The 57,671-nt window shown below is 70.3% G+C and carries 48 protein-coding genes (2 of these 48 cut by a window edge); 32 read left to right on the plus strand and 16 right to left on the minus strand.

Annotated features, from left to right (window positions below):
• A protein-coding gene (locus tag OG230_RS26480; protein WP_328911544.1) for an FtsX-like permease family protein crosses the window boundary here: on the plus strand, window positions 1–2,228 show its 3' portion. Its footprint begins 340 nt before the window's first position; 2,228 of the gene's 2,568 nt are visible here — the last part of the coding sequence; the start codon falls outside the window, past its left edge; it ends in the stop codon at window positions 2,226–2,228.
• Window positions 2,229–2,258: 30 nt separating this feature from the next.
• Here OG230_RS26480 and OG230_RS26485 read toward each other — a convergent pair whose 3' ends face one another.
• The 8 genes from OG230_RS26485 to OG230_RS26515 form a co-directional block, all read right to left on the minus strand.
• Window positions 2,259–2,678 carry a rhodanese-like domain-containing protein gene (locus OG230_RS26485; RefSeq protein WP_328906213.1) on the minus strand — a complete coding sequence of 140 codons (420 nt, stop codon included), beginning with the start codon at window positions 2,676–2,678 and terminating at the stop codon, window positions 2,259–2,261.
• On the minus strand, window positions 2,675–3,238 hold the full coding sequence (locus OG230_RS26490) for a cysteine dioxygenase (RefSeq protein WP_328906214.1): 564 nt from the start codon (window positions 3,236–3,238) through the stop codon (window positions 2,675–2,677). The genes OG230_RS26485 and OG230_RS26490 overlap by 4 nt, the downstream gene beginning before the upstream one ends.
• Before the next feature lie 73 nt (window positions 3,239–3,311).
• The gene (locus OG230_RS36420; RefSeq protein WP_311605579.1) at window positions 3,312–3,398 is read right to left on the minus strand and encodes a putative leader peptide; all 87 of its coding nucleotides are present in this window, start codon (window positions 3,396–3,398) and stop codon (window positions 3,312–3,314) included.
• Window positions 3,399–3,430: 32 nt separating this feature from the next.
• Window positions 3,431–5,065 (minus strand): FAD-dependent monooxygenase, encoded by a 1,635-nt coding sequence (locus OG230_RS26495; protein WP_328906215.1) that lies wholly within the window; start codon window positions 5,063–5,065, stop codon window positions 3,431–3,433.
• 173 nt (window positions 5,066–5,238) lie between these two features.
• Entirely contained in the window at window positions 5,239–6,150 is a 912-nt protein-coding gene (locus OG230_RS26500; protein WP_328906216.1) for an amino acid ABC transporter permease, read from the minus strand.
• On the minus strand, window positions 6,147–6,812 hold the full coding sequence (locus OG230_RS26505; protein WP_328906217.1) for an amino acid ABC transporter permease: 666 nt from the start codon (window positions 6,810–6,812) through the stop codon (window positions 6,147–6,149). The genes OG230_RS26500 and OG230_RS26505 overlap by 4 nt, the downstream gene beginning before the upstream one ends.
• 92 nt (window positions 6,813–6,904) lie before the next feature.
• Window positions 6,905–7,747: a glutamate ABC transporter substrate-binding protein gene (locus OG230_RS26510; RefSeq protein WP_328906218.1), complete on the minus strand. Its 843-nt coding sequence runs from the start codon at window positions 7,745–7,747 to the stop codon at window positions 6,905–6,907.
• Between the two features lie 60 nt (window positions 7,748–7,807).
• A complete protein-coding gene (locus OG230_RS26515) occupies window positions 7,808–8,593 on the minus strand; it encodes an amino acid ABC transporter ATP-binding protein (RefSeq protein ID WP_328906219.1) in 786 nt (261 codons plus the stop codon).
• A 343-nt stretch (window positions 8,594–8,936) separates the two neighbouring features.
• Between OG230_RS26515 and OG230_RS26520 the strand changes: the two genes are divergently transcribed.
• Both OG230_RS26520 and OG230_RS26525 read left to right on the plus strand, forming a co-directional pair.
• Window positions 8,937–9,629 (plus strand): response regulator transcription factor, encoded by a 693-nt coding sequence (locus OG230_RS26520; RefSeq protein WP_328906220.1) that lies wholly within the window; start codon window positions 8,937–8,939, stop codon window positions 9,627–9,629.
• A gap of 15 nt (window positions 9,630–9,644) precedes the next feature.
• The gene (locus OG230_RS26525; protein ID WP_328906221.1) at window positions 9,645–11,039 is read left to right on the plus strand and encodes a sensor histidine kinase; all 1,395 of its coding nucleotides are present in this window, start codon (window positions 9,645–9,647) and stop codon (window positions 11,037–11,039) included.
• A gap of 32 nt (window positions 11,040–11,071) precedes the next feature.
• On the opposite strand, the gene OG230_RS26530 is transcribed toward OG230_RS26525, so the two are convergent.
• Window positions 11,072–12,070, minus strand: coding sequence for a TAXI family TRAP transporter solute-binding subunit (locus OG230_RS26530; protein WP_328906222.1), 999 nt, complete (start codon window positions 12,068–12,070; stop codon window positions 11,072–11,074).
• A gap of 131 nt (window positions 12,071–12,201) precedes the next feature.
• On the opposite strand from OG230_RS26530, the gene miaB reads away from it, so the two are divergent.
• The gene (miaB, locus tag OG230_RS26535; RefSeq protein WP_328906223.1) at window positions 12,202–13,722 is read left to right on the plus strand and encodes a tRNA (N6-isopentenyl adenosine(37)-C2)-methylthiotransferase MiaB; all 1,521 of its coding nucleotides are present in this window, start codon (window positions 12,202–12,204) and stop codon (window positions 13,720–13,722) included.
• A 31-nt stretch (window positions 13,723–13,753) separates the two neighbouring features.
• Window positions 13,754–14,473, plus strand: coding sequence for a class III extradiol dioxygenase subunit B-like domain-containing protein (locus tag OG230_RS26540; RefSeq protein WP_328906224.1), 720 nt, complete (start codon window positions 13,754–13,756; stop codon window positions 14,471–14,473).
• 67 nt (window positions 14,474–14,540) lie between these two features.
• Here OG230_RS26540 and OG230_RS26545 read toward each other — a convergent pair whose 3' ends face one another.
• Window positions 14,541–14,780, minus strand: a complete 240-nt coding sequence (locus OG230_RS26545) for an antitoxin (RefSeq protein WP_328906225.1) — start codon at window positions 14,778–14,780, stop codon at window positions 14,541–14,543.
• Window positions 14,781–15,006: 226 nt separating this feature from the next.
• On the opposite strand from OG230_RS26545, the gene miaA reads away from it, so the two are divergent.
• From miaA to hflX, 6 genes are all read left to right on the plus strand, one after another.
• Window positions 15,007–15,945, plus strand: a complete 939-nt coding sequence (gene miaA, locus OG230_RS26550; RefSeq protein ID WP_328906226.1) for a tRNA (adenosine(37)-N6)-dimethylallyltransferase MiaA — start codon at window positions 15,007–15,009, stop codon at window positions 15,943–15,945.
• 107 nt (window positions 15,946–16,052) lie between these two features.
• The gene (locus OG230_RS26555) at window positions 16,053–16,490 is read left to right on the plus strand and encodes a hypothetical protein (protein WP_328911545.1); all 438 of its coding nucleotides are present in this window, start codon (window positions 16,053–16,055) and stop codon (window positions 16,488–16,490) included.
• 64 nt (window positions 16,491–16,554) lie between these two features.
• Window positions 16,555–17,427: a diaminopimelate epimerase gene (gene dapF / locus OG230_RS26560; protein ID WP_328906227.1), complete on the plus strand. Its 873-nt coding sequence runs from the start codon at window positions 16,555–16,557 to the stop codon at window positions 17,425–17,427.
• 140 nt (window positions 17,428–17,567) lie between these two features.
• Entirely contained in the window at window positions 17,568–19,715 is a 2,148-nt protein-coding gene (locus OG230_RS26565; RefSeq protein ID WP_328906228.1) for a RelA/SpoT family protein, read from the plus strand.
• Between the two features lie 100 nt (window positions 19,716–19,815).
• On the plus strand, window positions 19,816–21,267 hold the full coding sequence (locus OG230_RS26570) for a M1 family metallopeptidase (protein ID WP_328906229.1): 1,452 nt from the start codon (window positions 19,816–19,818) through the stop codon (window positions 21,265–21,267).
• Window positions 21,268–21,449: 182 nt separating this feature from the next.
• Complete coding sequence (hflX, locus tag OG230_RS26575) at window positions 21,450–22,970, plus strand: GTPase HflX (protein WP_328906230.1); 1,521 nt, start codon at window positions 21,450–21,452, stop codon at window positions 22,968–22,970.
• Window positions 22,971–23,114: 144 nt separating this feature from the next.
• Here the strand turns inward: hflX and OG230_RS26580 are convergent, their stop codons facing one another.
• Window positions 23,115–24,338, minus strand: a complete 1,224-nt coding sequence (locus tag OG230_RS26580; RefSeq protein WP_328906231.1) for a trypsin-like serine peptidase — start codon at window positions 24,336–24,338, stop codon at window positions 23,115–23,117.
• Window positions 24,339–24,661: 323 nt separating this feature from the next.
• On the opposite strand from OG230_RS26580, the gene OG230_RS26585 reads away from it, so the two are divergent.
• From OG230_RS26585 to OG230_RS26605, 5 genes are read left to right on the plus strand one after another with little or no spacing between them, the layout of a single operon-like run.
• A complete protein-coding gene (locus OG230_RS26585) occupies window positions 24,662–26,053 on the plus strand; it encodes a diaminobutyrate--2-oxoglutarate transaminase family protein (protein WP_328906232.1) in 1,392 nt (463 codons plus the stop codon).
• 28 nt (window positions 26,054–26,081) lie between these two features.
• The gene (locus tag OG230_RS26590; RefSeq protein WP_328906233.1) at window positions 26,082–27,971 is read left to right on the plus strand and encodes an IucA/IucC family protein; all 1,890 of its coding nucleotides are present in this window, start codon (window positions 26,082–26,084) and stop codon (window positions 27,969–27,971) included.
• 49 nt (window positions 27,972–28,020) lie between these two features.
• The gene (locus OG230_RS26595) at window positions 28,021–28,746 is read left to right on the plus strand and encodes a GNAT family N-acetyltransferase (protein WP_328906234.1); all 726 of its coding nucleotides are present in this window, start codon (window positions 28,021–28,023) and stop codon (window positions 28,744–28,746) included.
• 60 nt (window positions 28,747–28,806) lie between these two features.
• A complete protein-coding gene (locus OG230_RS26600; protein ID WP_328906235.1) occupies window positions 28,807–30,702 on the plus strand; it encodes an IucA/IucC family protein in 1,896 nt (631 codons plus the stop codon).
• A 38-nt stretch (window positions 30,703–30,740) separates the two neighbouring features.
• Window positions 30,741–32,711, plus strand: a complete 1,971-nt coding sequence (locus OG230_RS26605) for an ATP-dependent DNA helicase (RefSeq protein ID WP_328906236.1) — start codon at window positions 30,741–30,743, stop codon at window positions 32,709–32,711.
• Window positions 32,712–32,802: 91 nt separating this feature from the next.
• Here OG230_RS26605 and lexA read toward each other — a convergent pair whose 3' ends face one another.
• Window positions 32,803–33,600, minus strand: a complete 798-nt coding sequence (lexA, locus tag OG230_RS26610) for a transcriptional repressor LexA (RefSeq protein WP_328906237.1) — start codon at window positions 33,598–33,600, stop codon at window positions 32,803–32,805.
• A gap of 499 nt (window positions 33,601–34,099) precedes the next feature.
• On the opposite strand from lexA, the gene nrdR reads away from it, so the two are divergent.
• Both nrdR and OG230_RS26620 read left to right on the plus strand, forming a co-directional pair.
• Window positions 34,100–34,612 carry a transcriptional regulator NrdR gene (gene nrdR / locus OG230_RS26615; RefSeq protein ID WP_328906238.1) on the plus strand — a complete coding sequence of 171 codons (513 nt, stop codon included), beginning with the start codon at window positions 34,100–34,102 and terminating at the stop codon, window positions 34,610–34,612.
• 158 nt (window positions 34,613–34,770) lie between these two features.
• Window positions 34,771–37,677, plus strand: a complete 2,907-nt coding sequence (locus tag OG230_RS26620; RefSeq protein WP_328906239.1) for a vitamin B12-dependent ribonucleotide reductase — start codon at window positions 34,771–34,773, stop codon at window positions 37,675–37,677.
• Window positions 37,678–37,792: 115 nt separating this feature from the next.
• On the opposite strand, the gene OG230_RS26625 is transcribed toward OG230_RS26620, so the two are convergent.
• Window positions 37,793–38,329 (minus strand): TerD family protein, encoded by a 537-nt coding sequence (locus OG230_RS26625; RefSeq protein ID WP_328906240.1) that lies wholly within the window; start codon window positions 38,327–38,329, stop codon window positions 37,793–37,795.
• A gap of 246 nt (window positions 38,330–38,575) precedes the next feature.
• On the opposite strand from OG230_RS26625, the gene OG230_RS26630 reads away from it, so the two are divergent.
• The 4 genes from OG230_RS26630 to OG230_RS26645 all read left to right on the plus strand — a co-directional run bounded on the left by OG230_RS26630 (window position 38,576) and on the right by OG230_RS26645 (window position 42,901).
• Complete coding sequence (locus tag OG230_RS26630; protein WP_328906241.1) at window positions 38,576–39,181, plus strand: YdbC family protein; 606 nt, start codon at window positions 38,576–38,578, stop codon at window positions 39,179–39,181.
• A 128-nt stretch (window positions 39,182–39,309) separates the two neighbouring features.
• Window positions 39,310–39,969: a histidine phosphatase family protein gene (locus OG230_RS26635; protein WP_328906242.1), complete on the plus strand. Its 660-nt coding sequence runs from the start codon at window positions 39,310–39,312 to the stop codon at window positions 39,967–39,969.
• 12 nt (window positions 39,970–39,981) lie between these two features.
• Entirely contained in the window at window positions 39,982–40,890 is a 909-nt protein-coding gene (locus OG230_RS26640) for an ADP-ribosylglycohydrolase family protein (protein WP_328906243.1), read from the plus strand.
• 196 nt (window positions 40,891–41,086) lie between these two features.
• Complete coding sequence (locus tag OG230_RS26645) at window positions 41,087–42,901, plus strand: DUF4153 domain-containing protein (protein WP_328906244.1); 1,815 nt, start codon at window positions 41,087–41,089, stop codon at window positions 42,899–42,901.
• Window positions 42,902–42,987: 86 nt separating this feature from the next.
• Here the strand turns inward: OG230_RS26645 and OG230_RS26650 are convergent, their stop codons facing one another.
• Window positions 42,988–44,541, minus strand: coding sequence for an MFS transporter (locus OG230_RS26650; protein ID WP_328906245.1), 1,554 nt, complete (start codon window positions 44,539–44,541; stop codon window positions 42,988–42,990).
• Window positions 44,542–44,726: 185 nt separating this feature from the next.
• Here OG230_RS26650 and OG230_RS26655 point away from each other — a divergent pair, with 185 nt between their 5' ends.
• From OG230_RS26655 to OG230_RS26665, 3 genes are all read left to right on the plus strand, one after another.
• Window positions 44,727–45,353 (plus strand): TetR/AcrR family transcriptional regulator, encoded by a 627-nt coding sequence (locus OG230_RS26655; protein ID WP_328906246.1) that lies wholly within the window; start codon window positions 44,727–44,729, stop codon window positions 45,351–45,353.
• Window positions 45,354–45,471: 118 nt separating this feature from the next.
• The gene (locus OG230_RS26660) at window positions 45,472–46,182 is read left to right on the plus strand and encodes a ribonuclease HII (RefSeq protein ID WP_328906247.1); all 711 of its coding nucleotides are present in this window, start codon (window positions 45,472–45,474) and stop codon (window positions 46,180–46,182) included.
• Between the two features lie 61 nt (window positions 46,183–46,243).
• The gene (locus OG230_RS26665; protein ID WP_328911546.1) at window positions 46,244–46,876 is read left to right on the plus strand and encodes a hypothetical protein; all 633 of its coding nucleotides are present in this window, start codon (window positions 46,244–46,246) and stop codon (window positions 46,874–46,876) included.
• Between the two features lie 54 nt (window positions 46,877–46,930).
• On the opposite strand, the gene OG230_RS26670 is transcribed toward OG230_RS26665, so the two are convergent.
• On the minus strand, window positions 46,931–47,572 hold the full coding sequence (locus tag OG230_RS26670; protein WP_328906248.1) for a hypothetical protein: 642 nt from the start codon (window positions 47,570–47,572) through the stop codon (window positions 46,931–46,933).
• A 418-nt stretch (window positions 47,573–47,990) separates the two neighbouring features.
• On the opposite strand from OG230_RS26670, the gene OG230_RS26675 reads away from it, so the two are divergent.
• Window positions 47,991–50,150: a RecQ family ATP-dependent DNA helicase gene (locus tag OG230_RS26675; protein ID WP_328906249.1), complete on the plus strand. Its 2,160-nt coding sequence runs from the start codon at window positions 47,991–47,993 to the stop codon at window positions 50,148–50,150.
• Between the two features lie 118 nt (window positions 50,151–50,268).
• Here the strand turns inward: OG230_RS26675 and OG230_RS26680 are convergent, their stop codons facing one another.
• The gene (locus OG230_RS26680) at window positions 50,269–50,661 is read right to left on the minus strand and encodes a cold-shock protein (protein ID WP_328906250.1); all 393 of its coding nucleotides are present in this window, start codon (window positions 50,659–50,661) and stop codon (window positions 50,269–50,271) included.
• A 242-nt stretch (window positions 50,662–50,903) separates the two neighbouring features.
• Between OG230_RS26680 and OG230_RS26685 the strand changes: the two genes are divergently transcribed.
• The 6 genes from OG230_RS26685 to OG230_RS26710 form a co-directional block, all read left to right on the plus strand.
• Window positions 50,904–52,148 (plus strand): sensor histidine kinase, encoded by a 1,245-nt coding sequence (locus tag OG230_RS26685; protein ID WP_328906251.1) that lies wholly within the window; start codon window positions 50,904–50,906, stop codon window positions 52,146–52,148.
• Window positions 52,145–52,846 (plus strand): response regulator transcription factor, encoded by a 702-nt coding sequence (locus tag OG230_RS26690; protein ID WP_328906252.1) that lies wholly within the window; start codon window positions 52,145–52,147, stop codon window positions 52,844–52,846. The genes OG230_RS26685 and OG230_RS26690 overlap by 4 nt, the downstream gene beginning before the upstream one ends.
• A gap of 159 nt (window positions 52,847–53,005) precedes the next feature.
• Complete coding sequence (locus tag OG230_RS26695; protein WP_328906253.1) at window positions 53,006–53,959, plus strand: ATP-binding cassette domain-containing protein; 954 nt, start codon at window positions 53,006–53,008, stop codon at window positions 53,957–53,959.
• On the plus strand, window positions 53,956–55,506 hold the full coding sequence (locus OG230_RS26700) for a hypothetical protein (RefSeq protein ID WP_328906254.1): 1,551 nt from the start codon (window positions 53,956–53,958) through the stop codon (window positions 55,504–55,506). The genes OG230_RS26695 and OG230_RS26700 overlap by 4 nt, the downstream gene beginning before the upstream one ends.
• The gene (locus OG230_RS26705) at window positions 55,503–56,279 is read left to right on the plus strand and encodes an ABC transporter permease subunit (protein ID WP_328906255.1); all 777 of its coding nucleotides are present in this window, start codon (window positions 55,503–55,505) and stop codon (window positions 56,277–56,279) included. The genes OG230_RS26700 and OG230_RS26705 overlap by 4 nt, the downstream gene beginning before the upstream one ends.
• A gap of 395 nt (window positions 56,280–56,674) precedes the next feature.
• On the plus strand, window positions 56,675–57,671 hold the 5' portion of the coding sequence (locus OG230_RS26710; protein ID WP_328906256.1) for a DUF4192 domain-containing protein. The gene runs 344 nt beyond the window's last position; 997 of the gene's 1,341 nt are visible here — the first part of the coding sequence; it begins with the start codon at window positions 56,675–56,677; the stop codon falls past the right edge of the window.

The following is a 57,671-nucleotide window of genomic DNA, read 5'->3' on the forward strand; positions in this document are numbered from 1 at the left end:
CCTTCCTCGCACAGCCCTTGGTCCCCCGCTCGGCAGACGGCACTTCCGGCCTGCCCTCCTACGGGCACGCCTGGACCTCCGCGCCGCTCACCCCCTTCGCCCTCACCACCGGCAGCGCCCCTGCCGCGGCCGACGAGGTGGTGATCGACCGGGAGCTCGCCCGCCGGGCCGCTCTGCAGCCCGGGGACCGGCTCACCGTGCAGTCCACCGGCACCCCACGTCCCTACCGCATCAGTGGCATCGCAGCCCCCACTGCCTCCGACGCCCGCGACGGTCTGCGCCGGCAGACCTCACTCTTCTTCTTTACCGCCGAGGCCGAGCGGCTCGCGGCCCACCCCGGCCAGGTCACCGCCCTCGGTGTGATCCCCGCACCCGGAGCGGATCTCGCGGACCTGGAGCAGCGGGTGAAGGAAGCTCTCAAGGGCACCACCGCGCAGGTCTCCACCGGCGATGCCCGAGGACCGGTGGAGTTCCTGGACGCCGCCGGCGCTCGGATCAGGCTCGTGTCCATGGGCGGGGCGATGGGCGGCACCTCGCTCCTCGTCGCGGTTCTCGTCGTCGTCGGCACCTTCGCGCTCTCCATCCAGCAGCGGCACCGCGAGCTGGCCCTGCTGCGCGCCATCGCCGCCCCCTCCCGGCAGGTCCGCCGCCTGCTCTGCCGGGAAGCCCTGCTGGTGGGCGCCGTCGCGGGAGTTCTGGGAGCGCTCGCCGGACTGCCCCTGGCGAGCTGGCTCCACGGTCGATTCATCGACATCGGCGCCGTACCCGCCACCCTGGAGCGGACCTCCGGCATCTTCCCCGCGCTCGCCGCCGTCGCCGTCACGCTTGTCGGCGCGTGGGCCGCAGCCCGGATCTCCGGCAGCCGCATCTCCCGTATCCGGCCGGCCGAGGCGATGGCCGAAGCCGCCACGGAGCGCCAACGCCCGGCGTGGGGGCGGCTCCTCGCCGGTCTGGTCCTGCTCGCGGGAGGCATCACCCTCGTGTGTGTCCTCGCTGCCCTGCGCACGGAGGCCGCGTCGACCCCCGTCACCTTCCTGGCCGTCGTCGTGCTTGCCACGGCCGTGTCCCTGCTGGGCCCGTTCCTCGTCAGGGGAGCGATCGCGGTGCTCGCCGTGCCGCTTCGCCTCGCCGGTCCGGGCGGTGCCCTCGCCGCCTCCAACGTCCGTGGAAATGCCACCCGGATGGCCGCGGTCGTCACCCCGCTCACCCTGCTCATCGGTATGACCTGCACGGTTCTCTTCGTCCAGCCGACCCTTGCTGAGGCCGCACGTGCGCAGGCGCGTGAGGGAACCCGCGCCACCTCGGTGCTGGTCGCCGATGGGCCGGGTGTCCCGCCCGCCGCCGCGGAAGCGGTGCGCGGGATGCGGGGGGTCACGGCCGTCACCGAAGTCGTACGGACCACCGTCAGGGTGGGACTCGACAAGTACGCGGCCCAGGGCGTCACCGGTGCCGGACTCGCCCGCACCTGGGACCCCGAGATCACCGGAGGCTCGCTGGCCGACTTCGCGGCCGGCTCCCGTACCGCGGCGATCAGTGAACTCGCCGCCGACCGGCTCGACCTGCGCCCCGGAGACCGACTGGAACTCCACCTCGGCGACGGCACCCCGGCGCGCCTCACCGTCGCCGCCGTGTACGCCAGGGGGCTGGGCTTCGGTGATCTGACCCTGCCTCACGACCTCGTCGCCCGGCACGTGGACAACCCCCTGGCTGTCACCGTCCTGATCGCCGGGGACCGCGACCGTGCCGACATCGCCGGGCAGGTGAAGGACTTCCCCGGGGTCGCCGTTCTCGCTCCGGCCGCTGCCGACCGGCTCCAGGCGGACCGGCAGCAGCAGAACGCCGAGGTCAACTACCTGGCCATGGGGCTCGTGCTGGCCTTCACGGCCATCGCCGTCGTCAACACCCTCGCCATGTCCGTGTCCGAGCGGATCCGGGAGTTCGCGATGCTCCGGCTGGTCGGCGCGACCCGCCGTCAGGTGCTGAGGATGCTCCGGATCGAGGCGCTGACGGTCCTGCTGATCGCCGCGGTCCTGGGAAGCGGAATCTTCCTGGCCGTCCTGACCGCGTTCAGCATCGGCATGACCGGGAGCGCGGCGACCGCCGTCGCGCCGACGGTGTACGCGGCCGTGCTGGGAGCCGCCGCTCTGCTCGCCCTGGTGGCGACCGCCCTCCCGGGCCGGCTGGCGCTGAGGCCCCGCCCGGTGGAGGTGGCCACCGCCCGGCAGTGACCACCCCCGGAGGGCAGCAGGGGCTTTCGGTCACACCTCGACCGGGAGCCCCTCCGCGCGCCATGCCTGGAATCCGCCGATCAGGTCGGTCGCCCGGTGCAGCCCCAGCAGGCGCAGGGACGCGACCGCGAGGCTCGACGCGTAGCCCTCGTTGCAGAGCACCACCACCTGGAGATCGTGGCTCACCGCCTCCGCGGCGCGATGGCTTCCCCACGGGTCGAGGCGCCACTCCAGCTCGTTGCGCTCGACGACCAGCGCCCCCGGAATCAGCCCGTCCCGTTCCCGCAACGCCGCGTAGCGGATGTCCACCAGCAGGGCGCCGTCCGCTGCCGCCGCGGCGGCCTCCCGCGGACCGATCCGGTCGATTCCCGCCCGGACCCGCTCCAGCAGTTCGTCGATGCCCACCCGTTTCGTACCGGCACCGGTGGCCGTGGTGTGGTCGTTGCTCACTGCCAGTCCTCCGGACGTTCGATCTGCTCAAGGCGGAGCACCGCGCCCGTACGGCTGTAGCGGCGGATGCGCGGCAGCGGCGGGTAGTACGCGTGCACCGAGACGGCGTGCTCGTCGGCGGACTCGTTCAGCACCTCGTGCACATGGTGCCGGCCGAAGGCCCTGCCCTGACCAGCGGTCAATGTCCTTGTGCGGTCGACCCCTTCGCTGAGCTCCAGGGTCTTCCAGCCGTCGGTGGGAAGCCGGGCCGCCAGCGAGTACTCCTTGAGCGCGCCCGCGGCCGTGGTGAAGGCGCCGATCGAGTCGGCGTGGTCGTGCCAGCCGGTGCCCGCGCCCGGCGGCCAGCCGATCAGCCAGGCTTCGCTGCCGCCCGGCCCGTCGAGCCGGATCCAGGTGCGGCCCTCGGGGTCCAGGGGGAGGGAGGCGACGAGCGCCGCGTCGTTCGCGGTGCGTCGGACGAAGTCGAGCAGTTCCGCGGTGTCCGGTCCTGTCGCGGCGGCAGCCGGCGCGGAGGCGGATGTGCGTACGGGAAGGGCAGAGGAAGGGGGGAGTGCAGACACAGGAGCCGTCCTGAGAGTTCGCGTGTGAGCCACGGCCGTACGAAGACGGCACGGCGTGGCGGTGAGAGGCGATTCAGCAGGACGGTCGACACACGCAGCCCGCATAGCGGACGAGGTCCATATGGACCCTCCGCCACAGGCGCACATCGGTGTCGGTCATGATCTGGAGTACACCATGTGCGCCTGTGGGGGTCAATTGATGTTCGCGGTCCGCCCGGAGCGCACGGACGTGTGCTGCGATTCCTCGCGCGCCGGTGTCGTGTCGCCTCCGCGCGCCGCGTCGGCGGCGGCGAAGAGCTCCGCGGGCCGTACCCCGCCGAAGGCCGCCACCAGATGTCCGTCCGGCCGCACCAGCAGCACGGTGTGCGCGGACGCGCCGGGGTAGCTCTCCGCCACCAGGAGCTCACCCTTCACGGGCAGCGCGGCCACCGCCTCGACGAGCCGGGGCATGACGCCCGCGCTGAGCCAGTGCCGCCGGTCCCACACCCCGGTCCCCGGTGCGACCAGGACCACCAGCAGATGCCCCTGACCCAGGCGGTCGCGCAGGCGCACGCTCGTGCCGTCGGGAGCGGTCACCCACACATCGGCGACCGGCGCACCGGGGGGCGTACCCACGGCCGTGTGCGCCTCGGCGCGCGGAGGTGAAAGAGGTGAATGCGTATACGAGGGGGGCGCACCCAGGGGGCCGCACCCCAGATGACCATCGGTGAGCAACGTGTCGTGCCCGCGCGCGCTGCCCGGCACCAGGGTCCGCAGCCCGCCGCCACCGCGCAGTATCGGCAGCGACTGGTCGGCGGCGCGGAGCCGCGCGGCGACCGCGGCCCTGCGCTCCGCCTGGTAACTGTCGAGCAGCAGCTCGGAGGCACCGTGGTGCCAGCTCTGCGCCAGCTTCCAGGCGAGGTTCTCGGCGTCCCGTACGCCTTCGTCCAGGCCCTGGGTGCCGAGTGCTCCCAGGAGGTGGGCGGCGTCACCGGCGAGGAAAGCCCGCTTCGACCGCCAGCGCCGGGCCAGCCTGTGGTGCAGCGTGTACACCCCGGTGTCCAGCAGTTCGTACGCCGGAGTCTCCCCGCACCAGCCCTCCAACGTGTCCCGGATCCGGGTGATCAGGGCGTCGGGGGTGACGAGTTCACCGCGTGGCGGAAGCAGCCAGTCCAGCCGCCAGACACCGTCGGGCAGGGGTCGGGCGGTCACCTCGGGGCCTCCGCTGCGCCACGGCGGCGCCCGGTGCAGTACCGCTTCGCCCGGCCACGGCAGTTCGGCGCGCAGCGCGGCGACTGCGTGGCGTTCCACGGCCGTGCGCCCAGGAAACCTGATGTCCAGCAGCTTGCGTACGGTGGACCGCGCTCCGTCGCAGCCGACCAGGTAGCTCCCCCGCCACCAGGTGGAATCGGGTTCCCTGGTGTGCAGGGTGACCCCGTCGGCGTCCTGTTCCAGGGTGTCGACGCGGCTGAGGGGCACCATCCGCACCAGGCTCTGCGCGGCGACCGCCGCCCGCAGACCGCGGGTCAGGGCGTGTTGCGGCAGATGGACCGGGGCGGGCAGGGCATCGGGCCCCGACGCCTCGCCGAGCGCCAGCCGGCGTACGAGCTGCTTGCGTCGCATCGACCGCCATCCGGACCACCGGAGGCCCTCGTCGAGCAGGGTCGTGCAGCCGAGCCGCTCCATCAGAGCGGCGGTGTCCTCGCGCAGGACGACGGTGCGGGCGGGCCGCTGCTCGTCCTTACCGGGGCCTTCGTCGAGAAGAACGGAGGGGACGCCCTGCGCGGCGAGGGCGAGCGACAGCACCAGACCGACGGGTCCGGCGCCGACGACGATCACCGGGTCCACGGCGCACACCCTCCGGCCCGTACGGTCGTAGGGGAAGTGGCGACGGAGGCTCGGGGCGCGATCACAGAACGTATGCAACCTACTGCCGGTGCTTGCGTCAAGTGACAGAGACCCGTGGCGGGGGGCACGGCAGATGCGCCGGTGCCCCCCGCGGGTCGGTTGTCGAGAGCCCGTCAGGTCTTGTGCAGCTCTTCCGAGTTGGCCGACGGAGCCGGAATGGTTTCCAGACCCCCGGCCGGTGCGGCGCCGACCACCGCGCCCGTGCTCTTCTTGGCCCTGCGCAGCCTGCGCTCGAGCCAGCTCGCGAACGAGGTCAGCGCGAAGTTCACGGCGATGTACACCACCCCGATGACGGTGAAGCACGCAATGGTGTTCGCGCCGTAGTTCGCGGCCATCGGGCGGACCGAGGCGAGCAGCTCGGGGAAGGTGAGCACCGCACCGCCGAGGGCGGTGTCCTTCACGATGACCACGAGCTGACTGACGATCGCGGGCAGCATGGCGGTGACCGACTGCGGCAGCAGCACGTACCGCATGGTCTGGCCCTTGCGCATGCCGATCGCCTTGGCGGCGTCCGTCTGTCCCCGCGGGAGGGACAGGATCCCGGCCCGCACGATCTCGGCCAGCACGGAGGCGTTGTACAGGACGAGACCGGTGACGACGGCGTACAGCGGACGGATGTCGCTGCTGATGGTGGTGAACTCCGAGTACGCGGCGTTCGCCGCGATCATCAGGATCAGCACCGGGATGGCGCGGAAGAACTCCACGACGGCGCCGGACGGCATGCGCACCGCACGGTGGTCGGAGAGCCGGCCGATACCGAAGAGCGCCCCGAGCGGCAGCGCGATGATCAGGGCGAAGAACGCTGCCTTGAGCGTGTTCTGGAGCCCCGGCCAGAGGTACGTCTCCCACGGCAGGGAACTCGTGAAGAACGGCTCCCACTTGACCCAGTCCAGCTGGTGCTTGGAGTTCAGGCCGTCGTAGACCCACCACACCACGCCGGCGAGCGCGATCAGGAAGAGCACCGAGTACAGGACGTTGCGCCGCTTGGCGCGCGGGCCCTGTGCGTCGAAGAGGACGGACGTCATCGCTTCACCGCCACCTTCTTGCTCACCCAGCCGAGGAGGAGCCCGGTCGGGAGGGTGAGGCAGATGAATCCGAACGCGAAGACGGCCGAGATCAGAATCAGCTGCGCCTCCGCTTCGATCATGGTCTTCATCAGCGAAGCCGCCTCGACGACACCGATCGCCGCGGCGACGGTGGTGTTCTTGGTCAGGGCGATCAGCACGTTGGCCAGCGGATTGACGACCGAGCGGAAGGCCTGCGGGAGGATGATCAGCCGCAGTACCTGGGTGAAGCTCAGACCGAGCGCGCGGGCGGCCTCGGCCTGCCCCGTGGGCACCGTGTTGATGCCCGAACGCAGCGCCTCGCAGACGAAGGCGGCGGTGTAGAGGGAGAGCGCAAGTACCGCGAGCCGGAAGTTGATGACCGTGAAGTCGTCGGACCCGAAGGTGACCTGCAGCGTCTGGAAGAGACCCAGTGACGAGAAGACGATGATCACGGTCAGCGGGATGTTGCGGACAACGTTGACGTAGGCGGTACCGAAACCGCGCATCAGGGGGACCGGGCCGACCCGCATACCGGCCAGCAGCGTTCCCCATATGAGGGCACCGAGGGCGGAGTAGACGGTGAGTTTCACCGTTACCCAGAAGGCCCCCAGTAGGTCGTAGGGCTCAAGAAAGTCGAACACGATCTCCCGTGCTTCCGCGTGTGGGGACGCCTCGGTGCGCCGCCTGACGGGCGGCGCACCTCATCGGCCCAGCTGCTGGACCGCGAACGGCCTTACTTGACGACGTTGCCGATCTTCGGCGCGGGCTCGTTCTTGTAGTTGGCCGGACCGAAGTTGTCCGCGACGGCCTTGTCCCAGGCACCGTCCGCGACCATCTTGGTCAGCGCGGCGTCGATCTTCTTCTTGAGGTCGGCGTCGCCCTTCTTCAGGCCGATGCCGTAGTTCTCGTTGCTCATCTTGAAGCCGGCGAGCTTGAACTTGCCCTGGAACTGCTCCTGCGCGGCGAAGCCGGCCAGGATGGAGTCGTCCGTGGTCAGTGCGTCGATGACCTTGTTCTCCAGGCCGGTCAGGCACTCCGAGTAGCCGCCGTACTCCTGCAGCTGCGCCTTCGGGGCGAGCTTCTCCTTGACGTTCGACGCGGAGGTCGAGCCGGTGACGGAGCAGAGCTTCTTCGAGTTCAGGTCCTCGGGGGACTTGATCGAGTCGTCGTCGGCGCGCACCAGGATGTCCTGGTGGGCCAGCAGGTACGGGCCGGCGAAGTCGACCTTCTGCAGGCGCTCGTCGTTGATCGAGTAGGAGGCGGCGATGAACTTGACGTCGCCGCGGTCGATCGCGGTCTCGCGGTCGGCGCTCTTGGTCTCCTTGAAGACGATGTCGCCGGCTTCGTAACCGAGTTCCTTCGCGACGTACGTGGCGACGTCGACGTCGAAGCCCGTGTACTTGCCGTCCGGGGTCTTCAGGCCGATGCCCGGCTGGTCGATCTTGATACCGATGGTGATCTTCTCACCACCGCCGGAGCCCGCCTTCCCCTCCTCCTTCTCCGAACCACACGCGGTGGCGGTGAGGGCGAGCGCGAGCACGGCGGCCGAGGCGGCGGTGACCTTACGAAGCTGCATGGTGAATTTCCCTAGAGTTGACGCGATGTGCGCGAGGTGAGTGATCAGCTGATCCGGGACTCAGTGGTGAAGGATCTTCGACAGGAAGTCCTTGGCCCGGTCACTGCGCGGGTTGCTGAAGAACTGGTCGGGCGTTGCCTCTTCGACGATCTTTCCGTCCGCCATGAAGACGACGCGATTGGCCGCCGACCGTGCGAAGCCCATTTCATGGGTGACGACGACCATGGTCATGCCGTCCCGGGCGAGCTGCTGCATGACTTCCAGCACCTCGTTGATCATCTCCGGGTCGAGTGCCGAGGTCGGCTCGTCGAAGAGCATGACCTTGGGGTCCATCGCCAGCGCCCGTGCGATGGCGACGCGTTGCTGCTGACCACCCGAGAGCTGGGAGGGGTACTTGTCGGCCTGCGAGGCGACGCCCACCCGGTCGAGCAGCGAGCGAGCCTTCTCCGCCGCGGCCTTCTTGTCCGCCTTGCGGACCTTGAGCTGGCCCAGCATCACGTTCTCGAGCACCGTCTTGTGCGCGAAGAGATTGAACGACTGGAAGACCATGCCTACGTCGGCGCGCAGGCGGGCGAGTTCCTTGCCCTCCTGCGGCAGCGGCTTGCCGTCGATCGATATCGCGCCCGAGTCGATCGTCTCCAAGCGGTTGATGGTGCGGCACAGCGTGGACTTTCCGGACCCGGAAGGTCCGATGACGACCACGACCTCGCCACGGGCGATGGTCAGGTCGATGTCCTGGAGCACATGCAGCGCGCCGAAGTGCTTGTTGACGTTGCTCAGTACGACAAGGTCGTTCGCCACAGGCGCGGCATCCTCGGCGGCCTTGGTCACTGAAACTCCGCTCATCGGCTTAATGCTCCGTCCTCCTCGGTTGGCAAGGACACTAGTGACGCAGTGCGACCAGCGTCATTACATCTGAGCGGAAATTGAGCATAACGATCCGGCTGCAACCGGACACACCGCGTGAACGGGACTTCCTCAACGGTGCCGGGGCGTACCGGGTGGGTAACGGAAACCCTTATGTAACGGGCAGGGCCTTGACTGGCGTACCCGTCATCGGCGTGGATGCCCTGGTAAGGGATGACGTGAACGTCGCCGTACGGGAGAACCTCACCGGGCGGAACAGCGTGCGTCGCACAAGAAGCACCATCAGCCCGTACCGAGAAGTCGGGCGCCGGAAGGAGGGCCAATGAGACTGCTCCTCGTCGAGGACGACGACCATGTCGCGGCGGCCCTGTCCGCCGTGCTCGCCCGGCACGGCTTCCAGGTCGTGCACGCCCGCAACGGCGAGGAGGCCCTGCGGGCCCTGCTGCCGGCCGAGAAGGAACCCTTCGGTGTCGTGCTGCTCGACCTCGGTCTGCCCGACCAGGACGGTTACGAGGTGTGCGGCAAGATCCGCAAGCGCTCCGCGATCCCGGTGATCATGGTGACGGCACGTGCCGACGTCCGGTCGCGGATCCACGGGCTCAACCTCGGTGCGGATGACTACGTCGTGAAGCCCTACGACACCGGTGAGCTGCTCGCCCGCATCCACGCGGTGGCACGGCGCCGGACGGCCGGTGAGGACACCGTCCCGACCCCGGCCGCGGGTCTGCGCCTGGGCCCCGTCCAGATCGAGCTGCCGACCCGCCGGGTCAGCGTCGACGGTGAGGAAGTCCAGCTCACGCGCAAGGAGTTCGATCTTCTGGCCCTGCTCGCGCAGCGGCCCGGAGTGGTCTTCCGGCGTGAGCAGATCATCAGCGAGGTGTGGCGTACGAGCTGGGAGGGGACGGGCCGGACGCTCGAGGTCCATGTGGCGTCCCTGCGTTCCAAGCTGAGGCTGCCCGCGTTGATCGAGACCGTGCGGGGCGTCGGCTACCGGCTCGTCTCGCCGTCCGCGTAAGGGCGTACGTACCCCGTGCACACGCGTCTGCTTCCGCTGCTCATCATCCTCATGGCGGCCGTACTGCTCGCCCTGGGCGTCCCGCTCGCCATGCGCATGGCCGCCGCCGAGCAGCAGCGCGTCGTCGTCGACCGGATCGACGACACGGCGCGCTTCGCCGCGCTCGCCCAGTTCGTCAGCGAGTCCCTCCCGGGCAACGAGGAGCGGCAGCGCATCCTCCAGGCGGAGCTCGACGCGTACGACTCGGTGTACGGGATCAGGGCCGGCGTCTTCTACCGCGACGACCGCGCGCTGGCGAAGGCCCCGTCCTCCTGGATGGTGCCGACCGAGGGAGAGGGCCGCGAGGCGTTCCGGGAGGCACTCCTGGGCCGCCGCTCCCACGATCCGCCGCAGGTCTGGCCCTGGCAGAGCGGCCGGGTCGTCGTCGCCTCGCCGGTCGTACGGGACGGTGACGTGGTCGCCGTCGTCGTCATCGACTCGCCCACGGGGGAGATGCGGTCCCGGACGCTGCGGGGCTGGCTGCTGATCGGTCTCGGCGAGGCGCTGGCGCTGCTCGTCGCGGTGGGGGCCGCGTTCCGGCTCACCGGCTGGGTCCTGCTTCCCGTGCGCATCCTGGACGCGGCCACGCACGACATCGCCAGCGGCCGGATGAGGTCACGGGTCGCCGCTTCCGGCGGGCCCCCGGAACTCAGGCGTCTGGCCCGTTCGTTCAACGAGATGGCGGACAACGTCGAAGACGTTCTGGAGACGCAGCGCGCCTTCGTCGCCGACGCCTCGCACCAGTTGCGCAACCCGCTGGCCGCACTGCTGCTCCGGATCGAGCTCCTCGCGCTCGAACTCCCCGAAGGGAACGAGGAGATCGCCGCGGTGCGCACGGAGGGCAAGCGCCTCGCCCAGGTCCTGGACGACCTGCTGGACCTGGCGCTGGCCGAGCACGCCGCGGCCGACCTCCGGCTCACGGACATCGGCGCGCTCACGGCCGAGCGCGTCGCGTCCTGGCGTCCGCTCGCGGAGGAGAACGGGGTGCGGCTCCTGCTGGACGGGTTGTCCGCGGCCACCGGCTGGGCCGACCCGATCGCGCTTTCCAGCGCGCTGGACGCCGTCATCGACAACGCCCTCAAGTTCACGCCGCCGGACGAGGAGGTCCGGGTCACCGTCGCGTCCACCGGCGGGAGTGTCGGCGTGCGCGTCGCCGACCAGGGGCCGGGACTGACCGAGCAGGAACTCGCGCGCATCGGCGACCGCTTCTGGCGCAGCAACCGGCATCAGAACGTCAAGGGCTCCGGGCTCGGTCTCTCCATCTCCCGCGCGCTGCTCACCGCGGGCCGTGGCTCGATCTCGTACGCCCGGAACGAACCCCACGGGCTGGTGGTGACGGTGTCCGTGCCGCGCAACGCCCCCCACGTCTGAGCGGGCGGTCGCGGCGGCCTCCGGAGCGGGGCCTACGGCTTGACCGAGCGGTAGTAGCGCCTGGCCCCTTCGTGCAGCGGCAGCGGATCGGTGTAGATCGCCGTGCGCAGATCCACCACCTGCGCCGAGTGCACCTCGCTGCCTATGCGGTCGCGGCTGTCGATCACGGTCCGGGTGAACGCCTCGGTCATCGCGGGGTCCGTGCGGTCCGTGGTGACCAGCAGATTGGCCACCGCGACCGTCGGCACGATCTGCCCCTGCTGGGCGTTGAGATAGGCATCCGCCGGGATCACGGCCGAGCGGTAGTACCGGGTCGATCCGCCGGCTCCCTGGAGCCGGCTGATCAGCGGGTCCTCCAGCGGCACCAGCCGGATGGAGAAGCGCTCCGAGAGTTCCTGCACGGCATTGGTCGGCAGGCCGCCGGACCAGAAGAAGGCGTCGAGCGTGCCGTTCGCCAGCCGGGTCGGCATCGTGTCGATGCCGACGGGTACGGGGGTGATGCTCTTGGCCGGGTCGAGGCCCGCGGCGTTCATCAGCCGGTCGGCGACGAGCCTCACACCCGATCCGGGCTGCCCGACACCCACCCGCTTCCCCTTCAGGTCGGCGACCTTCTGCACCCCCGAGTCCCGGGGCACGATCAGCTGGACGTAGTCGTCGTACAGCCGGGCGCAGGCACGCAGACGCTGAGCACCGGCCCGGCCGTTCTGCATGAAGGTCGCGACGGCGTCGGCGGTCGCGATGGTGAAGTCCGCCTTCCCCGTCGCCACCCGCTCGATGTTCTGCTGGGAGCCCTCACTGGTCTGCAGCTGTATGGAGACCTTGGGCATGTCCTTGGCCAGCGCGCCTTCGAGCCGCTCGCCGTAGCGCTGGTAGACCCCGCTGCGTACGCCGGTGGAGAAGGTCAGCGAGCCCGTGGGAGAGGACTCCCCGAGGGGCAGCACCCACCACAGCACCAGTCCCAGGACGACCGCGACGGCCGCGCCCCCCCGAAGGGTGCGTCGTCGGTCGAATCGGGACAGTACGGAGAGCATGGCGCGATCCTGCCAGCCACTCCCCGTAATGGCCAGGCCCAGGCTTCCGGGGCAGCGGTGCGGGGGCTCCGGGATCCCGTGCCGGGACTGCGGCGGCACGGGGCATTCCCGGTACCGCCTACCCTTGTCGCATGAGCAGCGGCAACCGGAGCGAAGCAGTGGACGTCAAGAAAAGCTACGAGGTACGCACTTACGGGTGCCAGATGAACGTCCACGACTCGGAACGGCTGTCGGGGCTCCTCGAGGACGCCGGATACGTCCGTGCGCCCGCGGACGCCGACGGTGACGCCGACGTCGTCGTCTTCAACACCTGCGCGGTGCGGGAGAACGCCGACAACAAGCTCTACGGCAACCTCGGCCGGCTGGCGCCGATGAAGACCAAGCGCCCCGGGATGCAGATCGCGGTCGGCGGCTGCCTCGCGCAGAAGGACCGCGACACCATCGTCAAGCGGGCCCCCTGGGTCGACGTCGTCTTCGGAACGCACAACATCGGCAAGCTCCCGGTCCTCCTGGAGCGCGCCCGCGTCCAGGAAGAGGCGCAGGTCGAGATCGCCGAGTCCCTGGAGGCGTTCCCCTCCACGCTCCCCACCCGGCGTGAGTCCGCCTATGCCGCATGGGTGTCGATCTCCGTCGGCTGCAACAACACGTGCACCTTCTGTATCGTCCCGGCGCTGCGCGGCAAGGAGAAGGACCGCCGTACCGGCGACATCCTGGCCGAGATCGAGACCCTCGTCTCCGAGGGCGTCTCCGAGGTGACCCTGCTCGGCCAGAACGTGAACGCGTACGGCTCCGACATCGGCGACCGCGAGGCGTTCTCCAAGCTGCTGCGTGCCTGCGGCGCCATCGAGGGTCTGGAGCGCGTCCGCTTCACGTCCCCGCACCCGCGCGACTTCACCGACGACGTGATCGCCGCGATGGCCGAGACCCCGAACGTGATGCCGCAGCTCCACATGCCCATGCAGTCGGGCTCGGACACGATCCTCAAGGCGATGCGCCGCTCCTACCGGCAGGAGCGTTTCCTCGGGATCATCGAGAAGGTGCGGGCCGCCATGCCGGACGCCGCCATCTCGACCGACATCATCGTGGGCTTCCCCGGCGAGACCGAGGAGGACTTCGAGCAGACCATGCACGCGGTCCGCGAGGCACGCTTCGCGAACGCCTTCACCTTCCAGTACTCCAAGCGCCCCGGGACGCCCGCCGCCGACATGGAGGACCAGATCCCCAAGGAGGTCGTCCAGGAGCGGTACATGCGCCTGTCGGCCCTCCAGGAGGAGATCTCCTGGGAGGAGAACAAGAAGCAGGTCGGCCGCACCCTGGACGTCATGGTGGCGGAGGGCGAGGGTCGCAAGGACGGTTCCACGCAGCGCCTCTCCGGCCGGGCGCCCGACAACCGCCTGGTCCACTTCACCAAGCCCTCCCAGGAGGTGCGCCCCGGTGACGTGGTGACGGTCGACATCACGTACGCGGCTCCGCACCACCTGCTCGCCGAGGGTGCCCCCCTCGGTGTGCGCCGGACGCGTTCCGGTGACGCCTGGGAGGCGCGTACCGCCGCAGCCGCCGCCAAGCCCGCCGGAGTGATGCTGGGTCTGCCCGGCATCGGCGCCCCGGCCCCGCTGCCGGCCGCTTCCGCCCCCGGCTGCGGCTGCGACTGACGCCGGGGCGCTTCGCAGTACGCTGACCGGCATGCTTGTCGCTGCCGCCGTCTGCCCCTGCCCGCCGCTCCTGGTTCCCGAGGTCGCCGCCGGAGCGGCGTCCGAGCTGGACGCCGCCCGGACCGCGTGCGTCGACGCCCTGGGAGTGCTCGCCGCTGCCCGCCCCGACCTGCTGGTCGTCGTGGGGGTTGCCGAACCCGCCGGGGAAGGGCCGCATCCCACCGGAGCGACCGGTTCCTTCGAGGGGTTCGGCGTGGACCTCTCCGTACGGCTCGGGACCCTGCCCGGTGACTCGCTGCCCGCGGGCCGCCGCCTTCCGGTCCCGCTGGCCGTCGGAGCGTGGCTGCTGGAGCGGGCGGGGTGGGCCGACGCCCCCGTGGAGGGTCTCGGCGTGGGAGAACGGCTTCCGGCCGACGGCTGCGCCCTGGCCGGCAAGGAGCTGGCCGCGCGGGCGGACCGCGTCGCGCTGCTGGTGATGGGCGACGGAAGCGCCTGCCGCACGGTGAAGGCCCCCGGCTACCTCGACGAGCGGGCCGTGGACTTCGACACGGCGGTGACCCGGGCGCTGGGCGAAGCGGATCTCGCCGCCCTGGGCTCGCTCGACGCCTCGCTGGCGTACACGCTCAAGGCGGCCGGCCGGGCGCCCTGGCAGGTCCTTGCCGGGGCAGCCGAGGGGGCGGGGCTGGGCGGACAGCTGCTGTACGCGGATGCCCCGTACGGGGTCGGCTACACGGTCGCCTCCTGGTCGTGACGGACTGACACGAGGGGCCCGGAGCGCATGCGCTCCGGGCCCCTCGTGTCAGTCCGTCACGACCAGGTCAGGCGGTCGGCCGCTTGGTGCCGCCCTCGTCCTTGTTGCCCAGGCGGTCCACGGCGTCCTTGGCCTTCTGGGTGCCGGTCACGATCTTGTCGCTGTACTTGCCCTTGGTCTTCTGATCGACCGTGCGCGCGGCCTTGTCGAGACCCTGCTCGATCTTGCCCCCGTGCTGGTGCGCGAGGTCGCCGACCTTGTCCTTGGCCGGAGCGAGCTTGGCCTTCAGGTTGTCCAGGAAACCCATGGGTCACCTTCCGTGCAGTGGGGACTGTGCTCGGGCGTGTTCTGCGGCCCCATTATCCGCTGCTGTCCGCCGACTCTTCGACGGAACGGAGCTGATGAGAGCCGCGAGGCAATACATGTACTACATATTTGTACAACATTTTACTCGTGCGTGAGGAGCCTCCCCGACAGAGGGCTTCGCGCGCGGCCCGGTCGGGAAGGGTCTCCGTGTTTGGGAGACTGGGCCGGTGAGAAGACCAGCTCCCGCCCCCCGCGTCATCGCCGTCGTAGGCCCCACCGCTGCCGGAAAGTCCGATCTGGGAGTATTTCTCGCCCAGCAGCTCGGCGGCGAAGTGGTCAACGCGGACTCCATGCAGCTCTATCGCGGGATGGACATCGGCACGGCGAAGCTGACGCTCCCCGAGCGCGGCGACGTCCCGCACCGGCTGCTCGACATCTGGGACGTCACCGAGGCGGCCAGCGTCGCCGAGTACCAGCGGCTGGCCCGCGCGGAGATCGACCGGCTGCTGGCCGAGGGCCGCACCCCCGTCCTGGTCGGCGGCTCCGGGCTCTACGTCAAGGGAGCCATCGACGCCCTGGAGTTCCCCGGCACCGACCCCGAGGTGCGGGCCCGGCTGGAAGAGGACCTCGACCGGAACGGCTCCGGAGCGCTGCACGCCCGGCTCGCCGCCGCGGACCCCGAGGCCGCCCGTGTCATCCTGCCGAGCAACGGGCGCCGCATCGTGCGCGCCCTCGAAGTCATCGAGATCACCGGCAAGCCCTTCACGGCGAACCTCCCCGGTGACGAAGCGGTCTACGACGCCGTACAGATCGGTGTGGACGTAGGACGCCCCGAGCTCGACGAGCGGATCGCCGTCCGCGTCGACCGGATGTGGGACGCCGGGCTCGTCGACGAGGTGCGTGGCCTGGAGGCGAAGGGACTGCGTGAGGGGCGGACCGCCTCCCGCGCACTCGGCTACCAGCAGGTGCTCGCGGCCCTCGCGGGCGAGTGCACCGAGGACGAGGCGCGCGCCGAGACCGTGCGTGCCACCAAGCGCTTCGCACGCCGCCAGGACTCCTGGTTCCGCCGCGACCCACGCGTCCGGTGGCTGAGTGGCGCCGCCGATCGGCGTACGGAACTCCCGGACCTCGCGCTGGCGTTGGTCGAACGAGCGGTTACAGCCTGATCACGTGATGGCATCGGGACGCTCTGCCCGTCATTTCGGTGCCCGGGAGCGTGCCATCATCGAGCATCGATCGACCAGTGGAGTCCGAGTTGGGAGGGCGCGTGGCGATGGAGGCCGGCCCTCGCGACACAGAGCAGGACGCACCGGATGCGCAGCACGAGGCGGGACGCTTGAGCCCCGACGGGCCCGACGAGCTCGACGTGACCCCCGAGGTCGAGGTCGAGCTGCGCCCCGCACGCCGTCTGCGTATCTGGCAGCTCGCGCCGATCATCATGCTCGCCGCGCTCGGCTCCCTGATGTTCGCCTTCCCGCTCGCGTTCGAGTTCGGCGACGGCGGGGCCATCGTGGCCATGCTGGGCCTGCTGATCAGCTGCTGCGCGGCCGGCTGGGGCATGATGGCCGCCCGCCGGGTCGGCCACACCTGGCCCGGCCTGCCCGCCAGGGGCTCCGGTGAGCGTCCCGACTGGCGCGTGATCGCGCTGTACGTCGCCGTGTGCACCGGTCTGGTCGCGCTCGCCGTCTGGCGCGTGGCACGGCTCCGCTGACGCGACACCCTGTTCGCGCGGTCCGCCTTCGCGGGCTGTCGGTGCCGCCTCGTACAGTTGCCCTGTGAGTACCTCGCAGATCGCCTTCCTCAAGGGTCACGGCACCGAGAACGACTTCGTGATCGTTCCCGATCCCGACAACCGCATCGACCTGCCCGCGTCCGTCGTCGCCCGGCTCTGCGACCGCCGGGCGGGCATCGGCGGCGACGGTCTGCTGCATGTCGTACGGTCCGCCGCGCACCCGGAGGCGCAGGCCATGGCCCCGGTGGCCGAGTGGTTCATGGACTACCGCAACGCGGACGGCTCGGTCGCCGAGATGTGCGGCAACGGCGTCCGGGTCTTCGCCCACCATCTGAAGCAGGCCGGCCTCGTCGAGGAGGGCGACCTCGCCGTCGCCACACGCGGCGGCGTCAAGCAGGTCCACATCGCCAAGAGCGGCGACATCACGGTCTCCATGGGGCGGGCCCTGCTCCCGGACGAGCGCGTCACGGTGGCCGTGGACGGCCGCAGCTGGCCCGCCGACAACGTGAACATGGGCAATCCGCACGCCGTCGCGTTCGTCGACGACCTGGCGCACGCGGGCGACCTGTACTCCGCGCCCGAGTTCACCCCCGCCGCGGTCTACCCCGACGGCGTCAACATCGAGTTCGTCGTGGACCGCGGACCCCGCCACGTCGCCATGCGCGTGCACGAGCGCGGCTCCGGCGAGACGCGTTCCTGCGGTACGGGAGCCTGCGCCGTGGCCGTCGCCGCGGCCCGCAGGGACGGCGCGGACCCCGCGCTCACCGGCAGCCCCGTGACGTACACCGTGGATCTGCCCGGCGGGACGCTGGTGATCACCGAGCACCCGGACGGCGGGATCGAGATGACCGGACCCGCCGTGATCGTCGCCGAAGGGTTCATCGAACCCGCCTGGCTCGAAACAGTGATCGGCTAGAGCTTCGCTCGAATGGGTGATCCGTTTCACGCTGAGCGAGAGGCGGACTGCGCCACGTGGTGGGGTCGGTAGCATCAAGCACCGGCCCGGGGACGCATCCGCGCCTTCTCACCGCCGGTCGACGTTGCCGGAGGTGCCCCATGAGTGCAGAGGCCACCAATCCAGGTGCTCCCCTTCGCAGGCGGGGCCGTCCACGGATCGATCTCCGCCGGATCGGCCGGGTCGCGCTGCTCGGCCCGGTCTCCCGCGACCGGCTGCCCGATGCCATCGGTCATGTCGCGGACGCCCACCGCGCCCACCATCCGGACGCCGACCTCACCATCCTGCGCAGGGCCTACGTCCTGGCGGAGTCCTCGCACCGCGGCCAGATGCGCAAGAGCGGCGAGCCGTACATCACGCACCCGCTCGCCGTGACCCTGATCCTCGCCGAACTCGGCGCCGAGACGACGACGTTGACGGCCTCGCTCCTCCACGACACCGTGGAGGACACCGAGGTGACCCTCGATCAGGTCCGGGAGCAGTTCGGCGAGGAGGTCTGCTACCTCGTCGACGGAGTCACCAAACTCGAGAAGGTCGACTACGGGGCGGCAGCCGAGCCCGAGACCTTCCGCAAGATGCTGGTCGCCACCGGGAACGACGTCCGGGTGATGTCGATCAAGCTCGCCGACCGGCTGCACAACATGCGCACGCTCGGGGTGATGCGCCCCGAGAAACAGGCCAGGATCGCCAAGGTCACCCGCGACGTGCTCATCCCCCTCGCCGAACGCCTCGGCGTGCAGGCGCTCAAGACCGAGCTGGAAGACCTCGTCTTCGCGATCCTGCATCCGGAGGAGTACGAACACACCCGGGCTCTGATCGCCGGGTCCGGCGGCGCCGAGGACCCCCTGACCGAGATCGCGGAAAGCGTCAGGACGACGCTCCGGGACGCGGACATCACCGCCGAAGTCCTGATCAGGCCACGCCACTTCGTCTCCGTGCACCGCGTCAGGATCAAACGCGGCGAGCTGCGCGGAACCGACTTCGGGCGCCTGCTGGTCCTGGTCGCCGAGGACGCCGACTGTTACGCGGTCCTCGGTGAACTGCACACGTGTTTCACGCCCGTGATCTCCGAGTTCAAGGACTTCATCGCGGCCCCCAAGTTCAACCTGTACCAGTCGCTGCACACCGCCGTCGTCGGCCCGGACGGCGCGGTCGCCGAAGTCCTCATCCGTACGCACCAGATGCACAAGGTCGCCGAAGCCGGCGTCGTCGCACTCGGGAACCCGTACACCCCGGACAGCGCCCCGGTCCAGCAGGCCGAACCCGCGGACGGGGAGCGCGCCGACCCGACCCGGCCGGGATGGCTCTCCCGGCTCCTCGACTGGCAGGAGTCCGCCCCGGACCCGGACACGTTCTGGACCACGCTCCACGCCGACCTGGCCCAGGACCGGGAGATCACGGTCTTCTCCACCGAGGGCGGCACGCTCGGACTTCCCGCGGGCGCCAGCTGTGTCGACGCCGCCTACGCGCAGTACGGCGACGAGGCGCACGGATGCATCGGAGCGCGCGTCAACGGCCGGCTCGCCACGCTCAGCACCGTACTCAGCGACGGCGACACCGTGCAGCCGCTGCTCAGCCGGGACGCCGCGTCCGGACCCTCTCCCGACTGGCTCGACCACGCCCGCACCGCCGCCGCCCGGATCGCGATCACGGGCTGGCTCGACGCCCATCCGGACGACGCACAGGGGGCCGTCGGCCAGCCCGATGCCCCGAGGCCGCAGCCCCAGCACCAGCCGACGGACGAGGCGTCTCCCGCCCGGAGCAGGCAAGGCGCACGCGCGGCGAGCGTCGCCGTGGACGGGCCGGGAACAGCCGTACGGCTCGCGGGCTGCTGCACTCCCGTACCGCCGGACGAGGTCACCGGCTTCACCGTGCGCGGCGGCGCCGTCACCGTCCACCGCCAGGAGTGCCCGGCCGTGGGCCGTATGCAGGCCGCCGGACGGCCGCCGGTGGTGGTCCGCTGGAACGACGAGGGCGACTGGCCGGACGCGGGGGAGTGCCGGGTCACCCTGGTCGCCGAATCCTTCGGACGGCCCAGACTCCTCGCCGACCTCACCGAAGCCATCGCCGCGGCCGACGCCGCCATCGTCTCCGCCACCGTGGAACCCCCCACCGAGCAGCGGGTCCGGCACACCTACACCCTGCAGATCCCCGACGCCGCCGGGCTGCCCGGCCTCATGCGGGCCATGCGGGACGTGCCCGGCGTGTACGACGTGAGCCGCGCCCAGCACCGGGCCTCCGCCACCTGACGCCCGCACGCCCTCCCCGTCCTGCCCCCGGAAGACCTCGTTCGGGTGGTGCGGCGCGCGGCACCCCGACGGAGTGGACCGTCGCTGGTAGCCGTAGTCCATGCCGCTCATCTCCCGTCGACTGCGCGCCGCCCTGCTGGCCACCGCCTCGGCCACCCTCGTCGCCGCCACCCTCCCCGCGCCCGAGCCGCTCGGCATCGGGGACCGGCTCTTCCCCCAGCTCGGCAATCCCGGGTACGACGTCCTCTCGTACGACATCGCCCTCACGTATCACGGCAGCAACACCAAGCCCCTGGACGCGGTCACCAAGATCGAGGCCAGGACCACCGCGCCGCTGGAGCGCGTCAACCTCGACTTCTCGCGGGGCGAGGTCAGCGCCGTCGAAGTGAACGGACTGGCCTCCGAGTTCGACACGAAGGGCGAGGACCTGATCGTCCAGGCACCCGCCGCACTCCCCGCCGGGGTGCCGCTGCACCTCACGGTCCGGCACACCAGTGACCCGAACGGCAGCCGGGCCGACGGCGGTTGGCTGCGCACCGCCGACGGTCTGGCCATGGCCAACCAGGCCGACGCCGCGCACCGCGTCTTCCCCGGCAACGACCACCCGGCCGACAAGGCGTACTTCACCTTCCGGATCACCGCCCCCGAGCAGCTGACGGCCGTGGCCAACGGTCTGCCGGTCTCCACACGGAGCCGCGGCGCGACGACCACCTGGACCTACCGCACCGAGCACCCGATGGCCACCGAGCTCGCCCAGGTGTCCATCGGCCGTTCCGCGGTCCTGCGGCGCACCGGACAGGACGGACAGCCGCTGCGCGACGTGGTGCCGGCCGCGGACCGGGAGGAGCTGGAGCCCTGGCTGAAGAAGACTCCGGCGCAGATGGCCTGGATGGAGCGGCAGGTCGGCCGGTACCCGTTCGAGACGTACGGGCTGCTCGTGGCCGACACGGAGACCGGCTTCGAGCTGGAGACCCAGACGCTCTCGCTCTTCGAGCGGTCCCTGTTCACCGAACCCGGCTATCCCGAGTGGTACGTCGACTCGATCATGGTCCACGAGCTGGCCCATCAGTGGTTCGGCAACAGCGTCTCCCCGAAGTCGTGGTCCGACCTGTGGCTCAACGAAGGACACGCCAGCTGGTACGAGGCCCGGTACGCGGAGGAGCACGCCAAGCAGCCGCTGGAACGCCGGATGCGCCAGGCGTACGCGCGGTCCGACGCCTGGCGGGCCGCCGGAGGCCCGCCGGCTCACCCCGACGCCCCGTCCCCCGGCCAGAAGATCAGCCTCTTCAGGCCGGTGGTGTACGACGGAAGCGCGCTCGTCCTCTACGCCCTGCGGGAGGAGATCGGCACCGAAGCGTTCGACCGGCTGGAACGGACCTGGGTACGGCGGCACAAGGACGAATCCGCGACCACTGCGGACTTCACCGGGCTCGCCTCGCAGATCGCGGGACGCGACCTGACGGCCTTCCTCCAGGCGTGGCTGTACGGGAAGAAGACTCCGCCCATGCCGGGGCACCCGGACTGGCGCAGCGAGACGCCCAAGGCTCCGTGAGCCGTGCGCGGGCCGGGAAGTGCGTCGCGGCGCACCGGTAAACCCGAGTGACGACGCCGCCGGGGCCATGCCACTATCAACGGGTCGGCGCGGCGGCCGGCCGGGAATCCCGGCACGGGAATCATCCGGCGAGGTCACGCGTTGTGACTGACATAAGCGACTCTCATCGACGTAAGGATCCAATGACCTCCTCTTCTTCCTTTCCCCAGGACGCGCAGAAGGCGCAGAGCGCTACGGAGAATGGCACCGAAAGCCTCACCGAGGGTCTTCGGGCCGACGCCCTGATGGAAGAGGACGTCGCCTGGAGCCACGAGATCGACGGAGAGCGGGACGGCGACCAGCTGGACCGCTCGGAGCGTGCGGCGCTCCGCCGTGTGGCGGGTCTCTCCACCGAGCTGGAGGACGTCACCGAGGTCGAGTACCGACAGCTGCGCCTTGAGCGCGTGGTGCTGGTCGGTGTCTGGACCTCCGGGACCGTCCACGACGCGGAGATCTCGCTCGCGGAGCTCGCGGCGCTCGCCGAGACGGCCGGTGCCCAGGTGCTGGACGCCGTGTTCCAGCGGCGCGACAAGCCCGACCCGGCGACCTACATCGGTTCCGGCAAGGCACTCGAACTGCGCGACATCGTTCTCGAATCCGGGGCCGACACCGTCGTCTGCGACGGTGAGCTCAGCCCCGGTCAGCTGATTCACCTGGAAGACGTCGTCAAGGTCAAGGTGGTCGACCGCACCGCCCTGATCCTGGACATCTTCGCCCAGCACGCCAAGTCCCGAGAGGGCAAGGCGCAGGTCTCGCTGGCACAGATGCAGTACATGCTGCCGCGACTGCGCGGCTGGGGTCAGTCGCTCTCCCGTCAGATGGGCGGCGGCGGTTCCAGCGGCGGTGGCGGCATGGCCACCCGTGGTCCCGGTGAGACCAAGATCGAGACGGACCGGCGCCGGATCCGCGAGAAGATGGCGAAGATGCGCCGGGAGATCGCGGAGATGAAGACCGGCCGCGAGATCAAGCGGCAGGAACGCAGGCGCAACCGCGTGCCCTCGGTCGCCATCGCCGGATACACCAACGCCGGCAAGTCCTCGCTGCTCAACCGGCTCACCGGTGCGGGCGTCCTCGTGGAGAACTCGCTGTTCGCCACCCTGGACCCGACCGTGCGCCGGGCCGAGACGCCGAGCGGCCGGATCTACACACTGGCCGACACCGTCGGGTTCGTACGGCATCTGCCGCACCACCTCGTCGAGGCGTTCCGCTCCACCATGGAGGAGGTCGGTGAATCCGACCTGATCCTGCACGTGGTGGACGGCTCCCACCCGGTGCCGGAGGAGCAGCTCGCCGCGGTGCGTGAAGTGATCCGCGAAGTCGGTGCGCTCGACGTACCCGAGATCGTGGTGATCAACAAGGCGGATGCGGCCGACCCGGTCGTGCTGCAGCGGCTGCTGCGTATCGAGAAGCACGCGATCGCCGTATCGGCGCGGACCGGCGCCGGTATCGACGAACTGCTCGCGCTGATCGATTCGGAACTGCCGCGGCCGTCCGTCGAGATCGAGGCACTCGTTCCCTACACCCAGGGCGGACTCGTCTCCCGGGTGCACGCCGAGGGCGAGGTGCTCTCCGAGGAACACACCGCGGAAGGCACGCTGCTCAAGGCGCGGGTCCACGAGGAACTGGCCTCCGACCTCTCGGCGTTCGTCCCCGCGACGAGCTGAGGCGTACGGAAGCACCGCGTGACCGAAGCGCGGCGTCACTGAACGGCCAGAAGGCCCGGTCCCCCTCTCCACGAGGGGGACCGGGCCTTCGGCATGCGGCGTCCGGCGGCTTGGTACGAGCGGCCGTCAGACCGTCATCCGCGGCTACTGACCGGCGTACTTCTCACTGACCGAGTCGTAGACACCCTTGGCCTCCGGGCCGAGACGCGGACCGGCCAGCCAGCCCGCCGTCACCGGACCGATGGAGGTGTTCGAGACCAGTGCGGGCTTGCCGTCCTGGCCCGCCGCGACCCAGCCGCCGCCGGAGGAGCCGCCGGTCATCGTGCACCCGATGCGGTACATCGTCGGGTCGCCCTGGAAGACCGAGAGGCGGCCCGGCTTGTCCTTGCACTGGAGCGCCTTCTGACCGTCGAACGGCGGAGCGGCCGGGTAGCCGGTCGCCGTCATCTCGGCGATCTTGGGCACGGCCGGGGCGTTGAACTCGACCGGAAGAGCCGAACCGACGGTCTCCTCCAGGGACTTGCCCGTGGAACCCTTCTCCGGCGTCACGTGCAGGACCGCGAAGTCGTACGGGGCACCCTGACCGCCGACCGGGGCGCCCTGGGCGATCCACTCCTCGGAGGTCTGGGCCCACTGGCCCCACCACACGCCGTACGGAGCGATCTGCTCCTTGGACGCGTTCTCGAGCTCGGCGACCGACTTCCCGCCGTTGTTGTACGCCGGGACGAAGGCGATGTTGCGGTACCAGCCGCCGTTCTTGCCCGCGTGCACGCAGTGCCCGGCGGTCCACACCATGTTGGACTTGCCGGGGTTCGCGGGGTCCTTCACGACGGTCGCGGAGCAGACCATCGAACCTTCGGGTCCGTCGAAGAGGAGCTTGCCGGACTCCGGCGCGTTGTCGTGGTACGGCGTCGCCACGGGGGCGGCGCGGACCGGGACCGGCGTCGGATCCGTCACGCCGTCGTCGCCCGAGATGTCGTTGTCGACGGGCTTCTCCGGGGACTTGTCGGCATCCCGCATCCGGTCCGGGTCCCAGAGGTCCTCGATGATCGGATTGACGAAGTCCTTCGCCTCACGCAGCCATTTGTCCTTGTCCCAGTTCTTCCATTCGCCGTCCTTCCACTGGTCGAGGTCGATCCCGTGCTCCTTGAGCCGGTCCTTCAAGTCGTCCGGAATGGTGATCTTGTCGTCGGACGCCTGGCCGGCGGAGCTGTTCGGCTTGTCGGCCGCGTCGTCCTCGCCCGGGCCGCAGGCGGTGGCCGTGAGGGCCAGAACGGTGGCCAGGGACGCTGCGGCGAGCACGGGGGAGAGCTTGCGACGTGCGCTCCTCCCACGGCGTGCGGCATCGGTCGGGCGAATGGGTCGCATGTGGTGATCCCCCTGGGACTTCGTCGTTCGTTACTTCAGTAAGGCGCTTCGGCGAGTGGTATCGCGTGGCACACGCCCGGGACGCCGGCAGGACTGCCCCGGCCCCGAGTGCGGGCCCCACTATGCCGGTGCCGATGGGGACGGCGCTCGGCAGGGCCACGGTTCCGTCTCCGCAAGGATCTTCCGATTTACCCGTGATCCTCCGCGCCCGGCGTCGTTGGTACGTACGGGGGACACCCGGGCAGCGTTCACCGTCACGGCCCCACCCCGGGGGCAACGTACTGACGTGCAACGCAACTGTGACAGCAGGAGGATCAACAGCCGTGGCCGTGACCGAACCAGCTCCGGTGGCACCGCCCGCTGCCCACGAGGGAATTCTGCGGCGGCAGTCACAGCGCGAATCGGCGGCACGTACCTACGCGCGGTCGCTGCCCATCGTGCCCGTTCGCGCCCGGGGCCTGACCATCGAAGGTGCGGACGGGCGGCGCTATCTCGACTGTCTGTCGGGGGCCGGCACTCTGGCGCTCGGTCATAACCACCCGGTGGTCCTCGAAGCGATCAGGAAGGTCATCGACTCGGGCGCTCCTCTCCATGTGCTCGATCTCGCCACTCCGGTCAAGGACGCCTTCACCACCGAGCTGTTCGCCACGCTGCCGCGGGAGTTCGCGGACAACGCCCGGATCCAGTTCTGCGGGCCCGCCGGCACGGACGCGGTCGAGGCCGCGTTCAAACTGGTCCGCGCCGCGACCGGCCGCAGCGGCCTGCTGGCCTTCACCGGCGCCTACCACGGGATGACGTCCGGAGCGCTGGCGGCATCGGGCGGCGCCCCGGACGTACAGGTGACACGGCTCCCCTTCCCGCAGGACTACCGCTGCCCGTTCGGCGTGGGCGGGGAGCGCGGCGCCGACATCGGCGCCCACTGGACGGAGCAACTCCTCGACGACCCGAAGGCAGGGGTGCCCGCCCCGGCCGGGATGATCGTGGAACCCGTACAGGGCGAGGGCGGGGTGAATCCCGCCCCCGACGGCTGGCTGAGGCGTATGCGTGAGATCACCGCAGCGCGTGCCATTCCGCTGATCGCCGACGAAGTGCAGACCGGAGTCGGAAGGACCGGTGCCTTCTGGGCGGTCGAACACAGCGGCATCGTGCCCGACGTGATGGTGCTCTCCAAGGCCATCGGCGGCTCCCTCCCCCTCGCGGTGATCGTCTACCGGTCCGAGCTGGACCTCTGGCAGCCCGGCGCGCACGCCGGCACCTTCCGCGGCAACCAACTCGCCATGGCGGCCGGCGCGGCCACGCTCAAGTACGTGCGCGAGAACCGGCTCGCCGAACGCGCCGCGACGCTGGGTGCCCGGATGCTCGCTCGTCTCCGGGCGCTGCGCGAGGACCATCCGAGCATCGGGGACGTCCGGGGCCGCGGACTGATGATCGGGATGGAGCTGGTCGATCCCGAAGCCGCCCCGCTCGTCGGCCGGTCCGAGCGCCCCGGCGCCCCGCCGGCCGACCCGGTCCTCGCCGCCGCCGTCCAGCAGGAATGCCTGAACCGTGGCCTCATCGTCGAACTCGGCGGACGCCACTCCGCCGTCGTACGTCTGCTCCCTCCCCTGACTCTCACCGACGAACAGGCGACAGCGGTAGTCGACCGCCTCGCCGACGCACTGGCAGCCGCAGAACGCTCGCCGCACCGTCGGGCCACTGCCGGGCCGCAGCACTGATCCCGGACCCCTCGTAAGGAAGACCGCCGTGAACCCCATCCCCGCGCCCGAGGCCGACGGCCCTCTCACCAGCCCGTACCCCGGGCAGGACGGACCGGACAGCCCTCTGGCAGTCGAGGCGACGACCGTGCCGCGTCAGAAGGTCCCGCCCCGCGGAGACCGGCGTACCTCCGCCGGCTCACCCACCGGCACGGTGCACGAGGACTACCTCGACCACCCGGACCCCCTCAGGTCCGCCGACGCGGCGGGCACCGAGAACCTGCTGCGCTGCTGGGCCCGGGAGAACGACCTTCCCCGGCCGGACCGGGCCACCCTGCGCATTCCGCTCCCCGCCAGTGGCACCGCACTGCTCGTCCCCGTCCTCTATTGGTCCGCCACCGGCTGGCACCGCTTCGGCGCACCCGCCCTGGAGACCGCGCCCGAGTGCGCCCCTTCCGTCGATGCCGTCACCCTCGCGGCACTCCTGGGCCGCGAGTCCGACCGGAACGCCGGCTCCGACCTGGTGGCCAGGGTCGCTGATTCGGTACGGCACACGGCCGTGTTCATCGAGGAACGGCGACGCACACCCGACGGGCCCGCCGACATCGACCTGTTCCTCACCGCCGAGCAGTCCCTGCTCCTCGGCCACCCACTACATCCCACCCCCAAGAGCCGCGAAGGTCTGTCCGAGGCCGAAGCCCGTCTCTACTCACCCGAGTTGCACGGCTCCTTCCCCTTGCGCTGGATGGCCGTCGACCGGTCCGTACTGGCCACCGAATCGGCCTGGACGCAGGGAGGCCGCCCCGTATCCGCCGAAGAGCTCGTCGCACCGCATGCCGACGGGCTGCGCCTCCCCGGCAACTCCGTTCCCCTGCCGCTCCACCCCTGGCAGGCCGACGAACTGCTGCGCCGCCCGGAGGTCGGCGCGCTGGTCGAGGCAGGTCTCCTCCACGACCTCGGCACGCACGGCGAGCCCTGGCACCCCACGTCCTCCGTCCGCACCGTGCACCGGCCCGGATCCGACCTGATGCTCAAACTGTCCCTGGGCGTACGCATCACCAACTCCCGTCGTGAGAATCTCCGCAAGGAGCTCCACCGGGGGGCGGAGGTCCACCGGCTGCTCCGCAGCGGTCTCGCCGAGCAGTGGCACACGGCGCATCCCGGTTTCGACATCGTCCGTGACCCCGCCTGGCTGGCCGTCGACTCCCCGGACGGCAGCCCCGTCCCCGGACTCGATGTGATGCTCCGGCACAACCCGTTCGGCCCGGGCGACGACGCGGTGTGCATCGCGGGACTCACGGCCCCGCGCCCCTGGCCGGGCCGCACCGGCATGCACTCGCGGCTGGCCGAATGCGTCTCGCAGCTGGCCGCAGGCACCGGCAGGACCAGGGAGGCGGTCTCCGCCGAGTGGTTCCTGCGCTACCTCGACCGAGTCGTACGGCCTGTGCTGTGGCTCGACGCCACGGCCGGCGTCGCCCTCGAAGCCCACCAGCAGAACACGCTGGTGCTGCTCGACCCCGACGGCTGGCCCACCGGCGGCCGGTACCGGGACAACCAGGGCTACTACTTCCGTGAGTCGCACCGCACCGCACTCGAGCGCAGGCTTCCCGGTATCGGCGAACGCAGCGACACCTTCGTACCGGACGCCGTCACCGACGAGCGCTTCGCCTACTACCTCGGCATCAACAACGTCCTCGGTCTCATCGGAGCGTTCGGCGCGCAGCGCCTCGCGGACGAGCAGGTGCTTCTCGCCGCGTTCCGCCGCTTCCTCGACGGAGTCTCGGGCCTCGGCTCCCCGCTGCCCACGTACCTGCTGGAGACACCACAACTGCGCTGCAAGGCCAACCTGCTGACCCGGCTGCACGGCCTCGACGAGCTCGTGGGCCCGGTCGACACCCAGTCCGTCTACGTCGCCATCGCCAACCCCCTCCGTCCCTGAAAGATCCCGAACGACATGGCCACCTGAACCCACGAGAGGAGGGCGTCACGTGCCTCCGGCCGATGCGCACACGGACACCGGAACCGGCGCCGCCCAAGAAAGCGTCACGGGCGCCGAAGACACCCTTGACCTGCGGCTCTCCGAGGAACTTCTCGCTCTGTTCGCCGACGACACAGCAGCACCCACCACGCGGCCGACCGTCTCCGACCTGCTCGGTGACCCCGCGGCCTGGCGTCCCGTCACCACCTCCGCCGGTGTGTTCCAGCTGGTCCCGGTGCGGCTGGAGCGCGATCTCGCGCTGATCAGCCGCTGGATGAACGACCCCGCAGTGGCCGCGTTCTGGGAACTCGCCGGGTCCGAATCCGTCACCGCGGACCACCTCCGGCCGCAACTGGAGGGAGACGGACGCAGCGTGCCCTGTCTCGGTGTCCTGGGCGGCATGCCCATGAGCTACTGGGAGATCTACCGGGCGGACCTGGACCCACTGGCACGCCACTACCCGGCCCGGCCCCATGACACGGGTATCCACCTCCTGATCGGTGGCGTCACCAACCGGGGCCGCGGCGTGGGCACCACTCTGCTCCGCGCCGTCTCCGACCTCGTACTCGACCATCTCCCCCTGTGCGCACGCGTGGTGGCCGAACCGGACATGCGTAACACCCCCTCCGTCTCAGCCTTCCTGAGCGCCGGATTCCGCTTCTCGGCGGAGATCGAACTGCCGGACAAACGAGCCGCTTTGATGGTTCGCGACCGCGCCCACCGTGCCCAGCTGTGAACAGCTCGCTGACTTACATACACCGCTCGAACCCCATCGGTTCCACCCGGAGGAGTCCCCGTGCCGAAATATCCCGCGAGCCATGACTCGGCGGAGCCCTACGCGCTGCACAGCACTCCGGAACTGCACCGGACGGGCTGGGACCGGGCCGCGGCCCGGCTGCTCGCGAAGATGCTCGGTGAGTTCGCCTACGAGGAGGTCATCGCACCGACCGCGCCGGACGAGGCGGGCGGCACCTACTCCCTCCCGCTCGACGACGGCGCGACCCTGTGCTTCCGGGCCCGTCGCGGCGTCTACGGCAGCTGGTGCGTCGACGCCGGGTCGATCGTCGAGCGCGAGGCCGTGGCCGCAGGCGGACCGGCCCCTGAGCAGGCCGGCGTACGGACCGCCGAGCTGCCCGCCGTGGAACGGCCCTTCCGCGACCCCCTGCAGTTCCTCGCCCGCGCCCACCGGCTCCTGGGAATCGACGGCGCCACGCTGGGGCACCTCATCCGCGAGCTCACCAACACGCTCGCCGCCGACGTCCGGCTCGACCACACCGCGCTCAGCGCGGCGCGCCTGGCCGAGCTCGACTACGCCGAGCTCGAAGGCCACCAGACCGGTCATCCCTGGCTCGTCGCCAACAAGGGGCGTCTCGGATTCTCCGCCGAGGACGCGGCCCGCTTCGCGCCCGAAGCCCGCCGAGCGGTCCGCCTGCCCTGGATCGCCGTCAGCACCCGCATCGCGGGCTACCGCGCGGTGCCGCGCCTCGCCACCCCCGATCACCTGTACGCCCAGGAGCTGGACCCGTCCGTCCGTGCGTCCTTCGCCGCCGCTCTGCGCACCCGCGGTCTCGACCCCCTGGAGTACCTGTTCCTCCCGGTACATCCCTGGCAGTGGGACGAGTGGATCGTGCCGCACTTCGCCCCGGCGATCGCGGACGGCGACATCGTGCCGCTGCACGCCGACGACGACCTGCGGCTGCCGCAGCAGTCCATCCGTACGTTCACCAACGTGGCGCGGAAGGACCGGCACACGGTCAAGCTGCCGCTGTCGATCCTCAACACCCTCGTCTGGCGCGGTCTGCCCACCGAGCGCACGCTGGCGGCGCCCGCGGTCACCGCCTGGGTCCAGGGACGGTGCGAGTCCGACCCCTTTCTCCGGGACACCTGCGGCGTCATCCTCCTCGGGGAGGTCGCCTCGGTGGCCGTCGAGCACCCGCTCTACGACCGTCTCCCCGAGACGCCCTACCAGTTCAAGGAGATACTCGGCGCGATCTGGCGTGAGCCCCTGGATCCGCGGCTCGCACCCGGCGAGCGGGCCCGCACGCTGGCCTCGCTGTTACACACCGACCCGCAAGGCCGTGCGTTCGTCGCGGAGCTGGTCGCCCGGTCGGGACTGACGCCCACCGCGTGGCTCACGCGGCTCTTCGCCGCGATGCTCCCTCCGCTCCTGCACTTCCTCTACCGCTACGGCACGGTCTTCTCGCCGCACGGCGAGAACGCCATCGTGGTCTTCGACGACCAGGACGTGCCGGTACGTCTCGCGATCAAGGACTTCGTCGACGATGTGAACATCAGCGCGCAGCCCCTGCCCGAGCACGACAGCATGCCGGAGGACGTGCGCCGCATCCTGCTGACGGAGAGCCCCTCCTTCCTCACCCAGTTCATCCACTCCGGGCTGTTCGTCGGGGTCTTCCGCTATCTCTCTCCTCTGTGCGAGGAGCAGCTGGGAGTTCCGGAGGGCGAATTCTGGTCACTAGTCCGGGCGGAAATCCTTCGCCATCACGCCCGGTTCCCCGAGCTCAAGGACCGGTTCGAGATGTTCGACATGCTGACGCCACGCATCGAGCGCCTCTGTCTCAACCGCAACCGTCTGCATCTGGACGGCTACCGGGACCGGCCGCGGCGCCCGCACGCCGCCGTCCACGGCACGGTGCCCAACCCTCTCCATCCCACCGCCCGAGTCCGGGAGTGATCGCCGTTGTCAGTGGCGCGCCGTAGGGTGGTCGGGCTATGACGAAGCCATCCCTCCCCGAACTCCTCCATGCCGCCGTGACTGCCGTGGGCGGTACGGAACGGCCTGGCCAGGTCACCATGGCCGAGGCCGTTGCCGAGGCTGTCGATGATCAATCCCATCTGCTGGTCCAGGCCGGCACCGGCACCGGCAAGTCCCTCGGCTACCTGGTGCCCGCGCTGGCGCACGGGGAGCGCGTCGTGGTGGCCACAGCGACCCTCGCGCTCCAGCGGCAGCTCGTGGAGCGGGACCTTCCGCGTACGGTCGACGCGCTGCATCCGCTCCTGCGCCGCCGGCCCCAGTACGCGATGCTCAAGGGGCGTTCGAACTACCTCTGTCTGCACCGGCTCCACGAGGGTGTCCCGCAGGAGGAGGAGGACGGCCTCTTCGACCAGTTCGAGGCGGCTGCGCCCTCCAGCAAGCTGGGGCAGGACCTGCTGCGCATGCGGGACTGGTCGGACGAGACGGAGACCGGAGACCGGGACGACCTCACGCCCGGCGTCTCCGACCGGGCCTGGGCACAGATCTCCGTGTCCTCCCGGGAGTGCCTCGGGGCGACGAAGTGCGCGTACGGCGCCGACTGCTTCGCCGAGATGGCCCGTGAGCGGGCCAAGCTCGCCGACGTGGTCGTCACCAATCACGCCCTGCTCGCCATCGACGCCATCGAGGGCGCCCCGGTGCTCCCGCAGCACGAGGTGCTGATCGTCGACGAGGCCCACGAGCTGGTGTCCCGGGTGACGGGTGTGGCCACGGGGGAGCTCACCCCCGGTCAGGTGAACCGCGCCGTGCGCCGCGCGGCCAAGCTGGTCAACGAGAAGGCCGCCGACGCGCTCCAGACCGCGTCGGAGGGCTTCGAGAGGGTCATGGAGCTGGCGCTTCCGGGTCGCCTCGAAGAAGTCCCCGAGGACCTGGGCTATGCGCTGATGGCGCTCCGGGACGCCGCGCGTACGGTGATCTCCGCCCTGGGGTCCACGCGGGACAAGTCGGTCCAGGACGAGGACGCGGTCCGCAAGCAGGCCATGGCCTCGGTCGAGACCATTCACGGCGTGGCCGAGCGCATCACCCAGGGCTCCGAGTACGACGTCGTCTGGTACGAGCGGCACGACCGCTTCGGGGCGTCCGTGCGGGTCGCGCCGCTCTCCGTGTCGGGGCTGCTCCGCGAGAAGCTCTTCGCCGAGCGTTCGGTCGTCCTGACCTCCGCGACGCTGAAACTCGGCGGGGACTTCAACGGGGTCGGGGCTTCCCTGGGGCTTGCTCCGGAAGGCACCGCGGGCGACGACATTCCGCAGTGGAAGGGCCTCGACGTCGGTTCCCCCTTCGATTATCCGAAGCAGGGCATCCTCTATGTCGCCCGTCATCTGGCCACACCCGGGCGGGAGGGTTCCCGTACCGACATGCTGGACGAGCTCGCCGAGCTCATCGAGGCTGCGGGCGGCCGGACCCTCGGACTGTTCTCCTCCATGCGTGCGGCCCAGGCCGCTGCCGAGGAGCTGCGGGGCCGGCTCGGCAAGCCGATCCTCCTGCAGGGCGAGGAGACGCTCGGCGAGCTGATCAAGAACTTCGCGGCCGATCCGGAGACGTGCCTCTTCGGCACCCTCTCGCTCTGGCAGGGCGTCGACGTCCCGGGAGCGAGCTGCCAGCTCGTGATCATGGACCGGATTCCGTTCCCCCGGCCCGACGACCCGCTGATGAGCGCTCGCCAGAAGGCGGTCGAAGAGGCGGGTGGCAACGGATTCATGGCGGTTGCGGCGACGCATGCCGCGCTGCTGATGGCTCAGGGAGCCGGTCGGCTCGTACGGGCCACGGGCGACAAGGGCGTGGTCGCCGTGCTCGACCCCCGCTTGGCCAACGCGCGGTACGGAAGCTATCTGCGCGCCTCCCTGCCCGACTTCTGGTACACCACCGACCGCAATCAGGCTCGGCGCTCGCTTGCGGCCATCGATGCCGCCGCGAAGGCCGACGGGCGGTAGGCGTTCCGGAGAGAGACGCGGCGCGGGCGGGCATGGCAGGACCCCGGGATCGGCGCAGTAGATCCCGGGGTCCGGTCGGATTCGGCGGGCTTCAGACCCGCCGCAGCACCGCCACCACCTTGCCGAGAATGGTGGCCTCGTCGCCGGGGATCGGCTGGTACGCGGAGTTGTGCGGCAGGAGCCACACGTGACCGTCCTCGCGCTTGAACCGCTTGACCGTGGCCTCGCCGTCCAGCATGGCCGCCACGATGTCCCCGTTCTCCGCGACCGGCTGGCGCCGGACCGTGACCCAGTCGCCGTCACAGATCGCGGCCTCGATCATCGAGTCACCGACGACCTTGAGGACGAACAGCTCTCCGTCGCCCACCAGCTGGCGGGGGAGCGGGAAGACGTCCTCGACCGATTCCTCGGCGAGGATCGGGCCACCGGCCGCGATCCGGCCGACCAGCGGGACGTACGAAGCGGCGGGCTTGCCCGTCGTGTCGGTCGGCTGGGTGCTGGGCTGATCCGAACCGCGGACCTCGTAGGCACGGGGCCGGTGGGGGTCGCGGCGCAGGAAGCCCTTGCGCTCCAGAGCCATCAGCTGATGAGCGACGGACGACGTGCTGGACAGCCCCACCGCCTGGCCGATCTCCCGCATCGAGGGCGGGTACCCTCGGCGCTGAACCGAATCGCGAATGACCTCGATCACCCGCCGCTGCCGGTCCGTGAGCCCGGAGCTGTCCGCCCGGATTCCTGGTGGGCGGCCGGGCAGGGAACGCGCGGGACGCGCGGGCTCCTGCCCCTCCGTGTTCATGACTGAGTCATTCATTGCATGCACCGGCTCAAGTCGGCTCTGGGAGCGGTGGTCCTGGGCAGTGATGGTGGCGCTGTCTGCGGTGGTGGTCACGTCGGCCCCTCTCGAATGTTCTCCCTAGTTGGACAACGGTAGTAGCTTTCGAAAGGTTGCGCCAAACACACGTTCGAGTGAAAAACAAATAAAGGCCCGCCGAGGGCTTAAGACGGGGTGTATGGGCGCTCTGTGGGCGACCGGCAATTCGGATCATTACGGTAGCGCCCGCGGTTCCCCGGCGTGTGTGCGGGGGGCCGCTCCCAGGGGTGCCCGCGCCAGTCTGCCACCCGGCGCCCCGGCATCGGGGGAGCCGCGCGTTTCGCGTACCCTCATGCCTGGCTGTCTGCTGCCGCGGCGGCCCCGAGGCGCGACACGCGCTAGGGCCGAAAGTGCGGCGAAACCCTAGATCTAGTGGTTGGATTGCTCCAGTCGCCCAGAAGTTGTGGTCCCTGGTCTACCAGGGAGCGGCGATCGCCTATGCTTGAGCCTGCTTCGAAGGGTCCGTGACGGACCTGGGGAGGCTATTCAGTCGTGCTGTGAAGGAGGGTTGGGAGCCATGCACTGCCCCTTCTGCAGGCACCCCGACAGCAGGGTCGTCGACAGTCGCACCACTGACGACGGCACGTCGATCCGACGGCGCCGCCAGTGCCCCGACTGCTCCCGCCGTTTCACGACGGTGGAGACCTGTTCGCTGATGGTGGTCAAGCGCAGCGGCGTGACGGAACCCTTCAGTCGTACCAAGGTCATTTCCGGTGTCCGTAAGGCGTGCCAAGGGCGGCCCGTCACCGAGGACGCACTCGCCAAGCTCGGCCAGCGGGTCGAGGAGGCGGTGCGTGCCACCGGTAGCGCCGAGCTGACCACCCACGACGTGGGTCTGGCCATACTCGGCCCCCTGCAGGAACTCGACCTCGTCGCGTACCTGCGGTTCGCGTCCGTCTACCGGGCGTTCAACTCACTCGAAGACTTCGAGGCCGCCATCGTGGAACTACGCGAACAGCGGCCTCCCACGAAGGAACGCGGGAGCGGCGAGACCCTTGAGGTCCCCGTGCCCGCCGTCGCCGCCGACTGATCGGCACCGGCCGGCCGGCTGAGGCGGGCCGGCCGAAGGCAGGGCGATACACGACCTGTTCCCGACGCTGCGAGCGGCGTCCGGAACATCAGACACACACTGTGCCCTGGGAAGAACTGGGCACTTCAGGGCGTTTTTGCCCACATATGGGAGGCGGCATGACAGAGACGGCGAGCGGCCCGGCACGAGGTTCCCGCACCAAGGGCACCAAGTCGACTGCGAATCGGCAGGGTCTGCGTATCGAGCGTATTCACACCACCCCCGGCGTGCATCCGTACGACGAGGTGACGTGGGAGCGCCGTGACGTCGTCATGACCAATTGGCGCGACGGCTCGATCAACTTCGAGCAGCGTGGCGTCGAGTTCCCCGGCTTCTGGTCGGTGAACGCGGTCAACATCGTCACCAGCAAGTACTTCCGGGGTGCCGTCGGCACCCCGCAGCGCGAGACCGGTCTGCGGCAGCTGATCGACCGGATCGTGAAGACGTACCGGAAGGCCGGTGAGGACTACAACTACTTCGCCTCTCCCGCGGACGCCGAGATCTTCGAGCACGAGCTGGCGTACGCCCTCCTGCACCAGATCTTCAGCTTCAACTCCCCGGTCTGGTTCAACGTCGGAACGCCCCAGCCGCAGCAGGTCTCCGCCTGCTTCATCCTGGCCGTCGACGACTCCATGGAGTCGATCCTCGACTGGTACAAGGAAGAGGGCATGATCTTCAAGGGCGGCTCCGGTGCCGGCCTGAACCTCTCCCGAATCCGCTCCTCCAAGGAGCTGCTCTCCTCCGGCGGCAACGCCTCCGGCCCGGTCTCCTTCATGCGCGGCGCCGACGCGTCCGCCGGAACGATCAAGTCCGGTGGGGCCACCCGCCGCGCGGCCAAGATGGTCATTCTCGACGTCGACCACCCCGACATCGAGAACTTCATCGAGACCAAGGTCAAGGAGGAGGAGAAGATCCGCGCCCTGCGCGACGCGGGCTTCGACATGGACCTGGGCGGCGACGACATCACGTCCGTCCAGTACCAGAACGCCAACAACTCGGTCCGCGTGAACGACGAGTTCATGAAGGCCGTGGAGACCGGCGGGAAGTTCGGACTGCGCGCCCGGATGACCGGTGACGTCATCGAAGAGGTCGAGGCCAAGTCCCTCTTCCGCAAGATGGCCGAGGCGGCCTGGGCCTGTGCCGACCCCGGCATCCAGTACGACGACACCATCAACCACTGGCACACCTGCCCGGAGTCCGGCCGGATCAACGGCTCGAACCCCTGCAGCGAGTACATGCACCTGGACAACACCTCGTGCAACCTGGCCTCGCTGAACCTGATGAAGTTCCTCAAGGACGACGGCGAGGGCCACCAGTCCTTCGAGTCCGAGCGCTTCTCCAAGGTCGTCGAGCTGGTCATCACCGCGATGGACATCTCGATCTGCTTCGCGGACTTCCCGACGCAGAAGATCGGCGAGAACACCCGCGCCTACCGCCAGCTGGGCATCGGTTACGCCAACCTCGGCGCCCTGCTGATGGCGACCGGCCACGCGTACGACAGCGACGGCGGGCGCGCGCTCGCCGGCGCCATCACGTCGCTGATGACCGGCACCTCGTACAAGCGCTCCGCCGAGCTCGCCGCGGTCGTCGGCGCGTACGACGGCTACGCCCGTAACGCGGAGCCGCACCAGCGCGTCATGAAGCAGCACTCCGACGCCAACGCCGCCGCCGTGCACGTGGACGACCTGGACTCGCCGATCTGGGCCGCCGCCACCGAGGCCTGGCAGGACGTCATCCGCCTCGGAGCGAAGAACGGTTTCCGTAACGCCCAGGCGTCGGTCATCGCCCCCACCGGCACCATCGGTCTCGCGATGTCCTGCGACACCACCGGCCTCGAGCCCGACCTCGCGCTGGTCAAGTTCAAGAAGCTCGTCGGCGGCGGCTCGATGCAGATCGTCAACGGCACGGTTCCGCAGGCGCTGCGCCGCCTCGGCTACCAGCCGGAGCAGATCGAGGCGATCGTCGCCCACATCGCCGAGAGCGGCAACGTGATCGACGCCCCGGGTCTGAAGCAGGAGCACTACGAGGTCTTCGACTGCGCGATGGGCGAGCGTTCCATCTCCGCGATGGGCCACGTCCGGATGATGGCGGCCATCCAGCCGTGGATCTCCGGCGCGCTCTCCAAGACGGTGAACCTGCCGGAGACGGCCACCGTCGAGGACGTCGAAGAGGTCTACTTCGAGGCGTGGAAGATGGGCGTCAAGGCGCTCGCCATCTACCGCGACAACTGCAAGGTCGGCCAGCCCCTCTCCACGAAGAAGTGGGAGGAGAAGAAGGACGAGGTCACCGCCAAGGCCGAGGAGACCATCCGCACCGCGGTGGAGAAGGTCGTCGAGTACCGCCCGGTCCGCAAGCGTCTGCCCAAGGGCCGTCCCGGCATCACCACGTCCTTCACGGTCGGTGGCGCCGAGGGTTACATGACCGCCAACTCCTACCCGGACGACGGTCTCGGTGAGGTCTTCCTGAAGATGTCCAAGCAGGGTTCGACCCTGGCGGGCATGATGGACGCCTTCTCGATCGCGGTCTCGGTCGGTCTCCAGTACGGCGTGCCGCTGGAGACGTACGTCTCGAAGTTCACCAACATGCGCTTCGAGCCGGCCGGTATGACGGACGACCCGGACGTGCGGATGGCGCAGTCGATCGTCGACTACATCTTCCGTCGTCTGGCGCTGGACTTCCTGCCGTTCGAGACGCGTTCCGCGCTGGGTATCCACTCGGCGGAGGAGCGTCAGCGCCACCTCGACACCGGTTCGTACGAGCCGTCCCTCGAGGACGAGGATCTCGACATCGAGAGCCTCGCGCAGTCCGCCCCTCTCCAGGTGGAGCCCCTGAAGGCGGTCGCGGCTCCGCAGGAGGTGGCTGAGAAGCCGGCTCCGAAGACGGCGCACACCTCGGCCGAGCTGGTCGAGATGCAGCTCGGTATCAGCGCGGACGCGCCGCTCTGCTTCTCGTGCGGTACGAAGATGCAGCGCGCCGGGTCCTGCTACATCTGCGAGGGCTGCGGCTCGACCAGCGGCTGCAGCTGATCCAGGGCGCCCGGTCCGTCCGGGAGTGAAGCCACCGCTCGGGGCGGTGGGACCGAGTCATCGGTTCCACCGCCCCGAGCGGTTTCGCGGGCCGGGCGTCCGGTGAGTGCGTCGTTCAGGGGCCCTGGATGCGGCTTCCCATGACCGTGGCGAACTCGTCGGGATCACCGTCGAATCCGCGTACGTTCGGATGGAACGCCCAGACGCCCGAGCTGTCCCGGGTGAATTCCGCGACGACCGCCGCGGTGGCGGCCGAGACCTCCGAGAAGTCGCTCTCCGAGAGGTTCGTGTACCCCTCGCGGATCTGCACGCCGGTGCGTTGTATCTCCCCGAAGGTCTTCCGGCCGTCGCGCTGCTGGATGGCGACGCCGACGATCACGCGTGCGTAGGTCGCGGCCAGCCGGTCGAGTTCGATCGTCATGACCTCGTCGAACCCGAGACCCTGGCCCGTCCTGCTGTCGCGGTTGAGAGTGATCGTGCCGTCCGGCGAGCGGCTGTCGAAGTGCACCAGGTAGACGGGGCGTCCGTGGGGATCGTCCGTGGTGTACGTGGCCGCGATGATGTCCAGGTCATGAGCCGGCTCGCCGGTCGCGCTGGGATCCCACTTGAGCCTCACCTCAACCTTGTCGATGTCCTTATTGGGAGTGCTCATCGGACTTCCCTCCTCGCGCCGGGCCGGCGGACCGCTCTCACCGCCCGATCATGACCGTAACTGTCCGTGAATCCAACCGCCTTGGCCTCCGCCGACGCAATCGGGCCATGGTCGTCGCGGGGGCGCTGGACGGCCTCGTCGATGGACCCGTCGGCCTGGTGATCGTTCTTCGACCGGTGACGATCGCTTCGGACGCAGTCCGTCGTAGCGTGACCCGCGCCACGCCGCGCGCCGTACGATGGCGCGGTGCTGGTCAAGTGGATTCGCTGCACCGTCGTGGACCGTCATGGGTTCGAGCGGGGTCAGCGAAAGTGGGCGGGGCTGCTGGGTGAGCCGGGGTTCAGAGGTCAGAGCGGAGGATGGAGCCGGGAGCGTCCGGATGTGGCTCACGTCTTCGCGTTCTGGGAGAACCGCGTCTTCTACGACTCCTTCATGGCACGGGGGCACGACCGGCTGGCGGCGTCGCAGTCCGGCATGTACCGGGACATGCAGGTGAAGCTCTTCGAGTACCGGTTCGACGTGAAGACCGGATTCGAACCGCACTTCACCGACGCGGATGTCGTGCGGGTGGCGCACAGCCGGGTGCACGAGGACCGCGTGGAGCACTTCGCGCTCATGCAGCGGACGGTGTGGAATCCGGCGATGGCCGGATCGCCCGGAATGCTGCGCGGGATGTTCGGCGAAGCGCCGGGGCAGGAGTTCCTGGTGCTCTCGATGTGGCAGTCGAGCGCCGAGCGGGGCAAATACCGGCCGCAGGGGGTGGAACGCCTCTCGGACCGGGCGCAGACCGAGACGGACGTCGCGGAGCTGACCGGGGACGTGGTGGAGCTCCAGCCGCCCTGGACGGTGTGACCCGCCGAGTCCGTGGTCCGGCGCCGCGGCGGTCCGCCGCGGGAGGGCCGGCTGATTCTTTGGTCACATACGCCGGATGGAGTCCGGACAACTGCTCGATTCCGGGCCACTGGGCCTAGGGTCGTTACATGGCACGACCGCAGCGCATTGTTCTCGTCCGGCACGGTGAGTCCGAAGGCAATGCCGACGACACGGTGTACGAGCGGGAGCCCGACCACGCGCTGAGGCTCACGGCGACCGGGCTGCGGCAGGCCAGGGAGACGGGCGCCCGGCTGCGCGAGCTGTTCGAGGGCGAACGGGTCAGCGTCTACGTCTCGCCCTACCGCCGGACGCACGAGACGTTCAGGTCGTTCGGTCTCGACCTGGACAAGGTGCGGGTGCGGGAGGAGCCCAGGCTGCGTGAGCAGGACTGGGGGAACTGGCAGGACCACGACGACGTACGCCTGCAGAAGGCGAACCGCGACGCGTACGGGCATTTCTTCTACCGCTTCGCCCAGGGCGAGTCCGGTGCCGATGTGTACGACCGGGTCGGCGCCTTCCTGGAGAGCCTGTACCGCAGCTTCGAGGATCCCGGGCATCCGGAGAACGTCCTGCTGGTCACGCACGGGCTGACCATGCGCTTGTTCTGCATGCGCTGGTTCCACTGGTCGGTGGCGGAGTTCGAGTCGCTGTCCAACCCGGGCAACGCGGAAACCAGGACCCTGCTGCTGGGGGAGGACGGCCGCTACGTGCTTGACCGGCCGTTCGAGCGCTGGCGCACCCCTGAGCCGTACGGCATCACCGGATAGAGTGGCACTGCGATGACCGCTGATTCTGCTTCCGACCGGCGCTTCGAACGCGCCCTGGCCAGCCTGCGTGGGCTCTCCGTCGGAGATGCGCTGGGCTCCCAGTTCTTCGTCCCTGTCAACTATCCGCTGCTCCAACGGCGCGCGCTGCCGCCCGGCCCGTGGCAGTGGACCGACGACACCGAGATGGCTTCCTCCGTACTGTCCGTGCTCGCCGCGCACGGCCGTATCGACCAGGACGCGCTCGCTCACTCCTTCGCCGAGCACCACGATTTCGACCGGGGATACGGTCCTGCCGTGAACCGGCTGCTCCGACTGGTCCGGGAGGGCGGGGACTGGCGCGAGCTGGCGTCCGCGCTCTTCAACGGCCAGGGCTCCTGGGGCAACGGGTCGGCCATGCGTATCGCGCCGCTCGGCGCCTGGTACGCGGACGACCCGGAGCAGGCCACTCACCAGGCCGAGATCTCCTCGTACACGACGCATCAGCACCGTGAGGCCGTCGTGGGCGCGATGGCGGTCGCCGCCGCGGCCTCGCTGGCCGCCGCACCCGGGGGCCCGCCGACGCCCGGCGATCTTCTCGACGGTGTCATCGACCTGGTCCCGCGCAGTGCGGTCGGGGCCGGACTGCGCCGGGCACGGGACATGCTCGACTACCGGGACGCCGGGACGGTCGCGGCCGTCCTCGGCAACGGGCGCCGCACGAGTGCGCACGACACCGTGCCGTTCGCCCTGTGGTCGGCGGCGCGCAGCCTCGGGGACTTCGAGCAGGCGTTCTGGGTGACGGCCCAGGCGGGCGGTGACGTGGACACGACCTGCGCCATCGTCGGAGGCGTGGTCTCGGCGAGCACGGCGGGGGCACCGCCGGCCGACTGGCTGGCACAGACGGAGGAGCCGCCGCACTGGCTCGCCGTGGCGCACGCCTGACCACGAGCCCGGCCGCGCCCTACTGTCACGGTCCTGCCACAGCACGGCCCGCAGCTGCTGGTGAGACCGCGAGGGGAATACTCTTTCGCCCACGCCGCCACGCTTTGATCTTGTAGTGGCATGCGCCGATCGAGACGCCGGGGCAATCGCGCCGCCTCCTGGCCGTGCGAGCGGACCCCGGCGGGGGAGGGGTCCCATGTCCGACCAACCGTCCGAGGCGAGCGATGTGCCCGAAGACCGCGCCGCCGCCGAGCCCCACGCACCGGGCCCGGAGAAGGGCGCTGAACCGGGTGCGGGCCCGGGCGAATCCGTAGCTGCCGCGCCCGGCCCGGCCGGGGCGCACCCGGTGACGGAGAAGGCCGCCGCAGCGCCGGTGACCGCAAGCACGAAGCAGCCCGCCGCCCCCGAACCCCCGGTACCCGGTCAGCGGCAGCAGCAGACCAACCCGTGGCAGCAGACCGCACGCCCCCCGGGCGCGCTGCCCCGGCTGCGTACGACACCCCCGACCTCCATACCGGCTGCCACGATCTGGTCCGTCCTCGCCACCGCACTCCTCAGCGCGATCCTGCTGGGTGACGGCCTGGGACCGAACCTCCTGATCGTGGCCGTGCCGGCATCCCTCGCGGCCTTCTTCGCCGCACGCGCCGCGGGCCGGCGACCGCGCCCCTGGACACTCACCTGGGCGGTCGGGGGAGTGGCGCTCCTCGCGGTGCCCGCGCTCCGGGACGCCGGCTGGCCGACCTTCCTCGCCATGGTGTCCGCGCTCGCGCTGGGATCCCTGGCGCTCCACGGCAGCCGCAGATGGCTGGGTATCTTCCTCGGTTCGCTGGGACTGCTCGGCTCGGCGGCACCCGGCCTGCGATGGGGCTGGCAGGGCATGCGGTCCCAGGCGGAGGCATCACGTGCCCGCTGGGGCACGGTCGTCCGTACGACCGTGGTGGCCGTCGTCCTTCTCCTCGTGTTCGGCACGCTCTTCGCGGGAGCCGACGCGGCCTTCGCGGATCTGCTGGGCGACCTCATTCCCGATGTGTCGATCGGGGAGGGCCCCTGGCGGGTCTTCCTCTTCCTGCTGGGACTCGTGGGCGCGCTGGCCGCCGCGTACGCCGCTGCCGCCCCGACCCGCTGGGACAAGGTCACCATCCCGCCCGGGCCGGCCCGCGGAAGGGTGGAATGGGCCCTTCCGCTCATCGTTCTCAACCTGCTCTTCGCGGCGTTCATCGCGCTCCAGCTCGCCGTCCTGTTCGGCGGCTACGACAAGGTGCTGGAGGAGACCGACCTCTCGTACTCCGAGTACGCGCGTCAGGGATTCTGGCAGCTGCTGTGGGCCACCCTGCTCACCCTCCTCGTGATCGCCCTCGCCCTGCGCTGGGCGCCGCGCGGCGGGGCCCGCGACCGGACGCTGGTACGCGGAGTGCTCGGCGCCCTGTGCGTGCTCACGCTCGTGGTCGTCGCCTCGGCGCTGCGCCGCATGGACCTGTACGTGGACGCTTACGGGCTGACCAGGCTGCGGATCTCCGTCGCCGCCATGGAACTCTGGCTCGGTGTGGTGATCGTCCTGATCATCGCCGCGGGTGTGTTCGGAGCGCGGCTGCTGCCGCGGGCCGTTGCCGTGAGCGCTGCCGTCGGTGTTCTCGCGTTCGGTCTGGTCTCGCCCGACGGGCTGATCGCGGAGCAGAACGTTCAGCGGTACGAGGACGCCAAGTCCACCGACCACGCCAAGTCCATCGACATCGACTACCTCAGGACGCTCTCGGCCGATGCCGTACCGGCGCTGGACAGGCTGCCGGAGCCACTGCGTTCCTGCGCGCTGGGCAGGATCGAGCGCAATCTCGACGACGCGGACGAGCCCTGGTACGCCTCCAGCTGGGGGAGGGCCCGGGCCCGCGACATCCTGGAGGAGCGCAGCGCGCTGCCCCGTGCGAACGAGTGCGACAGGTCGGGCCGGTACGGAACGGGCGGCGAACGGGGCGAGATCGAGGGGGAGTTCTACGACCCCTACGATCCGTACTGATCGACCGATCACTCCCGCACGGACGCGGGTGCGGTCCGCCCGAGGGCGTGTCCCGCACCCGCGTCCGTGCGTCGGCGCGAGACTCCCTAGGCGGCCGGACCGGCCGCCGCGGACTTTCCGCTCAGTGCCTCCAGGTCGCTCTTGCGCACCCGGATGACCAGGGTCGCGGTGAGCAGGGCGACGGCGGCCATGGCGACGGCCGCGGTGAACGCCGTGGAGATGCCCTGGGTGAGTACCTCGTTGCCCCACGTTCCGGGGAGTTCGTGGGTTCTGGCGAACTCCGCCTGCTGCTCCGGTGTCGCCTGCGCCATGAACGCGGGGATCTGCTTCTCCGCCTCGTTGCGGCTGGCCGTGCCGAACACGGTGACCAGGATGGAGAGGCCGAGAGAACCGCCCACCTGCTGGCTCGCGTTGAGCAGGCTGGACGCCGCCCCGGCCTCGTGCGGCGCGACGCCGGAGACGGCGGTCAGCGTCAGCGTGACGAAGTTCAGTCCCATGCCGAAGCCGAACAGCAGCATGGGGCCGAGCACGCCGCTCACGTAGGAGCTGTCCGGCGAGATGAGGGTCTGCCAGAAGAGGCCGAGCCCGGTGATGGTCGAACCGGTGACCATGAACGGCTTGGGGCCGAGCACCGGCAGCAGACGCTGGGAGAGCCCGGCGCCCGTGATGATCGCGACGGTCACCGGCAGGAACGCGAGGCCGGCCTCGATCGGGCTGTAGTCCAGGACGTTCTGGACGAACAGCACGATGAAGAAGAACATGCCGAACATGGCCGCGGCCAGGCTGAGCATGATCATGTAGGTTCCCGAACGGTTGCGGTCGGCGAACATCCGCAGCGGGGTGATCGGTTCCTTCGCGCGTGACTCGATGAGGACGAAGGCGGCGAGCAGCACGACCGCCGCACCGAAGGACGACACCGTGAGCGTGTCGCGCCAGCCCTCCTCCGAGGCACGGATGAACCCGTACACGAGCGAGGCCATACCGGCCGTCGAGGTCAGCGCCCCGGCGATGTCGAAGCGGCCCGGGTGCTTCTCCGACTCGTTGATGTAGACCGGCGCGAGGGCCGCGATCAGTACACCGATCGGTACGTTGACGAAGAAGACCCAGCGCCAGTCCAGCCACTCGGTGAGCATGCCGCCGGTCAGGAGCCCGATGGCGCCACCACCCGCGGACACCGCGGCGAACACCCCGAACGCCCGGTTGCGCTCAGGCCCTTCGCGGAACGTGGTGGTGATCAGCGCCAGCGAGGTCGGTGACGCGATGGCGCCGCCGACCCCCTGCAGTGCCCGGGCGGCCAGCAACTGCCAGGGTTCCTGGGCGAGTCCGCCCAGAAGCGAGGCGAGAGTGAAGACGATGATCCCGGTCATGAAGACCCGGCGGCGCCCCAGGATGTCGCCGGCCCTGCCGCCGAGCAGCAGCAGACCGCCGAAGGTGAGCGTGTAGGCGCTCAGAACCCAGGAGAGATCGGTCGTCGAGAAGCTGAGCGCGTCCTGAATATGGGGAAGCGCAATGTTGACGATGGTGGCATCGAGCACGACCATCAGCTGACATGCGGCAATGACGGTCAGTGCGATCCCCGGGCGCCCCTCCCGGCGGGCCGCGCCCGGGTTGCCCTGTTTTTCTAACTGAGAGGTGGTCACTATGAGTCCCCCACAAGTGAATTAGTGAACGGAACCGTTCACTGTCTCGTCAACGGTAGTGAGTCCCCGTTAGTGAACGCAAGCGTTCACTGACACTGCCGCCGACGGGATTTCCGTCGTTGTCGGCCGCGTCCGCCAGGACCGCGCCGATCCGCTCCTCTCCCCGTCGTGATGGAGATCGACTGATGGCTACTTCGCGCCCGGCTGCCGCCGCACGTTCCCGCCCGGTGTCCCTGCGGCGCCGCGGCCCCGTTCTGGAACGGGCGATCCTCGACGCCGCCCTCGAACAACTCGGCACGGTCGGCTGGAACGGGCTGACGATGGAGGGTGTGGCGGCCGGCGCCCAGACCGGCAAGGCCGCCGTGTACCGCCGATGGCCCTCCAAGGAGGATCTGGTCGCGGACGCCCTGCGTGCGGGACTGCCGCCGCTGGACGAGGCCCGCGACTGCGGCGGGGTGCGCGAGGACCTCTACGAGGTCTGCCGGCGACTGCGCGACGCGATGCTGTCGGGGCCGGGTGTCGCTCTGCGATCGGTGCTTCACGAATGCGATGTGAGGGCCGCCGACCGCTTCCACGGAGTGATCATGAACGGGGTGATCGGCCCTTCGACCGAGCTCTTCCGCGAGGTCGTCAGCCGAGGTGTCGGCCGTGGTGAGGTGCGCCCGGAGGCGGCCAACGACATGACGTTCGACGTGATCCCGGCCATGATGATGTACCGGACCAAGGTGTGCGGCAGCGAATGGCCGGACGAGGAGATCGCCCGGATGATCGACACGGTCATGATGCCGATACTCCGCTCCGGCCACCGCTGACGCCTGCCTTCCCCTTCCGGCCCGCGCCACTTCGGTACGCCGGGGTGCCGAGGAGCCTGAGGGAGGGGGCGCCCCGGGGTGTTCTTGCCGTGGTCATCGGCGTACGCTTGCTGGCGCCATGCCGTACGAACCACCCACGCACACCGTCGAGCGCTCACTGCGCGCTACCACCGGTGCCAGGACCGTCGCCGGTGTCGACGAGGTCGGACGCGGAGCGTGGGCCGGCCCCGTCACCGTCTGCGCTGCCGTCACCGGGCTTCGCCGACCCCCGGAGGGGCTCACGGACTCGAAGCTGATGAGTCCCAAGCGCCGTGCCGAGCTGGCTCCGCTGCTGGAGGACTGGGTCACCGCCTACGGGCTGGGACACGCCTCGCCGCAGGAGATCGACGAGCTCGGTATGACCGCGGCGCTCCGGCTGGCGGCGGTGAGGGCCCTCGAGTGCCTGCCCGTGCGGCCGGACGCCGTGATCCTCGACGGCAAGCACGACTACCTGGGCGAGCCCTACCAGGTCCGCACCGTGATCAAGGGCGACCAGTCCTGTATCGCGGTCGCTGCGGCTTCGGTGATCGCGAAGGTCCACCGGGACACGATGATGGCCGAACTGGGCGCGGAATCAGGGGAGTACACAGACTTCGCCTTCGGCGCCAACGCGGGATATCCGTCGCCGGTGCACAGGGCCGCACTGGAGAAGCAGGGGCCAACGCCCCATCACCGCCTCTCCTGGTCCTATCTTGATGCGTTGCCCAGGTGGCAGCACCTGAAGAAGGTCCGATTCTCCGCCGAGGCGGCTGCACTGGAAAGCGGGGGCCAGCTCGGCTTCGACTTCTGATCGCGCGCACGTACCCACACCCGCTGACGTCCGTGGCGTCGGCGCTCGAAAGTCCACCATCCTGCCTCTCATCCCCGAGGAGCCTCAGATTCACGAGAGTGCCCAGGGTCCCCGCGTCGCTCCGGCCGCCGGCCGCACCGCGCCGACCCCCCGTCCCGTACCAGGTCCGCGTTCCGCGGCCACGCCGCGTCCCGGGCGTCCGGGCCCCGGCCCCGCGCGGCCTGCGCCCCCGGCGCAGCGCCCGCACCCCACACCCGCTCCCGCCGCCTCCGCTTCGGGCCCGGCCCAGCAGGAGAATCGTTCCGCGCCGCAGCTTCAGCTGATCCCGGCCCCGGCCGGCGGCGCGCTCGACGCGGCCGACGAGGCAGTCGATCTGCTGCTCGACTCGGGGCGCGCACCGGGCGACATCCTGGTCCTCACCACGGGTGAGGTGCACCCCTGGGCCGCGCACGAGATCTCCTTCGGAGAGGCCGCCTACTGGGCGCAGCAGGACGCCGGCGACGACGTCTTCTTCGCCCACCTCGCCGCGGCCGGCCGTGCCGCGTCCCGCCCGGTGGTCGTGGTCGCGGTCAACGGGGACGTCGACGACGCCACCGCCCGCGCACTTCCCGTGGCGCGGGACCGCGCCGGCGCGCTGCTGATCGTCTGCGGTGACCCGCAGAAGATCAACTCCGTGCTCGGCGCGGCAGTCTGAGCCGTACGCCGTAGGGTCCCGGCTGCCCGGAAGGGTGGTCGGGACCTGTGCGTATCACCGGGCCGCGGTCCGCCGCAGGGCGTCCACCGCTCCGCCGCCGGTGCGCTGGGGCGCCGGATCGAGTTCCATGAAGGCATCGGACAGCTTCGAGGCCGGCGACTCGGAACTGGGCCGACGGCCTCCCCGGCCCTCGCCGAGCACCTGCCAGCCTCCCCGGGTCAGCGTGATGTAGGCGCCGCACCGCAGACCGTGCAGGGTGCAGGCGTCCCGCAACCCCCACATCCACGCGCCGTCCTCCTCCGTCCAGCGCTCGTCGCCGTCGCGGCAGTAGAGCAGCACCGCCGTACGGATCGGAGCGCGCCGCCGCAGGTCGTGCGGGATGACCCGGCGCAGATGGGCCAGCAGGGCGTTGCGGAACTCCCACCCGTCCGCGGCCACGTTCGTCCGGCGGGCGAACGACGCGCTGGCCGTGAGCCGCTCCTCGTGGTCGAGAACGGCCACGACGGCGGTCGCCGGAGCCGGCCGGTGGCGGGCGTGGAGACCGCTGACGACCTCGCGAGGGCTCCGCAGCAGAGGGATGCCCGCCGAGGCCCATTCGGCGGGTTCGAGTGTCCTGGCAAGGTTGTTGACGGAGCCTGCGGACGCCGAGGACGTGGGCATCGAAGAGGCAGGGGACGGAGCGAATCCGAAGGTCACGGTCCTCCCTTCGCTACGCGCCCACGGTGCGGGCAGGGTCGAGTGAGGGCGCGCCGCGGCACAGCCCTTCCGGGCCGCGAAAGGACCGTGCGGGGAGCGACTCCAATTCTTCCTGGCGTACTGGCAGGCGGCAACGAGCAATTTGCCCCGCTGACGGGAATCAGCCGGAATGACACTGATATCCCTGCCCAGACCGTGCCCCCGCGACGCCACCTGTCCCGCCCGAATGCCGAGGACCAGCGGAAACATGTCACCCCGGCCCGTCCGGGAGCCGCGACGAGATCACGGTGAGTGACGGTCCGGAGGTGCTCCGCGGCGGCCGTCCCCGGCCCCCTTGACGGCCGGTGAACCGATGGTGAGCCGATTGTCACGCGGGGTGAAGTCGTCGTTTGTCAGTGCCATCGGGTTGCATGGGGGCATGGACAACCTGGAACTCCGCGCTGAAGCCGATGCCGTCCTCGCTGAGCTCGTCGGTGCCCCCGAGGGCTCGGCGCGGCTGCGGGAGGACCAGTGGCAGGCGGTGGCGGCCCTGGTGCAGGAGCGTCGGCGCGCGCTCGTGGTGCAGCGCACCGGCTGGGGCAAGTCGGCGGTGTACTTCGTCGCCACCGCGTTGCTGCGCCGGCGTGGCTCCGGCCCGACGGTGATCATCTCGCCGCTGCTGGCGCTGATGCGCAACCAGGTCGAGTCGGCGGCGCGGGCCGGTATCCAGGCGCGCACCATCAACTCGGCCAACCCGGAGGAGTGGGAGACGATCTACCAGGAGGTCGAGCGCGGCGAGACCGACGTCCTCCTTGTCAGTCCGGAGCGCCTCAACTCCGTTGATTTCCGTGATCAGGTGCTGCCGAAGCTCGCGGCCACGACCGGTCTGCTGGTGGTCGACGAGGCGCACTGTATTTCCGACTGGGGACACGACTTCCGGCCCGACTACCGCCGGCTGCGGGCGATGCTGGCCGAGCTGCCCGCCGGAGTGCCGGTGCTGGCCACCACCGCGACCGCCAACGCGCGCGTGACCGCGGACGTGGCCGAACAGCTGGGCACCGGCGCGGGCGAGGCCCTCGTGCTCCGCGGTCCGCTGGAGAGGGAAAGCCTACGGCTCGGTGTCGTCCAGCTGCCGGACGCCGCGCACCGCCTGGCCTGGCTCGCCGAGCACCTGGACGACCTGCAGGGCTCGGGGATCATCTACACCCTCACCGTTGCCGCGGCCGAGGAGGCCACCGCCTTCCTGCGCCAGCGCGGCTTCCGCGTGGCCTCGTACACGGGGAAGACGGAGAACGCGGACCGGCTGCAGGCCGAGGTCGACCTGCAGGAGAACCGGGTGAAGGCGCTGGTCGCGACGTCGGCGCTGGGTATGGGCTACGACAAGCCGGACCTGGGGTTCGTGGTGCATCTCGGTTCGCCCTCCTCGCCCATTGCCTACTACCAGCAGGTCGGGCGTGCGGGGCGTGGTGTGGCCCACGCCGATGTGCTGCTGCTGCCGGGCAAGGAGGACGAGGCCATCTGGCGCTACTTCGCCGACACGGCGTTCCCGCCCGAGGTGCAGGTGCGCCAGACCCTCTCCGCCCTGGCCGGTGCGGGACGGCCGCTGTCGGTGCCGGCCCTGGAGGCGGCGGTGGAACTCCGGCGCAGCCGGCTGGAGTCGATGCTGAAGGTGCTGGATGTCGACGGCGCGGTCAAGCGGGTCAAGGGCGGCTGGACGGCCACGGGGGCCGAGTGGGTGTACGAGGCGGAGCGCTACGCGTGGGTCGCCAAGCAGCGGGCGGCCGAGCAGCAGGCCATGCGCGACTACGCGAACACGTCCCTGTGCCGGATGGAGTTCCTGCGCCGGCAGCTGGACGACGAGGGCGCGGCTCCGTGCGGCCGTTGCGACAACTGCGCCGGGCCGTGGGCCGATACCTCCGTCTCGACGGAGGCTTTGACGGGCGCGGCGAAGGAACTGGACCGCCCCGGAGTGGAGGTCGAGCCGCGCCGGATGTGGCCGACGGGGATGCCCGCACTGGGCATCGAACTCAAGGGACGCATCCCGGTCAAGGAGCAGTGCTCCACCGGGCGTGCCCTGGGGCGGCTCTCGGACATCGGCTGGGGCAACAGGCTGCGCCCGCTGCTGGCCGAGAACGCGCCCGACGGGCCGGTGCCGGACGACGTGCTGCAGGCGGCGGTGGCGGTCCTCGCCGACTGGGCGCGCTCTCCGGGTGGTTGGGCGGCGCAGGGCCCGGACGCCTCCGCCCGGCCGGTCGGCGTCGTTGCCGTACCGTCCGTGGCCCGCCCACAACTGGTCGGTTCCCTCGCCCAGGGCATCGCGACCATCGGGCGCCTCCCCTTCCTGGGGACTCTGGCGTACACGGGGCCGAGCGGCGCGCACGCGGCACGCCGCAGCAACTCCGCCCAGCGTCTGAGGGCCCTGTCCGGAGCCTTCGTCGTCCCGGCGGACCTGGCCGAGGCTCTCGCGGGGACTCCCGGCCCCGTCCTCCTCGTCGACGACTCCACCGACTCCGGCTGGACCCTCGCGGTCACTGCCCGCCTGCTCCGCCAGGCAGGCAGCGAACAGGTTCTTCCCCTGGTGCTGGCCGCGGCGGGCTGATCCCGAGGGTCACCTGCCCCTGCCCCTGCCGTCGCCGTCGTTCGTGACGCCGGCGGCAGGGACAGGACCGGGTCGAGGCCGAGCCGCACGCGGCGCCGGGCAGGGGCCGCGCCGTGGATCAGCCCTCTGTCCAGCTGTGGCTCTTCGCGAAACGGGCCAGTCCGGCGCGGGTCTGCAGGATCTGCTCACCGGTGAGCGACGGGGCCGACGCCAGCAGGACCTCGGTGACCTCCCGAATGAACTCCTCGGTGCTCAGTACGTCGCACAGGGAATCGTCGTACGGGGCCGCCGCCGGCTTGCCTTCGGTTCCCGGGGCAAGACGGACCGCCGATGCCTTCGGCCCGCGCTCGCCGTTCTCGATCTCGAACTCGACCTTCACTCCGGGGCGTACGTACTCCTCGGGCACCTGCATGTCGTTCACATGCAGGAACACGTCGTCCCCGCCGCTCTCCGGAGCGATGAATCCATAACCCCGCACACTGTCGAAACGCACCACACGACCAGCAACCATGATGTCTCCCACCGGAATTGGGCCCATTGCCCATGCGGGCCCCTTGCCCGACGATTCCGGTGGAGAGCGTAGCCGCGAGCGTGCGGCCGAGGCGAGGAACGCATGTCAACGGAGCCCGTCGCCGAGCCGTGACCAGCCCGGCTCCCTCGTACGAGCGACGCCCTTGTCCCTCGGGAGAGGGAGCACCTGATCACTGCTCGGAGGGACGGCTGCGCGGTGGGCCGACTGCCATAATCACCGTCGTGAACCGTGCGACTGCCTGGCGCGACAGCTGGACCGCAACGCTGCGGCGGGCCTCGGCACTCCCGCGCAACGCCGTGTTCATCCCGACGCTGTGCGTGCTCGCGATCGCGGAATCGCTCGCCGAGCTGGTCGCCGCCCGCGGGTCGATCCCCCGGATGTTCGCGGACACCTCCCAGAACGCCGCCCAGAACGGAAGCCCCGGCGGAGTCCAACTCGCGATGGTCGTCGGGCTGTTGTGCCTGTGCACCGCACTGCCACTGGCACTCCTGCGGCCCGGCCTCGCCGGATTCACGGTGACCGCGGCGAGCTTCGGTTCACTCACGGTCTTCCATACGCTGACGCTGGCAGGGTTCGCCGCTCAGCTGATCGCCCAGTACCGGCTCGGCCGTTGCGGAAACGTCCTGGCGGCGATGCTCTTCACCACACCGTTCCTCGCGCTGGCCGTCGCCGGCTCCACGGACACCGACTACCGGGTGCGTACGGTGCTCCTCGTCTCGCTGGCCCCGACGGCCGCCTTCGCCGGTCTCGCGCGACGCGCAAGGCAAGCGGACCGGGAACACGACGCCGTACGCGAGGTCATGGCCGGCAGCCAGTGGGAGAACGCCGCCCGCGAGGAGCGCGCCCGTATCGTCCGCGAACTGCACGACGTCGTCGGCCACCACGTCTCCATGATCGCCGTGCAGGCCGAGACGGCCCGTGTGGCCACTCCCGGCATGCCCGCCGCAGGCGGTGAGCGGCTGCTCGGCATCGGCGACACCGCCCGCGCGGCCCTCACGGAGATGCGCCGCCTGCTCGGCGTACTGCGCGACGACAACGAGCCCGGCGCAGGCGGCGAGCGGAGGCCGCAACCCGATCTCACCCAGCTCGACGACCTGCTCGACGAGGCCCGCAAAGCCTCCACCGCGACGATCCGCCTCATCCTCAGCGGTAACCCGCGCCCCATGGGTCCAGGAATCGAGCTGGCCGCCTACCGCATAGCCCAGGAGTCCCTCACCAACGCCCGCAAGCACGCCACGGGCGCGCCGGTCGACGTGGAACTGCACTACGCCCACGACGCCCTGCACCTCAGCATCCGCGACAACGGCCCCGGAGCGCCGCCCGCGACTCCGGACGGTGGCTACGGCCTGCTCGGTATGCGGGAACGGGCCGCCGCGGTCGGAGGGCTGATGCGCACAGGTCCGGCGGACTCCGGTGGATTCATCGTCGAAGCCAGTTTCCCCGCCGAGCCGGAACGGACCCCATGAACTCCCCGCAGACACCGATCCGCGTCGTCATCGCGGACGACCACCTGGTCGTCCGCACCGGATTCGCCGCACTCCTCGACTCCCAGCCGGAGTTCACCATCGTCGAGACGGCCACCACCGGCGTCGACGCGGTCCGGGTCTGCCGTGAGGTCTCCCCGGACGTGGTCCTCATGGACATCCGCATGCCCGAGATGGACGGCATAGAGGCCACCCGGCAGCTCCTCGGCGAGGCGCCCGACGGAGCGAAGGTGCCACGGGTCCTCATCCTGACGACGTTCGACCTGGACGAGTACGTCTACGACGCCCTGCGCGCCGGAGCCAGCGGCTTTCTGCTCAAGGACGCCACCGCCGAGCGGCTCTTCGACGCCGTGCGCGTCGTCGCCGCCGGAGAGGCGCTCCTCGACCCCGGGGTCACCCGCCGGCTGATCAGCGAGTTCACGCAACTGCGCGCCAGGACCCCGGCCCAGCCGTCGCCGGGCCTCACGATGCTCACGGCGCGGGAGACCGAGGTACTGCTGCTCGTCGCCGAAGGCATGTCCAACGGGGAGATCGCCGCCCGCCTCTTCGTCACGGAGGAGACGGTGAAGTCACACGTCAGCCGCACCCTGACCAAACTGGGCCTGCGGGACCGGACCCAGGCCGTGATCGCGGCGTACGAATCGGGACTCGTCGTCCCGGGCTTCCGCAGGACCGACTAGGCAGGTTCTGGTCCTGGTCCTCGTCCTCGTCCTCAGGCAGGAGACCGCCCCTCCCTCGCACGAGGGAGGGGCGGTCCGCCCAGTCCCTCACGCGAGCACCGTGGAACGTCGCTCCTCGCCGTGACGACCCGTACCCCCTGGTTTCCCTAGCCTCCTTCCATGGAGAAGACGATCGATGGGCCACACGCAGTGATCGAGGTCAGGGACGTCTACAAGCGTTTCGGCAGCACGCAGGCGCTGGACGGCATGTCGTTCTCCGTCAGGCCGGGGCGGATCACCGGCTTCGTCGGTCCGAACGGCGCCGGAAAGTCCACGACGATGCGCGTCGTTCTCGGCCTGGACAAGCCGGACAAGGGGAGCGCGCTGGTCGGCGGGCGCCCGTACCGGACGCTGCGCACTCCGCTCAAGCACGTCGGCGCGCTGCTCGACTCGGCTGCCGTACAGCCGAGCCGGACTGCCCGCCATCACCTGCTGTGGCTGGCGCACTCGCAGGGGCTCGGCACCGCCGCCGTGGACGAGGTGATCCGCAGAGTCGGCCTCCAGGAGGTGGCAGGGCGCAAGGCGGGCGGCTTCTCCCTGGGCATGCGGCAGCGGCTGGGCATCGCAGCCGCGCTGCTCGGTGATCCACCCATGCTCATGCTGGACGAGCCGTTCAACGGCCTGGACCCCGAAGGGTTCATGTGGATGCGGGGCTTCCTGGCGTCACTCGCCGAACAGGGCCGTGCCGTGCTGGTGTCCAGTCACCTGATGAGTGAGCTCCAGGACTCGGCCGATCACGTGATCGTCGTCGGACGCGGCAAGGTCGTCGCCGACATGAGCGTGCGCGACCTGCTCGCCTCGGTTTCCGAGGGGCGCGTCACCCTGCGCACGTCGGCCCGCACGCAGGCGATGGAGGTGCTCGCGCGGGCCGGTGCCACGGTGAGCTCCACGGGAGGCGACGCGATCAGCGTCACCGACCTGACGGCCGAGGACGTCGCGTCCGTGCTGGGTGCGCACGCGGTGCCGTTCTCCGAAGTGTCCTCGCACCGCGCGTCCCTGGAAGAGGCGTACATGGAACTCACGCGTGACTCCGTGCAGTACCGCGGGGTCGTCACCAGGGAGGCCGGACGATGACCACGACGCTCTCGCCACCACCCGCCTCCAGCCGGCCGGAACGGGGCGGCTTCGGACGCGTACTGCACGCGGAGTGGACCAAGTTCCGTACCGTGCGCGGCTGGGTGTTCGGCACGGTCGGCGCGCTGGTGCTCATCTGCCTGGTCGGTCTGCTCGCGACGGCCGCGAGCAACGACGGGGGCCTCAACGCGTCGAAGCTGCCCGTCGGTCCGTCCGGTGAAGCGGTCAACGACGCCTTCTACTTCATGCACCAGCCGCAGAAGGGCGACGGCGTCATCACCGTGTCCGTGTCCTTGCTGACCGGTCGGGTCGCGTCGACGCCCACGGAGGACAAGCCCGGTCTCGCGCCCTGGGCCAAGGCCGGAATCATCGTGAAGGACTCCCTCGAACCGGGGTCGTCCTACGCGTCGATGATGGTCACCGGCGACCACGGCGTGCGGATGCAGTACGACTACACGCACGACACGGCGGGACTGCCCGGCGCCGTGTCGACGGAGGCGCCGCGGTGGCTCCGGCTGGCGCGCTCCGGCGACACCGTCACCGGTTATCAGTCGACGGACGGCACCACGTGGGCCGAGGTGGGCACGGCCCGCCTCTCCGGGCTCTCGGAGTCGCCGCAGGTCGGACTGTTCGTGACCTCGCCGTCGGCCACGGAGGAGACCGGTACGGGAACGGGGTTCGTCCCCGCCGTCGCCACCGGCACGTTCGGCGCCCTCACCCTGAGCGGCGGGTGGGGCGGCGACGCCTGGCAGGACCGGCAGGTCAGCGACGGCGCGGGTACGAACGGCAGTTACAGCCGGTCGACGAAGGGCGAAGTGGTCCCCACCGGCACGGGCTACAGCATCACCGGGGCCGGCGACATCGCGCCGGTCGTCGGCGGACCGGCCGCCGGCGGCGTGCGCATCGTCTCGAACTTCCTCGTCGGCGCGTTCGCGGGACTGATCGTGATGGTCGTCGTGGCCGCGGGCTACGTGACCGTCGAGTACCGGCGGGGACTGATCGGCGTCACCTTCGCGGCCAGTCCGCGCAGAGGCCGCGTGCTGGTGACGAAGGCTCTCGTGGTGGGCTTCGCGGCCTTCCTCGCCGGAACGATCGCTGCCGCCGTCATGGTGCCCCTCGGCGGGTCGCGGTCCCTCGCGAACGGCTTCCCCGTCCTGACGGTGCCGCCGTCGACCGAGCTGCGGGTCATCGTGGGAACGGGTCTGCTGCTCGCGGCTGCCTGCGTGTTCGCCCTGTCGGTCGGCGCCATCCTGCGGCGCAGCGCCGTGACCATCACCGTGGTGGTCGTCGGCATGGTGCTGCCCTACCTGCTCGCCACCGCATCCGTTCTGCCCCCCGCGGCCTCGGACTGGCTCCTGAAGGTCACACCGGCCGCCGGGTTCGCCATCCAGCAGACCGTCACCCACTACGACCAGGTCGTCACGGTCTATTCGCCGGCGCACGGCTACTTCCCGCTGGCTCCGTGGGAGGGCTTCGCCGTCCTGTGCGCCTACGCCGCGGTCGCCTTCGCCGGCGCCCTGGTCCTGATCCGCCGGAGGGACGTATGAGGTACGCGGGACGCTCGGAGTGGACCAAGCTGCGGACGGACTCCGGCAACGTCTGGCTGCTCCTCGGCGTCGTGGTCCTGACGCTGGCAGTCGGCGCCGCGGTGGTCATGAACGCCCGGTGCGATGCCCCGGGCTGCGGAGAGGACGCCACGAAGCTCAGCCTCAGCGGTGTCATGGTCGGTCAGGTCGTCGTTGCCGTCGTCGCGGTGCTGATGGTCGGCAACGAGTACGGCACCGGCATGATGCGGACCACGGTCGCCGCCGTACCGCGCAGGCTGACCGTCCTCTTCTCGAAGGCCGCTGTCCTCGGCGCGGTGACGCTGGTGGCAGGTGCCATCGGTGTCTTCGGGTCCCTGCTGATCGGTCGGACGGTGCAGCCGGGCCTGGGCTTCACCGAGGCGCACGGGTACGAGGCCCTGTCGCCGGCCGACTCGGAGACGCTGCGCGCCGCCGTGGGCTCCGTCCTCTACCTCGTCCTGATCGGGCTGCTCGGCCTCGGCATCGCCCTGATCGTGCGGAGCTCGGCGACGGCGATCGGGATCGTTCTGGGGCTGCTCTTCTTCTTCCCGATCCTCACCCAGGTGATCGCGGACCCGGACTGGCAGCGGCTCCTCCAGCAGATTGCCCCCATGACGGCCGGTCTCTCCGTCCAGACGACGATCGGCGTCGACCAGCTCCCGATCGGCCCCTGGGAGGGCCTCGGCGTGGTGGCTCTTTGGGCATTTGGCGCGCTGGCCGTCGGCGGCGTGATGCTGCGCACGCGAGACGTATAGATGCCTGCGCCCGACAATGCGCTATTGCGTGTCGAGGCATTCGGAAACGCACACGCGACTCGCGGGTATGGGAACGTCTTCGGGTAGCGCTCGGAGGCTTAAGGCGTCTCTGACCTGGGCACATGTATGAAACGAGAGGCTTCGCGCCTCGTGCTTCAGTGGATTGATCGACACCTCGAAAATTTCCATCCGGTGCTTTGGGCGCGGTTCGGCAATATCGACTTCGGAAATCCTTGAATCGCCATGCCGGTCGAATGTGCCACACGGGAATTACGGCTTCGTGGTCTACCAGGTGCGGGGCGAACTGCCGAGCTGGACGGCGCGCCGCCCCGCCCCTGTGGATAACTTATCCACAGGGGGTTTCGGAAATCGGCCGCTCGCGGGACGGTCATGCCATGAACAAGCACCACGAATCCACCGGACCGGCCGACGAGCAGCAGATCACCCTGCGCGGTCCCGCCGAACTCGCCGACGCCCTTCCGTATCTGATGGGCTTCCATCCCGACGACAGCGTGGTCATGGTGGCCCTGCACGGCGGCCGCGGGCGTTTCGGAGGCCGGCTCAGGCTCGGGATTCCGCACGCGCCGAAGGAGTGGGAGCCCGTCGCCGAGCAGCTCGCCGAGTGTCTGGTCTCGGGCAGCGAGCGGCGCGGCTCCCGGCCCGACGCGATCGTCGTCTTCCTCTGCCAGGACCCTGCGGACGGGGTGACGGGTCACCAGACCATGGAGCGTCTGCGGCCGTTCGCGCAGCTCCTGCGCACGGCCTGCGGGGCGCTCGACGTACCCGTCCTGGAAGCGCTCTGCATTTCCGGGGGTCGCTACTGGTCCTACTGCTGCCCGGACAGCAGGTGTTGTCCGGAGGAAGGAAACCCGCTGGCTCTGCCGGGGACGACGGTCATGGCGGCGGCAGCGGCCTACGCGGGCATTCACGTGCGCGGATCGCTGCGCGACATGGAAGCGCGCCTCGCACCCCTGGAGACCGCCGGAGCGGGCGGTCAGCAAGAGGCGCTGGACTCGGCAGGGGCCGTGCTGGTGTCCAGGATTCTGGACACCGAGGGCCGGGCCGAAGTTGCGGGGGAGACCCTGAAGCTGGCGTGCACGCTGATGGACCGGATCGGCCGGGCCCCCACGGGGCCAGTCTCCGCGGCGGACACGAACGACGACCGTCTGATCAGCCACGACGAGGCCGCCGCGGTGATTCTCGGGCTCCAGGACCGGGAGACGAGGGACAAGGCGGCGCAATGGATGGAAGGCCCCGAAGCGGCGTCCGCGCTGCGTCTGTGGCGGGCTCTGGCCCGTCGCTGCGTCGGCCCTTACGTGGAACACGCGGCCGCCCCGCTCACGCTGGCCGGCTGGGTGTCCTGGTCCACGGGCGACGAGCCGGCCGCCAGGG

It is taken from the genome of Streptomyces sp. NBC_00234 (assembly GCF_036195325.1).
Lineage (GTDB): Bacteria > Actinomycetota > Actinomycetes > Streptomycetales > Streptomycetaceae > Streptomyces.

Excerpts from the sequence above, each read along its gene's own strand:
- OG230_RS26645 (WP_328906244.1), top strand. The coding sequence starts at position 41,087 with ATGTCCGACCAACCGTCCGAGGCGAGCGATGTGCCCGAAGACCGCGCC.
- OG230_RS26515 (WP_328906219.1), bottom strand. The coding sequence starts at position 8,593 with ATGAGCGGAGTTTCAGTGACCAAGGCCGCCGAGGATGCCGCGCCTGTG.
- OG230_RS26655 (WP_328906246.1), top strand. The coding sequence starts at position 44,727 with ATGGCTACTTCGCGCCCGGCTGCCGCCGCACGTTCCCGCCCGGTGTCC.
- OG230_RS26500 (WP_328906216.1), bottom strand. The coding sequence starts at position 6,150 with ATGACGTCCGTCCTCTTCGACGCACAGGGCCCGCGCGCCAAGCGGCGC.
- OG230_RS26565 (WP_328906228.1), top strand. The coding sequence starts at position 17,568 with ATGAGTGCAGAGGCCACCAATCCAGGTGCTCCCCTTCGCAGGCGGGGC.
- OG230_RS26705 (WP_328906255.1), top strand. The coding sequence starts at position 55,503 with ATGAGGTACGCGGGACGCTCGGAGTGGACCAAGCTGCGGACGGACTCC.
- OG230_RS26660 (WP_328906247.1), top strand. The coding sequence starts at position 45,472 with ATGCCGTACGAACCACCCACGCACACCGTCGAGCGCTCACTGCGCGCT.
- OG230_RS26545 (WP_328906225.1), bottom strand. The coding sequence starts at position 14,780 with ATGGGTTTCCTGGACAACCTGAAGGCCAAGCTCGCTCCGGCCAAGGAC.
- OG230_RS26700 (WP_328906254.1), top strand. The coding sequence starts at position 53,956 with ATGACCACGACGCTCTCGCCACCACCCGCCTCCAGCCGGCCGGAACGG.
- hflX (WP_328906230.1), top strand. The coding sequence starts at position 21,450 with ATGACCTCCTCTTCTTCCTTTCCCCAGGACGCGCAGAAGGCGCAGAGC.
- OG230_RS26675 (WP_328906249.1), top strand. The coding sequence starts at position 47,991 with ATGGACAACCTGGAACTCCGCGCTGAAGCCGATGCCGTCCTCGCTGAG.
- OG230_RS26555 (WP_328911545.1), top strand. The coding sequence starts at position 16,053 with ATGGAGGCCGGCCCTCGCGACACAGAGCAGGACGCACCGGATGCGCAG.
- OG230_RS26620 (WP_328906239.1), top strand. The coding sequence starts at position 34,771 with ATGACAGAGACGGCGAGCGGCCCGGCACGAGGTTCCCGCACCAAGGGC.
- OG230_RS26520 (WP_328906220.1), top strand. The coding sequence starts at position 8,937 with ATGAGACTGCTCCTCGTCGAGGACGACGACCATGTCGCGGCGGCCCTG.
- OG230_RS26510 (WP_328906218.1), bottom strand. The coding sequence starts at position 7,747 with ATGCAGCTTCGTAAGGTCACCGCCGCCTCGGCCGCCGTGCTCGCGCTC.
- OG230_RS26570 (WP_328906229.1), top strand. The coding sequence starts at position 19,816 with ATGCCGCTCATCTCCCGTCGACTGCGCGCCGCCCTGCTGGCCACCGCC.
- OG230_RS36420 (WP_311605579.1), bottom strand. The coding sequence starts at position 3,398 with ATGACCGACACCGATGTGCGCCTGTGGCGGAGGGTCCATATGGACCTC.
- OG230_RS26530 (WP_328906222.1), bottom strand. The coding sequence starts at position 12,070 with ATGCTCTCCGTACTGTCCCGATTCGACCGACGACGCACCCTTCGGGGG.
- OG230_RS26635 (WP_328906242.1), top strand. The coding sequence starts at position 39,310 with ATGGCACGACCGCAGCGCATTGTTCTCGTCCGGCACGGTGAGTCCGAA.
- nrdR (WP_328906238.1), top strand. The coding sequence starts at position 34,100 with ATGCACTGCCCCTTCTGCAGGCACCCCGACAGCAGGGTCGTCGACAGT.
- miaB (WP_328906223.1), top strand. The coding sequence starts at position 12,202 with ATGAGCAGCGGCAACCGGAGCGAAGCAGTGGACGTCAAGAAAAGCTAC.
- OG230_RS26690 (WP_328906252.1), top strand. The coding sequence starts at position 52,145 with ATGAACTCCCCGCAGACACCGATCCGCGTCGTCATCGCGGACGACCAC.
- OG230_RS26640 (WP_328906243.1), top strand. The coding sequence starts at position 39,982 with ATGACCGCTGATTCTGCTTCCGACCGGCGCTTCGAACGCGCCCTGGCC.
- OG230_RS26580 (WP_328906231.1), bottom strand. The coding sequence starts at position 24,338 with ATGCGACCCATTCGCCCGACCGATGCCGCACGCCGTGGGAGGAGCGCA.
- OG230_RS26625 (WP_328906240.1), bottom strand. The coding sequence starts at position 38,329 with ATGAGCACTCCCAATAAGGACATCGACAAGGTTGAGGTGAGGCTCAAG.
- OG230_RS26605 (WP_328906236.1), top strand. The coding sequence starts at position 30,741 with ATGACGAAGCCATCCCTCCCCGAACTCCTCCATGCCGCCGTGACTGCC.
- OG230_RS26540 (WP_328906224.1), top strand. The coding sequence starts at position 13,754 with ATGCTTGTCGCTGCCGCCGTCTGCCCCTGCCCGCCGCTCCTGGTTCCC.
- OG230_RS26695 (WP_328906253.1), top strand. The coding sequence starts at position 53,006 with ATGGAGAAGACGATCGATGGGCCACACGCAGTGATCGAGGTCAGGGAC.
- OG230_RS26680 (WP_328906250.1), bottom strand. The coding sequence starts at position 50,661 with ATGGTTGCTGGTCGTGTGGTGCGTTTCGACAGTGTGCGGGGTTATGGA.